The following is a 51,312-nucleotide window of genomic DNA, read 5'->3' as shown; positions in this document are numbered from 1 at the left end:
GGTATACATAAGCTTATGAAAAATATGTAACTATTCTGCATCTGGTACTTTYWTARGCTTATGTATACCCATGATACTTAAATATACAAAGTCAGCAAGGCAAATAGTGCTAAGATGCTAGGCATAAAATTGAAGTATAGTTATTCTACATCGATATTTTATAACAACGCAGATTGGCGCTATTTGATTTGCCCAACGGGGCGCAAGCTCGAAAACCACTGCTACGTTGTAAACTTTGAAAAGTGAATAACAATTACCTCAGCTTACGCCTTGCATTGTTATCCGAGCTTGTGCCTGACAAAGCATCTTGAGGTAACATGGGTATATATTGTAGTCATCGGCTGASCAAAACCTAGCGCAGACGATGATTCTGGCTCGAAGAATAATGAAGCATCATTCAAACTCAGTTTATTCAAGGCTTCACGGAAGTTTTCAAATTCATCGGTAGAAATTGGGAATACACCCGCATAAACCTGCGGCGTCACCTTTTTAAAACCAGGTAACGGCTCTTCTGCACCATTTTTTGCGTGTGTGAGCGTATCACCAACAGGTGCGCCATGGATCTCTTTAATACCAGAGATAACAAAACCAACTTCACCCGCTTTTAAGTCTGGAGTGTCTGTTTGTTTTGGCGTAAAAATACCTACTCGATCAGCGTTATAGTTCTGACCTGTAGACATTACTTTAAATTTGTCGCCTTTCTTCAGTACGCCATGCTTAATACGTACTAATGAAACCACGCCTAAATAGCTGTCAAACCAAGAATCAATGATCAAGGCTTGAAGTGGTGCGTCTGCATCGCCTTCCGGCGGTGGAATGTCTGAAACAATCGTTTCTAACACATCTTTGATACCGATACCTGTTTTTGCAGAACAACGAACCGCATCCATGGCATCAATACCAACAATGTCTTCGATTTCTGCTGCAACGCGATCAGGATCTGCTTGCGGTAAGTCAATCTTATTTAAGATTGGTACCACATCAAGATCCATTTCTAACGCTGTATAACAGTTAGCAAGTGTTTGTGCCTCAACACCTTGACCAGCGTCAACAACAAGCAATGCACCTTCACAAGCAGCAAGAGAACGAGAGACCTCATAAGAGAAATCGACGTGACCAGGCGTGTCAATGAAGTTTAATTGATAAGTTTCGCCATCTTCAGCTTTATAATCGAGTGTAACACTCTGTGCTTTAATGGTAATACCACGCTCACGCTCGATATCCATAGAATCAAGCACTTGAGCGGCCATTTCACGGTCTGATAAACCACCACAAAATTGGATAAGGCGATCTGACAAAGTTGATTTGCCGTGATCGATATGAGCAATAACTGAGAAGTTTCTAATGTGTTTCATTTGGATGAAATGACTACTACTAAAATGATGAAAATAATGGTGCCAAATTGTACCTGAATAAGGGGTTAATACCAATCAGAATCAATAGGTCAATGGAAATCAATCTAAAAAGGCTTAGTTTTTATGGAAGATTTTGATGTTTTAGCCGCGATGTAAACTGACAGCTTGGCCTAAATAAGCCGTAATAACCGGAGTGGAAGACTTTTCTAATTCACTGGCTTGGTGTTTTCCAGCTAGCCAAGCACCAACACCACCAAGGGCTGCAAAAATTATTGAACTGTAATCTGAATTAACCCCTAACAAATCACCTAACCAAAGACCAACTCCCGCGCCAATAAATAGTCCGACTAAAGGCACAATATAAACAAGCATTGCTGCTTTAACGATCACGCTTTCTGGTAACGCTAATTTTAGCAAATCGCCTTTTTCGCAAGGCTTATCACTCTTTAATGAAAAACGCTGACGTTTAATTGAGAAGGCTTTAGCAACCGTTGATGTCCCACAGTTTTCACTACTTGAGCAATGATTGCAGGCACTTTTAAGTTCTATCTCGACAGTAACCCAACCATCTGGATCATAAGCTGTCACAGTCGCAACTTCTTCCAGTATTGATTTGTTCAATGCTGGTTGAGGTTGATTCGAAGGTGGCTGTTTAGCAGGAGATTCTGACATATTAGCTTATTTTAAGATAAGACTTTTGGCGATTCGGTTTAGTGTGTCAGCAGGTACTTTACCCACAGCGACAACTTCAACGTTACCAACTTGCTCCACAACCATAGATAAGCCATTTCGAGTAATGAGTTCGTCCGGCATTGGGCTATCCCCCATACGAGCAACATAAACGGAAATATTGACTAGGCCATCACTTAAAGCAATATACTCAACAGATTCATCACTACCGATTAAACGGTGATGATCTTTCACTAGCATATGAAATCCAGCAGGCAGCCAACTGAATTCCCAATTTTGACCTTTAATCCGCTCAGCAGGGTTCATTACAGGAGGCAATCCCTGTTTTTCAGCTTCAACGAGAATTTGGGCAGGTTCATTAAGTTCAAGTAACTCAATCACCATCATTTGTTCAATCAACTGTTTATCTTGATTAACCATGTCATATCGAAGCGGTAAACGCGTGTCCATATCAATCCATACTTGTGACATAAAACGATTGTCATCCACTGGAATGATACGGATCATCTGTCCAGGTCGCCCCGCAATTCGACTGCGTCCACCTAAAACAAATTGGTAGCCCTTTTCTAACGAGCTTACATCCGTTGCGAATATCGTCGGCCATATTCCCTGAATACGAGGGGCATTAATACTGTAAGCAGGTTGGTCATGTTCAATAAAAGTCACTGTATCCGCAACTCTTACTGCATTTTTAGGAGGACCATTCAAGTATTCTAAAAAAGCGACTTCTTTATTGTTTACTGTACCGTGAAGGTAAACAAGTGGACGGATATGATCCGCTTGAAGTTGGATAATAGAGGATTTGTACTGTTTGGTTTGTAGCGCTTGGCTCATACTTTCAAGCCAAGCTTTTGCAGACATTTCTTCTTCGGCAATGCTTTCAGCATTACTATTGGCATACGTAGGGAATGCCAATACAACAAGGGCTAACAGGATTAGACGCAAGCTAACTCCGAATTAATTATTAACGTTTTTATCAATACCGTCATTGTGCTGTACAACTACACCAGAATTCAACCTTTGTTGTAGCATATGGTCTTGAATGTATGAATTAATTCTACGACGTTGTTGAACAACATTGTCATTACTCACACTTGATTGATTTTGCACTGCGCCAGTTTGTAGGCTTACTGGAGATGCTGTACCAACTAAAGGACGTGTATTTAACACTGGTAATGGCGAATCAGCATTTTGCTCTTGGCCATAATTTTGTACACCGACAATAGCTACCATCGCAACGGTTGCAGCAATTGCATATTGGCCGAATTGTTTGAAGAAAGGTACCACATTATCTTTCTTAACTTCAGGGGCAACAGTGTTCTCTACTTTATCATGAGTAGATACAGTTTCTGTTTGAGGTGCCATTATCGCAGGCTCTAACTCAATAGCAGCTGCAATGTTTGCAGTAAGATCTAAATCAATTGTCTGCGGTAACTCACCGCGCATTGCATCACCAATCATATGATAGTTTTGCCATTGCTTGTGTGAGTTTTCGTCTGCTGCGAGTTCCGCTAAAGTTTTAGCATCAACTTCGCCATCAACTGCTGATGAAACCCATTCTTGACCTGATTTAAGCATTTTTCACCTGTGTCAATAAAGACTGTTACTGTTCCAGCAAAGGCTGGAGTTTCTTATCGATTGATTCCCTAGCGCGGAAGATTCTTGATCTCACCGTACCAACAGGACAATCCATGATATTGGCAATATCTTCGTAACTCATACCATCAAGTTCACGTAGAGATATTGCAATCTTTAATTCTTCTGGCAACGTTTCTAAGGTTTCAAAAATCACCTTATTAATTTCATCTGACAAAACTAATCGTTCTGGAGATGCAAATTCTTTCAACGCATCACTGCCTTCGTAATATTCAGCTTCTTCAGCATCAACACTGTTTGCCGGTGTTTTTCTGCCTTGAGAAACCAAATGGTTTTTTGCAGTGTTTACTGCAATGCGATACAACCATGTGTAAAAAGCGCTTTCACCCCGAAAATTTGGTAATGCACGGTAAGCTTTAATAAAGGCTTCTTGTGCCACATCAGCGATGTCAGCTTGATTTCGAATGTAACGTGATATCAAGCTCATTACTTTATTTTGGTACTTCTGAACTAACAGATTAAATGCGTTTTTGTCGCCACGCTGTACACGCTCAACTAACTGTTGATCACTTATTTGTCCACTCATCCGAGCCGACTACTCCTAAATCTATAATACTGATTTCTCAGTCGCTCGAATCATATTCACAATAAAGTAGACTCGCATGCTTTGAAAAAGTTCGATATTGAATGAAAAAAATTTAATTTTTTATAATTAATGGCTAAATATCGCTTAATAGTAATGTCTCAGTACCCAATAAAGCGGTTTTGTTTTACCATTATAGAACCATATTAAGTCACCCATGATACCTTATGAAACAAGCAGTTGAACACCAATCTGATATTTTGGTTATTGGTAGTGGTGCTGCAGGGTTAACCCTAGCACTCCATCTAGCTGAAAAGTCTAAAGTTATTCTTCTTTCGAAAGGCCCATTAGCTGAAGGCTCTACCTATTATGCCCAAGGTGGAATAGCCTCCGTTTTTGATGAATCAGATACAATTGAGTCCCATGTAAGCGATACATTAATTGCAGGTGCGGGGCTTTGTGACAAAGAAGTGGTGACTTATACAGCTGAAAATGCCAAAGCTTCAATGCAATGGTTAATTCAATGCGGTGTTGCCTTTGATAAAGAAGAAACTGCAGATGGTGACCAAAGTAGCGCCCCTTATCACCTAACTCGTGAAGGCGGCCACAGCCACCGTCGTATTTTGCATTCAGCTGATGCTACAGGAAAAGCTGTGCAAACGACCTTGCAAGATCAAGCCCAAGCTCATCCTAATATTCAAGTATTAGAGCGTTATAACGCCATTGATTTGATCACGACTCGAAAACTTAACAGACCCGGTAACCGAGTCGTAGGCGCTTATGTTTGGAATCGCGATGCTGAGCACGTAGAAACAGTCACAGCCAAATTTGTTGCGATTGCAACAGGCGGTAGCTCTAAAGTTTATCAATACACATCTAACCCTGATATCGCAAGCGGTGATGGTATTGCCATGGCATGGCGTGCAGGTTGCCGCGTAGCGAACATGGAATTTAATCAGTTCCATCCAACATGTTTATACCATGCCGATGCACGCAATTACCTGTTAACAGAAGCATTACGTGGTGAAGGCGCTTACCTTAAGCGCCCTGATGGCACACGGTTTATGCCAGAATTTGATGAACGAGCGGAACTTGCACCGCGGGACATCGTGGCTCGTGCAATCGATTATGAAATGAAGCGTTTGGGTGCAGATTGCTTGTACCTTGATATCAGTCATAAACCCGCAGACTTTGTCATTAAACACTTCCCAACTATTCATAAACGCTGTTTAGAGTTTGGTATTGATATCACTACGGATCCAATCCCTGTGGTTCCCGCCGCGCACTATACTTGTGGTGGAGTGATGACTGACCTACATGGGCAAACAGATATTAATGGTTTATATGCCATCGGTGAAGTGGCCTATACCGGTCTACATGGTGCTAACCGTCTTGCCAGTAACTCATTATTAGAATGCCTCGTGTTTGCACGTGCTGCAGCTCACGATATCGAAAGTTTACTCACTAAAATACCTGCGCCAGGGCCTGTTCCTCACTGGGATGAAAGTAAAGTCAGTAATTCTGATGAAGAAGTCGTCATTGCGCATAACTGGCATGAGTTACGTCTCTTTATGTGGGATTACGTCGGCATTGTGAGAACCGATAAACGTTTAGAACGTGCACTGAGACGCTGCGCTATGTTGCAACAGGAAATTCAAGAGTATTACAGTAATTTCCGAGTCAGTAACAACTTATTAGAATTAAGAAACCTGGTTCAAGTTGCTGAGCTTATCATTCGCTGCGCTATGGAGCGAAAAGAAAGTCGAGGGCTGCACTACAATGCTGATTATCCAGAGCTTTTAGATAATCCTCAGCCAACGATTTTACAACCTGAACGATAAAGTGTCTGAGACAAATACTGATACTGATACTGATAAATATGACTTATTTAACAGTATCAGTTATTTTAAAACTCATCTGATTTACCAAAGCTCTGGCGCTTCACTTTCAATTCTCACTCTGCTTTAAACTTCACTAATAAACGGCAAAGCTGCCTGTAATGTTCATCGCTCAACATGTCACTCCACACAATAAGTAATTGCCTTTTGTTATTTACTGCTGCAGATTCAAACTCGATAAACATAATACAAGCAAATACTGTCACTATAGGCTGACGCCAAAGTATGAACGTTTGATTGTTCAACTTACCATTGCCAGCATCATAAAAATTGAAATCGTATTGCCACAATTTAAGCTGCAATAAATGTCTGCTAAAAAAGAGCACCGCAATGACTAAAACCAGCCAGTAAACTAGCTTAAAAATAATAGATTGATTATCTGGCCAAAGTAAAAAGCTGGTTAAGCACACACATATCAGGACGATGTGAGATAGGAATTGATTGAAAGAGGCGCGTAATGTTACTTGCATAAATTAAGCGCCACTTCCCGCTTGATTAAGCTCAAGCTAGAAAGGTATGTAAAAAACCGAATGAAGTTAAGGCTGCGGACGACCACGAACCGTATTGACCATTTCACGCATTGCATTATTCGGACATACTTCATGGCCCATAAACCATGCAAAAAGTTCTGGATCTTCGCAGGCTAATAAATCAATAAAGGTCTGCTTGTCGACATCAGAAAGAGATTCGTAATGTTTATCTACAAAAGGCTGAAAAAGAACATCTAACTCTAACATTCCTCTACGACAAGCCCAGCGAACTCTAGCAATATTCATTAATTCCAACGTTCTTCTCCTAACATCTTCTAAGGATATTTTATCTTTGATGTGAACTACGATGTTCTACATCTTGTATCTCTGGATCCACACCGGCAAACAAATCTGTAAAATCAGTTTCAAGTAATCGCTGAACTGCGGGATGTTGGATCATCCTTTCAGCAAACATGACATGATACTCTTCTTTGATATCGTCAGTTTCACCAATTAAAACCATACCTTGAGAAAGTATATCATGACGATAAATTGAAGGAGCAACAAATATACCGCGCTTGAATAGACCGAAAGCCTTCATCATCGCAGCATCATCAAATTCACCTAAAATACTGACCTCGAGATTCTTTTCAGCAAACCATCGATGCAGTTGCTGCCCAAGTGATGTTCCCTTACCTGGGATCAATAACTTGTCTTGCTCTAAACAAGCAGGAAAGTCTAATGAAGGCTTAGAGGCTGCAAAAAAACTAATGCCACACTCACCTAGCTTTTTAGACAAAATCTCAGGGTATTTGAGAGACTCACCTGCTGAATCAGACAAGATCATATCTAGTTTATGTTCACGCAAACGTTGGATTAGGTTTTCATGGGTAGATTCATAACAACTTAGGTGCATCGAACCGTCATTAGGGATCACAGTTAATAATACCCGACTCGCTAATGCTTTAGATAAAGCTGCCGCGAAACCGACTTCAAAGAGAATGGATTCATCTTTTTGGTATGCCAATAAGTCCAACATTTCATAGCTGAGACTAAACATTTTATCTGCATAGCGAAAGACTAATTCGCCAAGTTCGGTGGGTTCTAACGAGCGTCCTACACGTTTAAAAAGACTGCCATGGAGACGTTCTTCTAAAGCGCGGATTTGACCTGTAATAGTTTGTGGTGCGAGGCATAAAGCTTCGGCGGCCTTAGCCACCGAACCTTTTTTTCTAACCATCCAAAAATAATATAGATGGTTATAATTTAAATGTTGCATTCATATAAACCAGCTAAGAAAGTTGGCTTATTTTAATCGCTGACAGTCCAACAAGCTATCAATTAATATCGATAGTTCATCTAGATTAGTCACGTTTTTTGCTGATGCTTGTTCTTGAATAGCTAAAACGATTTCATCTTTATGTGGAACTCTGTCAGCACAAAAACTGCGGTTAGCCTCTTGATATCGCTTACCTGCACGATACATAAGAGCACGAGACTCGTATCCATCAGCCTCTTCTAAACGGTTGCCCGATGCATCAGAGTGATACATCAAAGCCCCATCTACAATACCATCTAAGTAACTGGTACATTCTTTAGATTCAACATCTTTAAGACATTGATCGAATGTTGTCGCTTGTACTGGCACAGTCGTTACACCCATTGCCAAGGCTAACATCAGCAGTTTTGTTTTCATTTTTACTCCAGTACTACTTAGCTTCAGCTTCAGCTTTAGGAAGTACTTTATCTAGCCATACGTAACCGATAACTGCGGCTAACATAGAGCCCATCAAGATACCTAAGCGAGCATAGTCACCTAATTGCTCTGGGGCAGTTTCAAATGCAAGTGAAGAGATAAACACAGACATAGTGAAACCAATACCACACATGATCGATACTGGAATAATCTGGCTCCAGCTAATACCTGGTGGTAATTCTGCTAACTTCAACTTAACTGCAACATAGCTAAACAACATTACACCCACTGGCTTACCAAGTAACAAGCCTAAGATAATACCGATAGTTACAGGCTCAGCAAGTGAACTTAAGCTCATTCCTGATAACGATAAACCAGCATTAGCAAATGCAAACACAGGTAGAATGAAGAATGTACTCCATGGGTGCAGAGAGTGCTCCAAGTGCTCAGATGGCGATGAGCCGTCTTTCGCTCGTAACGGAATACAGAATGCGATAATCACACCAGCAAGTGTTGCATGAACACCAGATTTCAGTACCGCAACCCAAAGAATCACACCTAATAAGCCATAAGGAATGAGTGAACTAACTCCTTTGCGGTTAAGTGCAACCATCAGTGTAATTGAAATTGCTGCAACAATTAGGCTTGTCATTGATAAATCAGCACTGTAGAACAAGGCGATAATAACAATAACACCTAAGTCATCCATAATAGCCAGAGCTAATAAGAACACTTTTAGTGCTACAGGCACACGGCTACCAAGTAGAGCCATAATACCTAATGCAAATGCAATATCAGTCGCAGCCGGAATTGCCCAACCAACCTGTGTAACAGGATCTGAATAGTTGAATGCTAGATAGAATAATGCAGGGAATACCATGCCACCAACTGCGGCAAACGTTGGCAGTGAAGCTTTAGCAACACTAGATAATGCACCTTCTAACAATTCACGTTTTACTTCTAAACCAATTAGCAAGAAGAAAAGCGCCATTAATCCATCATTAATCCAAAGCAACAAAGGCTTATCGATATCTAATGAACCTATACGTACTTGGACTTCTGTATCAAGAAAACCACTGTATAAACCAGCTAATGGCGAATTTGCCATTAACATAGCCAGCACTACAGAGACCATCAAAATGATACCTCCTGCAGATTCTTGACTTAAGAAATTCTTAATTGCACGTTCCATACTTTACTCCATAAAAAACAATTAAATTGATTCTATCTAAAAATCTCAAACAATCATAATCGTTAGTTTCGCTCTAAACACTCGGTTTTTCCGAGGTATTAAACCACACAGAGAGAGACCTATCACACAAGAGGCAACAATTGAGACCTAGATCAACATTAAAGCTAAAGCTTGCACACAAAACTCGATTAAACGCATATATATTTAGCTGAGCAAAAAGTGGGCGAATGATAAAATAAAATACATCTAACTAAATTAATTGACGATAAATTGACAAATCTCTGATTTACTTTTAGTAAAAGAACAATAACCTAATTAAAAACCAATCTAAGTTATGAGCTTTAATTTAGCCTACCAAATATAAAGTGCATAAATATTAAAGTCACTGAACAAATAATTAAGAAAATTTCATCAATAAGAAACACAGTTTAATGAATCAACAAGCTTTTTTAGCTTAATCACAAAACTCAGTCGATACATTTGCTGTCAGAATGTAATTTTATATATTTGCACTTAATTCTAGACAATATTTACGTAGTTTCTAGGAAGCACTGATGTGTTTGAGTACAATAATGAATTGAACATGCTATGGGTGATTTACTATTTAACAAAACTATAAGAATCGAACAGTGAAATCTATGTTTTAAAGTCTATTTTTTAAAGTGAATGTTTAGGAGTTTTCTATAAAACTCATCGAATCTCGTCAAGTCCCCTAGAAGTGACTTAACGAGATCATTTCTTTTCTAGCCTGTTATTTAAGCAGAGTTATCTAAACCGAAAAAGGATACTTGATAGCATCATGGTGCTGATAACCTACCACTTCAAAATCATCCATGGTGACCCAAGTTTCCAAATCTTTAAGACTCTTAATATCTGGATTTATGATCAGCTGCGGCGATGGAAATGGCTCACGAGTCAGTTGTTCATTTTTCATTAAATCAAGTTGGTCTTCATAGATATGAGCATTAATAATTTTATGATAAGCCATACCAGGTTTATTACTTGTGATCTGCGCCATCAAAGCAAGGAATGTATATACCTGAATTTGATTGAAATTAAGCCCTAGTGGCACATCGCATGAACGTTGATAACTAGTTAAATAAAGCGTATCACCCAATAGCGAAAACGTATGAGTGTGCATACAAGGACGCAAACAGCCCATATCAAATTCACCTGGGTTGTAGAAAGTGATAATTTCGCCACGGTCATCGACACCTTTAGACAAGTTATCAACAATTTTAGCCAGCTGATCGACTGTACCACCAGAGGTTTTCTGCCAACGACGTCCTTGAACGCCGTAAACACGCCCCATGTCATCTTCACCTTTGCGGTGAGGGTTTGCTAACCAACTTTGGTTATCATTCGAATTCATGTCCCAAGTTTTAGTACCTAAAGCACGAAAGTCTGCCGCGTTATCATAGCCTCTGATATAGCCAATTAGCTCCGCAATCGCTGACTTCCAATAGCTTTTACGTGTTGTAATAATAGGAAACTGGTTATTTTTCACATCATATTGCAAATCAGCATTAATCACGGTTAAACAACGCTTTCCAGTTCGTTCATTTTCAATCCAATGACCGTTATCGACGATGTTCTGACAAAGATCTAAATACTGACGCATTTTTCATTCCTATTATTATAAGGTTTAATTTAGCAACACTGTTTAAAAGCTGTCATGCAAAACTCAATGAAGATTGAGCTGACAAGCTTGATGTAGCAAAAAGTTATGATACCAAAAAACTATGCAGATAAAGCCATTTTTAAGCCGACAATCATCAGTAGACCAGCAAATGCACGCTTTAAGACTGGAGTTGGCCAAGTGCTTGCGGCTTTTACGCCCAATGGAGCCATTAGCATGGAGCTAATAATGATGCCTGCAAGTGCTGGCAAGTAGATAAAACCAATCGTGCCATCGGGTAAATCGGGCGCATTTAAACCTGCTATGATATAGCCAAGGGTGCCTGAAGTTGCAATCAAACAACCTGTCACAGAGGCGAAACCAACAGCTTGTTTCATCTGTAAACCACAGTAAGTTAAAAACGGCACCAGCAAGACCCCACCACCGATCCCCATCAGCCCTGCGATAATCGCAATTAATGTCGATACGCCCAGTAAAACTACAAAACCGGGAATTTTCTCATTTGCTTTCGGCTTAAAAGGGAAAGCCATTTGTATTGCCATTAGCACAACAAATATCGCAAATGCTTGCTGCAAATGATCTGATGATATTTTCTCTGAAATAAACCCAGATGCTAGCGCGCCAATGAGAATTCCAGGCAACATGGGTTTAAATAATGCCCAAGGTACATTGCCTCTTTTATGATGTGCAGAAGCCGAAGAAAGTGAAGTGAGGATAATTGAAGCTAGTGATGTTGCAATAGCAACGTGAGTGAGTTGGGTTGATTCGACCCCAACTGATGGTAAAAGATAGATTAGTGCGGGCACAATAATTAACCCACCGCCAATACCCAATAAACCCGCCATAAAACCAACAAAAGCACCGAGCACTAAGCAAATAGAAAAAACCAGTAAAATATTGTCCACAGTAAAGCCTTATCCGTGTAAAAATATAAAGAACCTAATGTAAAATTGATATCAATTCTTGTTCATTAAGGTATTCATTCAGAAGTTGGCGAACTTGCTCGCCATTTGACAACAAGAGTGCTTGTTCTAACAGTTGCTCTAGAGACTGTTTATCAATGCGCCTGAGTAAATAGTTGATACGTGCAATACTGCCTTGGTTCATACTCAGCTTTTGATAGCCCATGGCAACAAGAAGCAATGCCCCCATTGGCTCTCCAGCTAACTCACCGCAAATACTCGCATCTAATTGGTATCGATTACAATCAGTAATGGTCCATTTTAACGCTCTTAGCACCCCTGGGTGAAAACTATCAAACAAAGGACTCACACTAGGGTTATTTCTATCAACAGCCAGTAAATATTGAGTTAAATCATTACTACCAACTGACACGAAATCGACACGTTTAGCGACATCTTCCAATTGAAATAGTAATGAAGGCACTTCAAGCATCACACCTATTTGAGGCTTAGGGATAGTTCGATTTAACTCTTCAGTTAATTCACTATAAGCTTGCTCTAAATAGAGTAATGTCCTGTCGATTTCATCAAGGTTACTGACCATAGGTAACAGGATCTGTAATTGTGCCGAATCTGCATTTGCCGTTAACATTGCCCTTAATTGCATCAAAAACAACTCAGGGTGATCTAACGATAAACGGATCCCGCGCCAACCTAGAAACGGGTTATCTTCGTTAATGGGAAAATACGGTAATGGTTTATCACCACCCACATCTAAAGTGCGCATGACAACAGGTCTATCGCGAGCAGCAGAAAGCACCTGTTTATAAACATGCACTTGTTCTATTTCACTAGGGAAACGCTGGTGTAGCATGAAAGGGATTTCAGTACGATATAGTCCTATTCCATCCGCTCCTTCAGCCATATCAGTACTTAAGCCGCTCAGTAGTCCTGCATTTAAGTACAGTTGAATTCGGTGACCATCAATTGTTTGAGCAGGCAGAGATAACTCAGCTGAGAACTGGCGCTGCTGAGCCTGACTTTCTGAAATTAAAGTGTGATATTCATGAAGTACTGCATCTGATGGAGATACGAGTAATTGGCCACTATTAGCGTTTAAGACTAATTTCTTATCATCAATATTAGCCGCCAGTACTTGATCAACCCCAACAATAGCTGGAACGCCTAGTGCTCTAGCCAGAATAGCCGCATGGGCATTAACTCCGCCAAGCTCCGTGACAATCCCTGCAAGTTTTCCTCGAGGAAACTCAGCCAATAATGTTGCGTCGACTTCTTTAGCGACTAATATCACTGGCTTTGAAGGGGCCAGATCTAACTTGTTAGGCTCAATGAGTTGGCGCAATACTTTTTGGCCAAGCTCACGAATATCACTTGCTCGCTCTTTAAGGTAAGGATCTTCCATCGCAATAAATTGGTCTATATAGCGAAGAGAAACTCTGCTTACTGCAGATTCAGCTTGCCAGCCTAAAGCAACTTCTCGTAAGTATTCTCCGCCTAGGCTTGCTTCATTTAATAACAGCTGCAAAGCCGAAAAAATCGACGCTATGTCATCGGCTTTCTCGCGGTCAAATCGCTGCGACAACGTACTTATAATGTCTTTACAACGTTGCATTGCTGACTTAAGTCTAAGCGTTTCTTTATCAACATCAGCGCATTTAATATCAGGCTGAGCTAACGAGATAGCACCGCCTAAAACAAACGCTTCAGCAATAGCAATCCCCTTTGATGCACTGACCCCTTTAAATACAACTTGTTGTTGAACATTACTGATTGCAGCTTTGTTTTTTAAACTACGTACAACCACTGCAAGTTGCGCGGCAAGCGTCATTAAAAAAGCTTCTTCATTTTCACTAAACTGTCTTGGCTGTGGCTGCTGAACAACAATGACACCAACAACTTGTTTTTGAAAAATAATCGGGACAGCAAGAAAAGCGCGGTACTCTTCTTCTTCAACTTCTGGGAAAAATTTAAAACGGTGATGGGATTTAGCATCAGCAAGATTAACCGCCTCTTCTTTCTCAGCGGCTAATCCAACTAAACCTTCAGATAAAGGCATTTTTACATTATTGATAGCAGCACTTGCGAGTCCATCAGAGGCAGAAAGAACAAGGTGTTGTTGCTCAAGGATATAGATTGAGCAGCATTGAGTTTGCATCGCTAATTTTGTTTGCGACACTAACACATTTAATGCTGAATCAAGGCTACTTGCTCCTGCAACAGCCTGTGTGATATCCCTAAGCGTGTTTAGCACTTTCCCTGCCCTCTATGAACGCGAGTTAATTACGGTGTCGACCTCTTTTGCGGCTAGGCTCACGCCCTTGAAATGCCAAAGTAGTAAAAGCAAACTCTTTCATGACTTTTCGATAAACATCGCGCTTAAAAGACACAACTTGCCTTACTGGGTACCAATAACTGACCCAACGCCAATCATCAAACTCAGGATGACCACAAGAGTTTAAATTAATACTGTCGTCGCTATCTTTGAGCTGTAGTAAATACCACTTTTGTTTTTGACCAATACACACAGGTTTACTTTCCTGCCTGATCAGTCTTTTTGGTAAACGATATCTTAACCATGAACGTGTTGACGTTAAAATTTGCACATTTTCAGGTTTTAGACCGACTTCTTCATACAATTCTCGATACATAGCTTGTTCAGGACTTTCACCATCATCTACGCCACCTTGAGGAAATTGCCATGAGTGTTGTCCAAACCGTCTGGCCCACATTACTTGACCATATTTGTTACAGATAATAATGCCCACATTTGCGCGAAAGCCGTCGCTATCAATCACATGGACTCCAATTACACTACAAATTAATGACTAGATTGTTTCACAAAGCTTGCCTACGGGCAAACAAGGATTTAGCTATCATCTTTGGATAAATCACTGTGTACAGGACTTTTATCAACAGAAGATGGTAACTGTTATCCATATTATCCACAAAATCTGTGGATATCTCTGTTCGAAACTCTGAAATAACTCATTTCGAGCAAGTTTCGTTGAGTTTCAACAGAATAAAAAAAACAATCAACATAAGAACTAAATCAATAAAAAACAGAAACTTAAGAATATACCGAATCGTTAAATTATATTAACAACAACGTAGAGGTTACTTTTTAACCACACATAGTATTAACTAATAATGCTTTGATATGAGTTTTAAGTTATACACAAAAAACAAGAATAATATTTCATAAATATTAAAATAAAGCGATTTTTAGCCATTGACGAACAAATTTATATCCGCTAAGCAGCTTCAAAATAAAGTTATTCATCAATTCTGTGGATAACTATGTGTGAAAGACTAGAGCAAAAGGAGAGTAACTTAGCTCTTCGGTAAAAAATATTAACCAATTAATAAAAAAGTTGTTAATTATCATAAAATTAATAAAGTTGTCCCCCGTGAATAACTCACGCAAACTTCGATGTGTATTTTTTAACCACGCACAAAGGCTGCGAACAAATCAATAAACAAGTACACTTCTTTATCCATTATTTATAGTTCTAAGATGTTTTTATGATGAATAGCCAACCCAATTCCATTGAAGAGTTAATGCAAAGAGCAAATGATATGGCTGGTGTGACATTGGGGGATATAGCAATGGAGCATGGTATACCTGTTCCGGAAAATCTTAAAAGAGATAAAGGATGGATTGGGCAGTTAATAGAAATGGAACTGGGTGCAACCGCTGGCTCTAAACCACAACAAGATTTCTTACACCTAGGCGTTGAACTTAAAACCATCCCTATAGATAAGAATGGCCGTCCAATCGAAACAACCTACGTTACTGTTGCCCCACTTACAAATATTCAAGGTCTGACTTGGGAGCAAAGCATTGTTTGTCATAAATTAAGCCAAGTGTTATGGATACCTGTTGAGGGCGAAAGAAGCATTCCTGTAAAAGAAAGAAGAATTGGATCACCTGTTCTATGGCGCCCAAATGTGGATGAAAGCCGCGCTTTACAGCAGGATTGGGAAGAAATAATGGAATTGATCGCGATTGGACATGTCGATAAAGTGACAGCAAGGCATGGAGAAGTCCTGCAGTTACGACCAAAAGCGGCGAATAGCAAAGCCTTAACAGAATCAATTGCCGAAGATGGCTCAATTAAGCTGTCTAATCCTCGTGGGTTTTATTTAAAGATCAACTTCACCCACCAAATACTAACAAATGCATTTAGTTAAGGTAACATCAGCACAACATCCAGATGGCAATTTAAAACTAATTAAAATACCACTATGACAAGTATGGGAATTTTCTATAAACTAGCCTGTCTTCAAATATCAACGGATTAGATATAAACCAGTGAAAGCACGTCGACAGACGAGAAAACTACTTTTTGCGATTATTGCATGGTGTGCAGCCATGGGTGCATTTGTATTTTTCCGATATTCACAAGCTCCAGAACTCCCTCAATGGGCCATAGGAAAGTCAGATCTAGCCACGCTAGCGATTTTCATGGGCTTTGTGTTTGGTTGTTTACATTGGATGTCTAACCTAATCGCTGATTTTAGTGCTATCAGTCGACTCCCCTATATCTTCTCCGTCATTTTCAAAGGTCTGTTTTTATTGCTTGGTGCAATGACACTTGCCTATGTAACTCAATTTTTGAACATGTGGGCGATTGAAAATCACCTTGTCACCCTAAGACAGATGCTTACAGCGCACATATTATATAGCCCGTCCTTCCAAGCTCTAGTTATCTATTTAGTTGCTGTTAGGGTAGGTCTTGCTTTTGTTGAGCAAATGGCTTTATTAGTAGGCCCAAGGGTTCTTCTCAATATCGGTTTAGGCAAATACCATCAACCGCGTTATGAGCATCGACTGTTTCTATTTGTCGATATGGTGTCTTCTACTTCCCATGCCGAAACATTGGGAGATTATAGATTTAGCCGCCTAATCCAAGATAGCTTTAGTATGTTGGCTGATACCGTGACTAATAACGATGCTGAAATTTATCGTTATATGGGTGATGCTGTATTAATTCATTGGCCATTGGAAGAAGGCATTAAAGAAGATCGCTGCATGAACATTTATTATGAGTTCAGCCAGCAACTTAATTGGCACCGACCTTATTTTGAAGAGCATTATGGCTTTGTGCCTAAGTTCAAAGCTGCAGCTCACTGCGGTCAAGTCGTTGCTGCTGTCGTCGGCGTTCAAAAGCAAGAAATTAGCTTTTTCAGTGATGTCATCAACACCCTTGCTAGACTTCAAGATCAGTGTAATCCACTCGGTCAGCGCATGTTGATATCTGGTGAAGTTGCACACCGCCTTGAGAGACAGGGTAGCCAATTCGATTTAGCAGATTTGGGTGCGATGAAGCTCAAAGGTAAGCAACATGAGATTGAAGTTTACGGAGTGACACCGAAGAAAGTACCGCCAATAGCTTAACACTGCTCTCTTTTTAAGACTTTCATCTTCAGTGTGGTAAATACTATTTAAGCCAAATACTCATTCTTTAGCCGTATTTGCGTTCTGTTTCTGACTCAAAATCCAGTTAATTCAACAAGCCTATTTATTTTAAAAGTCCGCTTAATTCCCTTAATAAAATAGAAATTCGCACTTACTCACTTTGATAGTGACAATATCTTGCTCCATAAAAAAGCCTTGAAACAACTCATGTCTCAAGGCTTTATTCATTCAAAGCTGCAATCAAAGTAACCTATAACCTGCTAAAACTCAGTATTTCATTTATCTGAGGTTTTACTTGTAATCGCTATTATTTAACGAACTCTTAAAAACGATTTTTATCGCCACTTTTATCGCTAAGAAGCGTTTCCAGCATTAACCCTAACGTTCTGAATGTACTGATCCGACTGGTGGTTTGACGCCAAACTAAGCCTATATCGCGGTAAGGTGCCTCACCAGGCGGGTTCATAATATTCAGTTCAGTATCATTTAAAATACCTGCATCAATCGCCATTTGAGGAAGGAAAGTTGTACCTAGTTTACTGTCAACCATCTGAACGAGTGTATGTAGGCTAGTCGCTGCAAATGGATTAATCTTGGCACTGTTGCCTAACTGACAAGCTGTTATTGCATGTCCAGTTATACAATGTTCACTTTGTAGTAAGAAGATACTTTCGTCAGGCATTTGTTGGTAATCAATAGGGTTAATGATCCCATCAGATAACTCTTCATGCACCACCATTTTAAACGGATCAATACCAACCTTCATGCTGTGGAAGCCAGTTGTATCAACCGGTAATGCCAAAATCAGTAAGTCTAACTCCCCTTTTCCAAGAGAATCCAATAAACTTTCAGTAGTATCTTCTTTTAGTAGCAAACTCAGTTGCGGGTAATCGAGTTGGCATTGTTTAACCACTCTGCTCAGCAAAAATGGGGCAATGGTAGGGATACAGCCAAGACGAATTTCACCGGTCATTGGCTCACCTTGGTTTTTGACTAATTCAACGAGATCATCCACGTCAGTAAGCAGCTTTCTTGCTCTTTCTACAACTTCTTCACCGATAGCGGTAAACATGAATGACTTATGATCTCGCTCAATCAATTGGTAACCTAGTTGCTCTTCAAGATTCTGTATACCACTTGATAAAGTCGACTGACTCACAAAACACGACTTAGCAGCACGATTGAAGTTTTGCTCTTGATGTAAATTTACCAAATAAAAAAGGTTTTTAAGACTTGGTAGGTTTTTCATTTAATCGATTACCCTAATCAGAATTCATTTAAATAATGAATTAACTCATCACAAATAACAATCGCCAGTACACGATCAACGGCTCAAAATAAGAAATTAATAAAAAAAGACCAAAAAAAAGTCCCTTGCGGGACTTTTATATCAACAAAAACGATTATGCTTTTGCTTCAAGAAATTCTTTTAATTGCTGTAAGTCAGTGCTTGCATGCTTAACAATTTCTGCTAACCAAGCATTGTGCTCAGTTTCCCAGCTTGCTTCTTCACCATGCTGTAATAATTGGGCAAATTGTTGAATACGCTTTAACCCAACTGAACCTGCTGCACCTTTGAACTTATGTGCTTCTGCGCATAAAGTGTCTTTATCATTCACTTCGTTCGCTTTTACTAAGCTACCAACATATTCTGGCATTAATTGCTCAAATAATACGACACTTTTTAATAAAGTACCTGCACCAATAGCACTACAATATTGCTCTAAAGTATTGAGATCCAAGATAGACTCTAGCTGAACTGTGGCCATTGTGGCACCTCTTTCTAATTCATTACTGTAAAATTGGAATTTATAATACTCGCAATAATTGCCTATGCAACAACTCAGCGCTTTTCAAGTCTAATTTACGGCAAATAACCACAAAAAATTAACAAAAAATTAAAATCCACCCATATAAAATACTAAGAAACATGCAATGCGGTTACTTTTTAAACTGTTCTAGAGGTAACATAATAGCCTTGGCCACCGTTTTCAGCTAAATTTTTGACAATCGATACTAATCCATCCCATCGATACGCACACCAATCCGGTGCCAATAACATAGGTTTTTTAGCATAAGCAGTAACACGGTGAAAGATTATCTCTTTAGGGGTATTTCTAATCAGTTCACTGGCATAATGAGCGTAATCATCTTGTGACAGCAAAGGCATACCTTTATGACGCCACGCTTTCGCCATCACACTTCCTTCAACAATATGTAAAGGATGTAATTTTAATCCATCAACCCCAGTATTGATGACCTGCTGCAGACTATTTAAATAGTCATCATAGGTTTCGCCAGGCAAGCCTAAAATTAAATGAGCGCATACTTTAATGCCTCTTTTTCTTGCTCTTATTACCGTATCTTCATAAGCAGAAAAATCATGTCCGCGGTTAATGCGCTTCAAAGTCTCGCTATTAGATGTTTGCAAGCCCAGCTCTAACCACACTTCGATCCCTTTGTCTTGATAACTCACAAGTAAATCTAAAATTTCATCAGGAACGCAATCTGGGCGAGTACCAATGTGTAGCCCAACGATATCTGCATCTTTTATTGCTTCATCGTATTTTTGCTTTAAAACTTGATATTCATCATAGGTACTGGTGTAAGCTTGAAAATAAGCTATATATTTAGAGGTAGATGCAGGAGCGTTAGCTAACAGAGAACGCTGTTTACCTTGAACCAATTGTTCAGAAATACTGGCTTCGGTACCTTGTTCATAACTAAAAGAAGAAACATTACAAAATGTGCAGCCTCCTTTACCTAAGGTTCCATCCCTATTAGGGCAGGTAAATTTCGCATCAATTGTGAGTTTTCTGATCCTACCGCCATATTGCTTTTTACATACGGCGCCGAATGTATTTACGTAATCATCTAAACCCACAATGGTTCCTCGAATTCAAAAAAGTGGCAGATACTAAACCTCTTCAGAAACTAAAACTTGGTGCTATATCAATAAATCATCAAATAAATTGCACATATTTTCGACAGTGAAATTCTGAGGTCACATTTTTTAATATTCGTATTTATAAACCATTTGATAAGAGTGAATTTATATTCATATTATCCAAATAGTTAATTAGCACTGTACTTGAAAATAAATTCACTATTTATAAAACTAAATCAATTACTCTAAAGTGTTAACAAAAAGTAACGTGATTTTTTTTGTGTTTTTAAAATTCTTTTTATTCATAAGGTTATACGAACAAATACACAGTTTACGTTAACGTCAACAAGGTTTTTTTTTACATTTGTAATGGCAATTACAATTCATTTTGTTGAGTAATTTAAGTTTGACCTTTATTCATTATCGGGCTAATTTGGGTGGTTCGGGTGCATATCTATGAGAACTTCTCCGCATTATCCGAGTCGTATTAAGTTAGGTTTAGGGAGTTTTTGTATGAGCTTATATCATCCCAGCTTTGAGCGGGACAATTGTGGTTTCGGTTTAATAGCCCAAATGGATGGCGATGCTAGCCATCGTATTGTCCGCACAGCAATTCACGGTTTAGACAGAATGAAGCACCGTGGTGGTATTGCATCGGATGGTCGCACAGGTGATGGCTGTGGACTATTAATGTCGATGCCTAAAGACTTTTTTGCTGCAGTAGCAACAGAGAATGATTGGCACTTAAGCCGAAAATTTGCAGTGGGGATGCTTTTTTTAAGCCAAGACCCAGTAAAGGCAGAAACATCAAAAGCGATTTTAGAAAAAGAACTACAACGTGAAACCTTGAGTGTTGCGGGCTGGAGAAAAGTCCCAGTAAACCCAGATGTACTTGGTGAGATCGGCCGTAAAAGTTTGCCGCAAATCTATCAGGTGTTAATTAACGCACCTGTCGGTTGGCGTGAAAAAGATTTAGAGCGTCGTCTATATATGGCAAGACGTCGCCTTGAACAACAAATTGTAGATGATAAAGATTTTTACGTAGCAAGTTTATCTGGTCAGGTTATCGTCTATAAAGGCTTGATGATGCCAGCAGACTTGCCATCTTTTTATACTGATCTCGCAGATATCCGTTTAAAGAGTACGATTTGTTTATTCCATCAACGCTTTTCTACAAACACATCACCAAAGTGGCCTTTAGCTCAGCCATTTAGATTCTTAGCCCATAACGGTGAAATTAATACCATTACGGGTAACAGACAATGGGCTCGTGCCCGTGCGTACAAGTTTAATTCTCCACTACTACCTGATTTGCAACAAGCAGCCCCTTTTGTAAACGAGACAGGTTCAGACTCTTCTTCTTTAGATAACATGCTTGAAATGTTGTTATCTGGCGGAATGGATCTTTATCGCGCGATGCGCTTGCTGATCCCACCAGCATGGCAAAGTAATCCAGAAATGGATGACGAGTTAAAAGCCTTCTACGACTTTAACTCCATGCATATGGAGCCTTGGGATGGCCCTGCAGGCATTGTAATGAGTAATGGTCGTCACGCAGCGTGTGCTGTCGATCGTAACGGTCTGCGCCCTTCTCGCTACGTTATTACTAAAGATAGAATCCTTACACTGGCCTCTGAAGTCGGTATTTGGGATTACTCTGCAGATGAAGTTGTCGAAAAAGGCCGAGTCGGCCCTGGCGAGTTACTTGTTTTAGATACCATGAATGGTCGTCTATATTCATCGTTTGAAATTGATAACGATTTAAAACGTCGTCACCCATATAAAGAATGGATGTCTAAAAACAGCCGTACATTAGTGCCTGCCAACGAGATAGAAGCAGCACAACAAGGCGCAAGCAACTTTACCACTGATGTATTGCTTCAATACCAAAAGCAATTTGGCTATAGTCGCGAAGAACTTGAACAAGTAATTTGGGTATTAGCCAGCAAAGGTGAAGAAGCCACAGGTTCAATGGGTGACGATACGCCAATGGCCGTATTGTCGAAAAAGTCTCGCTCTCTTTATGACTACTTCCGTCAAAAGTTTGCTCAGGTGACTAACCCTCCTATCGATCCATTACGTGAAAAACATGTGATGTCATTAACCACTTGTGTGGGACGTGAACAAAATCTATTTTGCGAAACAACAGGCGTTGCTTACCGAGTCATGTTCGACTCACCTGTTTTATTATTCAGTGATTTCAATCAATTATTAGGACTCGATAGCACTTACTATCGCGCTAATACAGTTGATCTTAATTACGATGCTCATGAAAACTTACAACAAGCGATTGAACGTATCACCGATGACGCTGAGCGTTTAGCGCGAAGTGGCACAACGCTGCTGATATTATCTGACCGTGCGACTGCTAAAAACGTACAGGTAATTCCAGCTGCTATGGCTGTGGGCGCTGTTCAACAACGTCTGGTCGATAAAAGCTTACGTTGTGATACCAATATTATCGTTGAAACAGCATCTGCTCGAGATCCACATCACTTTGCTGTTTTACTTGGCTTTGGCGCTACCGCGATTTACCCATATTTAGCGTATGAATCAATTTCAGCAATGGCCAAGAAAAACCAAATTGAAGATGACAGCAAATTGATGCTTAACTTCCGTCAAGGCATTGAGAAAGGCCTGCGTAAGATTATGTCTAAAATGGGCATCAGTACTGTGGGTTCTTACCGTTGTAGTCAACAGTTTGAAGCTGTCGGTTTATCGTCTGATGTTATTGAGCTTTGCTTTAAAGGTGTTATTAGCCGTATCGAAGGTGCGAGCTTTGAGCATCTAGCTGCCGATCAAAAGAAACTTCATACCGCTGCGTATCGTGCCCATGTGCCATTACCTCAAGGCGGCTTATTGAAGTATGTTGAAGGTGGCGAATACCACAGCTTCAACCCTGACGTAGTCAATACACTACAGCAGAGTCTTAAAGAGCAAGATTATCCAAAATACAAAAAGTTTGCCGCTTTAGTCGACGATCGCCCAATTGCAACACTGCGTGATTTAATCGGCGTGAAAGGTACTAATCAAGCAATTGAAGAGTCTAAAGTAGAAGCTGCTGAGAACTTATTCCCACGCTTTGATAGTGCAGCAATGAGTATTGGTGCATTAAGCCCTGAAGCCCATGAAGCCTTAGCTGTTGCGATGAACCGTATCGGTGGTCGCTCAAATTCAGGTGAAGGTGGCGAAGACGCGAATCGATTTAATAGCGAACGTAACTCTGCCATTAAGCAAATTGCTTCAGGCCGCTTTGGCGTCACTGCTCATTACCTCGTGAATGCCGATGTGCTGCAAATTAAAGTTGCTCAAGGTGCAAAACCTGGTGAAGGTGGGCAGTTGCCAGGACATAAGGTCAGTGTAGAAATTGCAGGTCTTCGTCATGCGCGCCCTGGCGTTACTTTGATTTCACCGCCACCGCATCACGATATTTACTCAATTGAAGATTTAGCTCAGCTCATTTTCGATTTAAAACAAATCAATCCTAAAGCACTTGTTTCAGTGAAGCTGGTATCAGAACCAGGTGTTGGCACCATTGCCACAGGTGTAGCCAAAGCCTACGCCGACATGATCACTATTTCTGGTTATGACGGTGGTACCGGTGCAAGCCCAGTGACCTCTGTTAAATATGCCGGATCACCTTGGGAGTTAGGTCTTGCAGAAGTACACCAATCATTGGTGGAAAATGGCCTGCGTCATAAAATTCGTTTACAAGTAGATGGCGGTTTAAAAACGGGCTTAGACATTGTTAAAGCAGCGCTGTTAGGTGCAGAAAGCTTTGGTTTTGGTACTGTGCCAATGATTGCCCTAGGTTGTAAGTATTTACGTATTTGCCACTTAAATAACTGTGCAACTGGTGTTGCTACTCAAGACAAGAACTTGCGTGACAAGCATTACCACGGCTTACCTGAACGAGTGATTACTTACTTTGAGTTTGTAGCACAAGAAGTTCGTGAATGGATGGCAACCTTAGGTGTTGCTAAATTTGAAGACATGGTTGGTCGTACTGACTGGCTCTATGCCCTTGAAGGTAAAACAGCTAAACAGCTTGGTTTAGATTTAGCGCCTATTTTATACCAGCCTAAAGTTGCTGAAGGCAGCGCAATCACTTGGAAAGAGTTAAACCCGCCTTCTGATAAAGGTGAACTTAACCTGCAAATTGTGACTGATACAGCCCAAGCGGTTCTTGAAGGTAAAGCGTTCACTAAGCAATATGCCATCAATAACACAAACCGATCAGTTGGTGCTGCACTTTCAGGTTATATCGCCACAAATGTAGGTGTGACCGGCGCTAAAGAACCTATATCACTGCAATTTAACGGCAGTGCTGGGCAAAGTTTCGGGGTTTGGAACAGTCCAGGCCTTGAAATGAAACTGGTTGGCGATGCTAACGATTATGTTGGTAAAGGCATGTCTGGCGGCAAAATTGTCATCAACCCGCCTGTAGGTAGTCCTTTCCAAAGTGAACAAAGCGCGATTATGGGTAATACCTGTTTATATGGTGCAACTGGCGGCCGCGTTTATGCAGCAGGCCAAGCAGGTGAACGTTTCGGCGTTCGTAACTCTGGCGCTATCGCTGTGGTAGAAGGCGTAGGAGATAACGGCTGTGAGTACATGACTGGCGGTATCGTAGTGGTCCTCGGTAAAACTGGCGTGAACTTCGGCGCAGGTATGACTGGTGGCTTTGCTTACATCTTCGATAGATTCAATCACTTTAGCCGCCGAGTAAACACTGAACTTGTCGACACACAAAAATTAGAATCGAAAATTCAGCAGCAACATCTTAAAGAGCTGATTGAAGCGCATGTTGAAGCCACAGGTAGTGAACATGCCAAGATGATTCTAAGTGATTTTGAGAATTGGTTAGACTGTTTTGTATTAGTTAAGCCTAAAAATATTGCCGTTGCAGACTTGCTCAAAATTGAGCAAAAAAGCCCGGAACTAGCTGTGAAGGCGGGGTAATTTAGATGAGTAATGACTTTCAATTTATCGAGGTGGATCGTAAAGATCCAACCAAGCACTCTGCAGCAGAGCGTTCAACCCAGTTTATCGAAATCTATCAGCCTTTTTCTCAGCCACAAGTGGCAGAGCAAGCTGACCGTTGTTTAGATTGTGGTAACCCTTATTGTGAGTGGAAATGTCCGCTACATAACTATATTCCAAACTGGTTAAAGCTGGCAGAACAAGGCCGTATTCTTGAAGCTGCTGACTTGGTACATGAGACAAACACCCTGCCAGAGATCTGTGGTCGTGTTTGTCCTCAAGATAGGCTTTGTGAAGGTGCTTGTACCCTTAATGATGACTTTGGCGCTGTAACCATTGGTAATGTTGAAAAATACATTACTGACACCGCGATTAGCCAAGGATGGCGACCAGACATGAGTACCGTAACCCCTCGTAAAGAGCGAGTGGCGATTATTGGTGCAGGTCCGGCTGGCTTAGGTTGTGCTGACATTCTTAGCCGTAATGGCGTTAAAGCTGTGGTGTATGACAAATACCCACAAATCGGTGGTCTACTGACATACGGTATTCCGTCTTTCAAGCTTGATAAAGATGTAATGCAAACACGTCGTAATGTCCTTGAAGGCATGGGTATTGAATTTAAAATGGGTGTCACTGTTGGTAAAGACATTCCATTTCAAACCCTACTCGATGAGTATGATGCTGTGTTCTTAGGAATGGGAACTTACACGGCAATGAAAGCACGTCTACCAGGTGAAGAAAGCCAAGGTGTTATCCAAGCGCTACCTTACCTTATTGGCAATACTCATGAACTGATGGGGACTCAATGCCAAGACAATCCATACCAAAGCCTTGAAGGTAAAAATGTGGTTGTTTTAGGCGGTGGTGATACCGCAATGGATTGTGTCCGTACTGCAGTTAGACAAGGTGCTAAAAGCGTGACTTGTGCTTATCGACGTGATGAAGCCAACATGCCAGGCTCTCGCCGTGAAGTACAAAATGCACGTGAAGAAGGTGTCAACTTCTTATTTAATCGCCAACCTGTTGCTATTAAAGAACAAGACGGCGTAGTGACAGGCATTGAATGCGTTGAAACCCAAATGGGTGAAGCCGATGAGTCTGGTCGTAAAAAAGCTGAAGTCATTCCTGGTAGCGAGCAAGTACTTGACGCCGATGCCATCATCATTGCTTTTGGTTTCCAAGCAAGCCCAGCGCCTTGGTTTACCGATTTTGGTATTGAAACCAATGAATGGGGTTTAGTTAAAGCCAGTAAGTTTGATGATAATCCTTTTCAAACCACTAACCCTAAAGTATTTGCGGGTGGAGACATGGTGCGAGGATCAGATCTTGTGGTAACAGCTATCGCAGAAGGCAGAGATGCCGCTCAAGGAATATTAAACTCTTTTGAAGATGCATAAATTGTAAACCAGCATGAGTTAATACTCTGCTTTAAACAGCACACTAGAAAGCGCATTGAAAAATGCGCTTTTTTTATTGATAAAATTTATACCGCTCTCAGTTCTGATTTAACCATATGTGCTATATTAGCCGCCATCTTTAAAGCTAAGACTTACAGTGAGTAAAAGATTTGTTTTTATCAGCAAGTATAAAACTCAACTTAGCTATCTTATTAATGCCAAAAACCTGAAATTGGCAAACTAATCAATGAGAATCAGTTTATGAAAATCGCTATTATTGGTGCAATGGAACCTGAAGTTGCTCACTTAATCGAAACTATGACGAATCCAGTTCATTCAAAAGTGGCTGGCATCGAGTTTGTTGAAGGTCAATTATCGGGTCACGATGTAGTGGTTACTCGCTCTGGTATTGGTAAAGTCGCTGCCAGTATAGCGACCACATTAGTCATTAATAACTTCAACGTTACAGCAGTGATTAACACAGGTTCTGCTGGCGGATTTGTTGATAGCTTAAATATTGGCGATATTGTTATTTCTTCAGAAGTACGTCACCACGATGTTGATGTCACCGCTTTTGGTTACGAAATAGGTCAAATGGCCTCTCAGCCTGCTGCATTCATTCCTGACACTAAATTAGTTGAAGCAGCTAAAGCGGCAATTTCATCTTTAGGTGAAGCGCAAGTCATCGAAGGCTTAATTGCCACTGGTGATAGCTTCATTTGCGATCCTGAACGTACAAAAATCATGTTGAACAACTTCCCTAAGATGGCTGCATGTGAAATGGAAGCGGCTGCTATTGCGCAAGTTTGTCACCAATTTGAAGTACCATTTGTTGTTATTCGCTCACTTTCAGATAATGCCAACAATGACTCTGCTGTCGATTTCGATTCATATATTGTTAAAGCGGGTCATTACTCTGCATTAATGGTCATCGCATTATTAAAACAGCTATAATCCAACCATAAAACTTTGGCTTTAATAGCTAAGATGGTAAACATTGGGGTGGTTAAACTAAATTGATTGATAGCACTTTTTACGAACAACTGATTCTAAGAGATGGTAGCTTATTGCAGAGTTGCCTAGTGCTGTTTATGGCGTTACTGATTTCACGAGTCGCGCCTATTTCAAGAAAGTACCACCCTGTTGTTTGGTTTCATCAACTGGCTATTCTGCTTAGTCAAAAAGTAAATCATCCACAGCGTAATCCTAAGCAACAATTAACTGCAGGTTTACTGTCCACCATTTTATTAGTGATACCAATTTGGTTTACGATTTATTTTATTTTATCGTTAGCCGCCTACCCTTGGTTTTTCGATTTTGTTTTACTGTATTTCTGTATCAGTGATGCTGGGTTTAAGCCTGTTGCTAAAGATGTCGTTAGTGCACTTGAACACGAACAAAAAGCCTCAGCAAGAAGTTATCTTTCACCATGGTTAACCCAGCAAACAGATAGTTTATCCGAAGTAGGCATTGCAAAATCCACCATAGAAAGACTGCTTATATCGCCAAGCTATGGCACTGTGGCGACAATTTTGTTTTACGCTATCGGCGGCACACCACTTGTGTTGTTTCTGCATTTACTAAAACAATTAGAGCATTGCTGGCCTAATTACGTACCTCAGTATCGCTTTTTTAGTGCTCCGATATACATCATTAATCGCATTATCTATGCCTTACCAATTTGGTTATGGAACTTCACCTTAGTCCTGCAAGGTGGCTTTAAAAATATTGCTATTCTATTTAAACAGCCTTCGCATACAGGGGGAATTTATGGTTATTCAAGTTTATACATTGGCAGTAAAATTCTAGAAATTGAATTAGGTGGCCCGCAGAAGTTTATTATTGGCCATAAGGAGCAGCGAGTTAATGCCAGTAAAATAAACCCCTCTAGACTGCCTTTGGTAAACGATATTAAGAACGCCATCAGCCTGACTTCTTGGGCGGTGACTTTTTGGATATTTTTTACTATCGCCATCCCTATTTTGTGGACAGCATTAAGATGGTTACAAGCAATGTAACTTTTTTTACAAAAGAGTTATTATAACCAGCTAAATGATTTATCCCGTTCCATTTGAGGCAAACTGTCTTGTTAGATAACATCCAAATTTCATTAACGACACCCGGTTTATTATTTCCTGCAATTTCATTGTTGTTACTTGCCTATACCAATCGCTTTTTTTCTTTAGCTGCTCTTATCAGAAACCTCAGTGCCTCAGGTAAGCCTGTTGACAATGAGCAAATCAAAAACCTAAGACAGCGCATTAGCATAATTAGACGCATGCAAGAAGCAGGTGTTGTCAGCTTTGCAATTTGTGTCATTAGCATGATTTTTATCTATCTTGGTTTTTTCCATACAGGTTCAATTGTTTTTGGTCTGAGTTTGCTGTTTTTACTCTACTCACTTATTTTATCTGTCATCGAGATTAGGATCTCAGTCGATGCACTTAACATTCACATTAAAGAGTTAAGCTGTCAGCAGCACTGTAAACAAGAGATAAATCCGGCAAAATCACACACTAAAGAGCACTCAAATGATTAATTTCGAGTGGATTTACTTTTTTGATTTATGCGGTACCGCAGTTTTTGCCCTTTCTGGCGCCTTAGCTGCAGGTAAACACCGGATGGACCCTTTTGGTGTTATTGTTTTAGCATCCGTTACTGCTATTGGCGGTGGGAGTATCCGTGATGCACTTACAGGTGCAACACCAGTATTTTGGATAAGCGATCCTAATTACATCATCGTAATTTTAGCCACAGTATTTGCTTGCTTCATACTCGTTAGAAAGCCCCATAAGTTGCCTCAATTAACCTTGCCTGTCGCTGATGCCTTTGGATTAGCATTATTTACCGTCATCGGAGCAGAAAAGGCGCTAATGTTGGGCTTATCTGGTATGTCAGCTGTCATTATGGGGTTAATTACTGGTGTGGGTGGTGGTATCATTCGTGACTTACTGTGCCGCCAAGTTCCTATGGTACTTCGTACAGAAATCTATGCTACCGCCTCCATAGTCGGTGGCATCTGTTACACCTTGAGTATTGAAGTTGGCATGGATAGCATTAATGCACTGTTCTTTGCGATGTTCAGTACCTTGATTATTCGTCTGAGCGCAATACGCTGGCATTTATCTTTACCTGCGTTTGATTTAAAAAGTAAGAGGCCCTAAGTGCGAATTATTGGTTTGTTATGTGGTATTTTTTGCGGTTTATTCAGCTTTACTAGCCAAGCTGTCGTGGGCGAAATGCCTAGAGAACAGCAGATGGCGATGCAATACATGCAAGCGTTAACCGATCATGACTACCGCTCCCTTCGTCGTTTTTATAATCGTGATAGCGTGTTTTACGATAAAACTGCCAATGTAACCTACCAAGGCGGTCGCCATATCATTGAGTTTTTTGAGCGAGCCCATGAAGGTGTTTTAGAATACAAGTTCAATATCGAGCATATGTTTAATACAGGTTCATTAGTGGTAATGATTGGTAATTATCACCTGAGAGGTCCGGGCGAGCAGTTTGGTAAACCGGGGAAAATTATCGAAATCGCAATACCGGGTGTAACGACACTAAAGTTTGATATGAATACAGAAAGAATGACTGAGCAAGTTGATTTAATGGATTACCAAACCATGTCAGATCAACTACAGACTCAATAAACTGTCTGCAGTACAATAATTCAGACAACAAAAAACGACTCATTTGAGTCGTTTTTTTATGCGTTTAATAGCGATGGTAATGAACTCGATATCAGTAGCGTGCTCATTTCAAAGTCACTATCGTTTAAATCAAAGTCACAATCGTTTAAATCAAAGTCACTATCGTTTTAAACCGAAATAATTTGCTTTAAACCTAATTCTCTATCGTTCTAAACCAAAGTCTCTGTAGTTTTAAACCAAAGTCACTTTAGCAAATTTGCGTTTACCCACTTGGAAAATCGCAGTTAAACCCGCTTCGAACACTTGGCGAGTATCGCTTAGCTTTTCACCGTCCATTTTAACAGCGCCTTGCTTAATCATGCGCATACCATCAGAAGTTGAACCGACTAAGCCTGCAGTTTTAAGTAAGTTAGCAATCGCTAGCCCTTCACCAGCCTCAAATTCCATCTCTTCAATGTCATCTGGCATCGCACCTTTTTGGAAGCGATTGATAAACTCTTGGTGAGCAGCATCAGCTTGTTCTTGATCATGGAACCTTGCAATGATTTCTTTTGCTAGTGCAATTTTAACATCACGTGGATTTTGACCATTAGCAATATCTTCTTTAAATTGCGCGATTTCTGCCAATGGGCGGAATGAAAGAAGCTCAAAGTAGCTCCACATCAAATCGTCTGAGATAGACATGATTTTACCGAACATTTCATTCGCAGGCTCACTCACACCAATATAGTTATGAGCTGATTTAGACATTTTCTTCACACCGTCTAAACCCACTAATAAAGGCATCATGATAACCGTTTGCGGTTTCTGGCCTTCAGCTTTTTGCAGCTCTCGACCCATTAACAAATTGAACTTTTGATCAGTACCACCTAGCTCAACATCAGCTTTAAGGGCTACAGAATCATAACCTTGTAGTAAAGGATACATAAATTCGTGAATGGCAATTGCCTGACCCGAAGCATAACGCTTTTTAAAGTCATCACGTTCCATCATGCGCGCTACCGTTTGCTTTGAACCTAAACGGATCATGCCTGCAGCACCTAAAGGCTCTAACCAGCTAGAGTTAAATTCAATACGTGTTTTAGCTGGATCTAAAATCTTAAACACTTGCTCTTTATAGGTTTCAGCATTAGCAAGAACATCTTCACGAGTTAATGGAGGACGTGTTGAGTTTTTACCACTTGGATCACCTACAATGCCGGTGAAGTCACCAATCAAGAAAATAACTTCATGACCTAGCTCTTGAAACGCGCGCAGTTTATTTAGAATAACCGTATGGCCTAAATGAATATCTGGAGCGGTTGGATCTGCACCTAGTTTAATTCTTAAAGGACGTCCCTCTTTAAGTTTTTCTAGCAGATCTGACTCGAGTAAAATCTCGTCGGTACCACGTTTAATTTCTGCTAACACTTGGTCTAAATCAGCCATTTCGGCACCTACTCCTGCAGCTATAATAAAAAAATAAGAGGCCTATGTTACTTGTTAGCCACGCTAATTGAAAGTGTGTACACTAAGGGGATTACAACGAAAAAGAGAAACTGGTACATAGGTCGATGGCAAAGCTAATCACTTTAATCAAATTACTGCCAAAAGCGCATCAAATTGCACTTAGCTTGTTAGTTATTTTCACGGTTATTATCGTGTTATTTCCTTCAGATGACGCTAAAGCTTCCAAACACACCCAAGTGGGCAAAGTTGACCTTTCTGAGCGTATACAGTCTTTACAAAATGCTCCTCATAAAGGCGATGAAACAAACTCACCCAATAAGCAGTCAGAGTATTCAGTCCCTTTAGCTTTTCGTACCCCGACACCACCTGGCCAAACAGGTTCCCAATCAAATACATCGTTGCAAAAGCTGCAAGCATTAACACCTTCAAAAGAAAGTAGCCCAATTGCAGATTTAAACCCGTTAGCGGCTTCTGACAATACGATATTAACTCCGACTAAAGATGCGGAAAATGCTGTTCCATACCGTGAAGCAGATTTGTTGTCTCATAAAGCGTATAAAGTCTCTAAAGGTGATACTTTTGGTGGGTTAGCGAATCGCGCGGGTTTAACTCCGCGGGATGTATATCAAATAACTCGTCTACCTAAATCTAAAAAGAACCTGCTTAAAATCATGCCGGGTGAAGAAATCATCGTAACTAAAGATGCTCAAGATGAAATTACCCAAATCAGCTATCAAATGGATAAAATTTCCACTTTATTGATCAGCAAAAACGAAGATAAATTTGAAGAAACGGTCAATGTAAAAACCATTACTTTAGAAAACAAATTTATTACTGCCAATATCAGCAGTAACTTCTGGAATGCTGCGGCAACCGCTGGCCTTTCAGCTAATCATATAATGCAATTGGCCAATATATTTGGTTGGGATATCGATTTTGCGCTCGATATTCGAAAAGACGACCATTTTTCACTGATGTATGAAGAAGAGTATGTCGATGGACAATATATTGGTACAGGTAATATTTTAGCAGCAGAATTTTATAACCAAGGCGAACGCTATACTGCAGTGCGTTATACAGATGGCGAATACTATTCAGAATCTGGCAATAGCATGCGAAAGGCTTTCTTGCGCTCACCTGTAGACTTTAAATATGTTAGTTCAAGCTTTAATCCTCGACGTTTGCACCCAGTTACAGGTCAAGTAAAAGCCCATAGAGGGGTTGATTATGTGGCCGCTATCGGCACCCCAATCAAAGCTGCTGGTAAAGGTAAAGTCGTTGAAGCAAGCTACAACAAGTACAATGGTAATTATGTATTCATTAAACACAATGACACCTACACCACCAAATATTTGCATTTAAATAAACGAAAAGTTAAACGTGGTGACAGTGTAAAACAGGGTGAGATTATTGGAACACTAGGTAAAACAGGCCGTGTCACCGGAGCCCACTTACACTACGAGTTTATTGTTAATGGCGTTCACCGCAACCCAAGAACGGTCAAGTTGCCAAAATCACAACCTATCGATAAAAAAGAGCGGACTCAATTTGCAGCCCTAAGTAAACAACTCATGGCTAAAATTGAAAAAAATAAACAACTGCAATACGCCAATAACTGACAATACCCAATAAGGTATGAGTGGGTCTATTAGGCTCACTCACTACTTTTTGAGTTACTATCTATATTTTGAGTAACTATCTATATTTTGAGTAAATACATATGACTGCATCAAAAAGTATACCTCACTATTTCATTGGTTTAATGTCAGGCACTAGCATGGATGGAGTAGATGCCGTTCTGGTGGATTTTTCAGATAACCAAAGTCATCTTGTTGCCAGCCATACAGTCGCTATCCCTGCACATATTTTGAATCAACTTCATCGTTTATGTTCTCCAAATACTGATGAAATTAATATTATGGGGCGTATGGATCGAGCTATGGGTCTGCTATTTGCTCAAGCAGTTAACGAATTAATAGCCAAGACACAAATTGATAAAGCGGACATTATAGCCATTGGAAGCCACGGCCAAACCATTAGGCATATGCCAAATTTGGAACATGGTTTTACCCTTCAAATTGGCGATCCTGACACTATTGCTGTTGAAACGGGTATTAACGTTATTGCGGATTTTCGACGAAAGGACGTTGCGTTAGGTGGCCAAGGGGCACCATTAGTCCCTGCATTTCATCATGCGATGTTTGCCCAAAGCGATACACCTAGAGTTATTCTAAATATTGGTGGCATTGCCAACATCACCTACCTTCCTGGTAAAAATGAACAAGTTATTGGTTTCGATACGGGGCCTGGTAATACCCTAATGGATGCGTTTATTTTACAAGAGAAGCAAGTTGCGTTTGATGAATCTGGGCAGTGGGCTGCTTCAGGAAAAACCGATGAAGACTTCCTAAAGCACTTATTATCTCACCCTTACTTTGCTATGACCTACCCTAAAAGCACGGGTAGAGAATTATTTAATCAAGCCTGGTTAGAACAACAAAAGGCTAACTTTTCACATTTAAGTCTTGCTGATATCCAATCAACATTACTAGATTTAACCTGCCACAGTATCGCAAATGACATTAACAAATTAACCGATAAGGGAGATGTTTTTGTGTGTGGTGGCGGAGCATTGAATAACGCATTAATGGAGCGATTAAGTTTATTGATGCCAACCTTTTCACTATCGACCACAACGGATATCGGCATGGATCCGCAGTGGGTTGAAGGCATTGCATTTGCTTGGCTTGCTATGCGTAATCACCATGGTTTAAGTGGCAACCTACCTGTCGTCACTGGCGCGAGTCGCTTTGCGGTATTAGGAAGCTTTTATCAAGCAAGCTAATGCCAGCTCACTTTTGTCGGCCAAGCTTTGTTCGAAATAAAGACTTTTAATCGAGGCGGTGTTGACGCTAGACAACCTAAGCAGTGATTTATTCACACCGTTGCACAAAGAAGTTGCACAAAGGTGCAATCAAGAATCAATAAGCGCTTTTCATCGCCCCCTTCTGGCAGCGTTTGTTGATTAACTTCCTTGTTGCTAGTTTTAAACCTCTATTTGTAAGCCATTCTTTGTAAACCATTCTTTGTAAACAACAACTTTCTTACTCTCAACGGCTCACCAACATTAGTTGTTTTGATTAGCTGCTGATTTAAATTCACATAAGCATCATTGAATTTATTCATTTTTACTGCTTAACTCTTTCTAGGCCATTTCTAAGTGATTTATTTTTAAACGATAGTTTTCAAAAACTATTAGTTAATGAGTGTTAACAATATTCAAATTTAATAAGGAAAGTTAAATGAGTATTCAACAGAAAATGTTAGCCGAGTTTATCGGTACTTTGTGGCTCGTATTAGGCGGTTGTGGGAGTGCTGTATTAGCGGCTGCATTTCCAGATGTAGGCATAGGCCTTTTAGGGGTTTCGTTAGCGTTTGGGTTAACTGTTCTCACTATGGCGTTCGCTATTGGTCATATTTCTGGTTGCCATTTAAATCCGGCTGTTTCATTTGGTCTTTGGGCTGGGGGACGTTTTCCCACAGGCGAATTAGCTCCTTATATTATTGCTCAAGTGGCTGGGGGGATTGCAGGTGCAGGGATCTTATTTTTAATTGCCAGTGGCCAAGATGGTTTCAGTTTAGCGGGTGGTTTTGCCTCTAATGGATTTGACGAACATTCGCCTGGTGGTTACACCATGATGTCAGTATTAATCACGGAAGTGGTGATGACGCTATTCTTTCTATTAATCATTCTTGGTGCAACAGACTCACGAGCGCCTGTAGGCTTTGCGCCTATTGCAATAGGTTTAGCGCTCACCCTAATTCACTTAATCAGTATTCCAGTATCAAATACCTCTGTTAACCCTGCAAGGAGCACTGGCCCCGCTTTATTTGTCGGCGACTGGGCCGTTTCACAATTATGGTTATTTTGGGTTGCCCCCATTGCAGGCGCTATTCTTGCGGGTATGATTTATCGCTTTTTCGAGACTCCTGCAGAGCACTAGCTTGCTATTTTTATAGCAAGACTACAGAACATAACCAATCCCAAAGAGCACCCAAAGTGCTCTTTTCTTTTTTAAAAGTAACAGTCAATGTTATCATGCCCTATTCGCGTTAATTAGCGCTAAATTAGTCCCACTTTTCAATGAGAGTCAATCATGAGCAGCAAACCAAAATCAATTGAAGATCAACTAAGCATGACCCCTGAAGCCCGTTACGATTACCTTGTTGAACAAGTTAAACAAGAGCAATCAATTTGGAGTCTGCAAGACCAAGACGGTTGCGTGATGTTGACGACTGAAGATGAAGATTGCATTCCAATGTGGCCTTCAGAAGAAGCCGCTAAACTTTGGGCTGTAGATGAATGGAAAGATTGTGAGCCATTGTCTATTCCACTAAATGAATTTCAAGAACGCTGGGTAAGCGGCATGTCAGAAGATGATTTGTTTGTTGCTGTATTCCCTGTTCAAGAAGACTTAGGTGTCGTTATACCACCTTATGAACTTGACTCTCGCCTAACGCCAAAGAAGCAATCTAAGCATTAATTGTTGTTCTTAATCGTTTCAATTTCTGGCACATGTATTCAAGATAAAGTTAAGGCGTTATGACTGATAAACATTTACCACAGCAAGATACTGAAAAGATAAATATTGTCGAACCAGAAAATGGCACTGTTAGTACCGCAAGTGATACGGAAAAGGCTGTCTTTCCAAAGCGTCTTATCGCCTTAATGGTGGTTTACGTCATTACCTCTGTCAGTGGTTTAATGGCCCAGCAAGGCGTTTTATTATGTGCGTTAACCTTGATGATGGTACTTGGCGTTGCTGGTAGACAAAAAGCTGCATTATATATGCTCAGAGGTTATGGCATTTTACAATTAGCCTTGTACAGCATGCTGCCAGTTATCATGTATGACCCTGATAATATTGTTGCAGGACCTACGACTGTCGACTTTGGCTTTATGCAAATGGTGCTGTCTGACTGGGTTATATTTACAGTGTTAATTATATTGGCGCTCATTCAAGTCTGGATAAGCTTTAATAAAGCCGTATTTGAATGGTTTAAGCCAAGAATGAACTTTAATATCATGAGTTAATTAAACTTTAGACACAAAAAAGCCGTCATTAGACGGCTTTTTTATTATCTCTTTTTAATTCAATAATTTAAATTAAACAGAGAAGCTTGCACCACAACCACAGGTTGTTGTCGCATTTGGATTCTTAACAAAGAAGCGAGAACCTTCAAGTCCTGAAGTGTAATCTACTTCGCCGCCAACAAGATATTGTAAACTCATAGGGTCAACAACCAGTTGAACGCCCTGCTTTTCAATGGTGAAATCACCTTCGTTAACTTTTTCATCGAAAGTAAAACCATATTGAAAACCTGAACAACCACCACCTGTGACATACACACGCAGTTTTAGTTCTGGGTTCTGCTCTTCTTCTAACAGTCCCTTCACTTTAGTTGCCGCAGCATCGGTAAATTGAATTGGCATTGCTGCATCTGTTTGTTCAGTCATTACTACCTCTAACTTCAGTTTCAGGTCGGAATTATCTATTACCTGACTAATTTGTTCAAGTATTACTCTTAGTTCTTTTTTAGCTTTCTAGTAACTCTGAGATCTCGAACGTTTGCTCAATACGTCCACCTTTAGCACCACGAGTCGCAGTTACTTGAACCACGGCCTTAATTCTTTGCAAATCAAAATCTTGTGGTAAGCTAATTTCAGCATCAAACATTTGAAAGTACCGAAAACTGAAATTGAATTTTTCAATTTGTAAATCACTTAGAGAAATTTCAACTTGTTTTTCATCTTGGACTCCCACTAAAACAATGTCGGCGACGCCTTTAACACCATTTTTTCGCTTCTGTAGTTGGGTCAATATCAAGCGCATTTGGTAACTATCAGGTAACAAGCCTTTAGATAGTTCAAGACCATGAATTGCCACACCATCAACTTCTTTTTCAGGTGACACAAGGCTTCGGTAGAATGCTAATTCTTGCTCAAGTGTTTTTTGCTGTTGGATTTGTTTACCAAACATTTGTTTCATATTGGCATTCGCTTCTTTCTCAATCGAAAGCACCATTTCAAGGCGTGATACGACATGAGATTGTCGTTTGAGCTCTGTTTTTAACTCAGTGATTTCAATGGCTTCGTCCTGAGGTTCAACTACTTCAGAAATAAAAACAGTGTGGCTAAGCACCCCAACAATAAAGCTGATGAGAATTAACGCAGAAAGATATAAACCAGATGAACGAAATTTGCGTTCTTGAACTTGCATGCGGTCAAGCAAGCGATGATAATTTAGCATTTGGTAACAAGCCCTTAATAAAATACAATGACAACAAACCGCCCTTAAAAGGATCTTAGGCAATACAGTGCAAATTAAGATAAATAAAGCCGCTATTATTCACACCAAAGCCGCAACACGCAAATATCTTCGTAATGAATTGAGAGATAAACTTTCTCAATCTAAGATAAGTGTGCAACTTTGTGGATTAGCACTGCTGTTTGCCATTATTGCTTCAAGTGTCATCATATTATTTCGCCTTTTATTAAGTTGGGCGCAAGTTCATACCATTCCAGAAGCGACCGACTTTACCAGTGCTGTCAGTGACTGGCGCACCTATTTACCTATCGTCGGCGCCTTACTTATTTGGCTTGTAGCTGGCATCGGCTCCAAACGTTATCGCCGTATGGGTATCGCCTATGTCATGCACAGATTTAAACTGCATTATGGCAAAGTGCCGCTACAATCTGCGCCAGGGCAGTTTTTTCAAGCACTAATCGCTTTAATCGCCAACTTTTCTGTTGGTAAAGAAGGCCCAGCAATTCATCTTGGCGCTGTGAGTGCTAGCTACTTTGCAGAGAAATTTAAGCTTCCAGATAATAGTGTGCGGATTATGTGCGCCAGCGGCATAGCAGCAGGAATTGCAGCAATTTTTAACGCGCCGCTTGCTGCTGTGTTATTTGTATTTGAAGTGATTGTTCGCGAATATAAAATTCATTACTTTTTCCCGATTATGCTCTCTGCCATTTGTGGCGCACTATCCAGTCAATTGGTATTTGGCAATATTCATGAGTACGACTTAATTACAGTAACGCGCATTCCATTAGATCATTATCCTATTCTTGCTATAGGCGGTGTGGTTCTTGGCTGCGCAGCGGCGGGCTTTAACCATTCACTGCTTAAAATGACCGCTATTGGTCAGCACTGGCCGTTAATCTACCGGTTGATGATTGCTGCCAGTGTCACCACATTAGTGGGCCTGTTTTTACCTCAAGCACTAGGCTCCGGTGATTTAGCCATTCAGGCAACCATCATAGAAAGCCCAAGTTTACTATTTTTACTTGCGTTATTAATCGGCAAAATTATTGCCACCATTGCTGCCATTGGTTTTGGCATACCAGGTGGCTTAATTGGACCTTTATATGGAATAGGCGCGCTAATTGGTGCCATATTGGCATTAGTCAGTGCGATGTTCTTCCCGTCAATTGCTCCTTATGTTGGCTTGTATACTGTCATTGGCATGACTGCCATGATGGGCGTGTGCTTAAGCGCTCCTTTGGCAGCACTTGTTGCATTACTTGAATTAACCAATGATGCAGCTATTATTTTGCCTGCAATGTTTGTCACTATTCCGGCATTCCTAATCGCATATCAAGGCTTCAATACCAGCTCTGTATTTCTCAAACAGTTAGATATTATGGGTCTTGGCTACAAGGTGCCACATGTAAACCAAGGTCTGCAAAAGAAAGGCGTTCGCGCCATCATGGATAAACGCTTTGTCATCGTTAATGATAATGATGACTTACTGCTTGAAGTGATGAAACGTGCAGAAGGTCGGCCAGTGCTTGTTCGTAATGCCGAATCACAAATAGAAATGCTTAGCCTTGAAATGCAGTCATTTGAAGAGACAACAACTCTGTCACGACATTTAATGGAAGGATTCCCTGACACGGCAACTTTAAATGAAGTATACGAGTTATTGGCAATTAAACGCCGTGGCGAAGTGTATATTTACCGTGGCAATACCAACAACATTGTCGGCGTAATTAGCTGGGCAAACTTGTGGCAAGAAATTCGTTCCGGACAGGTGTAAATACAGCTAACTCATGAAGCTACATCAGTCACTATTGCAGAATTTGCTATTGTTCTCATTTCGCTAATCTGTGTTATGTCTAAAAAGCGAGAAATAATCATTAGCGAGATTTAATATTCAGTCACTCTCTGTTAAAATCTCGCCTCAGCCACCCTACATAATCACAGGGTAAATAGCCCTTATTTACTCTCCTAATAATTGGAAATCAGGCTGATGACTCAGTTTAGCGGTTCTCACATCCTTTCAGTTAATCAACTGGATCTTGATGCTATTAACACCATTTTTAATGTCGCCGACAACATGACACCTTATGCATTACGTGAAAAACGCACTAAGGTTCTGGACGGTGCGATTTTAGGTAACCTCTTTTTTGAACCTAGCACTCGTACTCGAGTGAGCTTTGGTTGTGCTTTTAACCTACTTGGCGGCAACGTCAGAGAAACGGTTGGCATGGGGTCATCTTCATTATCAAAGGGCGAATCGCTGTACGATACCGCTCGGGTACTATCGACATACTCCGATGTCATTGCGATGCGTCACCCTGACCCATATTCAGTCAAAGAGTTTTCTGAAGGCAGTCGTGTGCCTGTTATCAACGGTGGTGACGGTTCAAACGAACATCCAACTCAAGCATTACTTGATTTGTTCACGATTCAAAAGGAATTAAGCCATCGCGGTCAAGATATTAGCGGTATGCATATCGCTATGGTGGGTGACTTAAAACACGGTAGAACAGTACACTCCTTATCTCGTTTACTGTGCATGTATAAAGGTATTCAATTCACATTAATATCACCAACCGACCTAGCAATGCCTGACTATGTGATCAGTGACATTGAAAATGCTGGTCATAAGATCACAATAACTGATCAGTTAGAAGGTAATTTACATCAAGCTGATATACTCTACCTGACTCGAATTCAGGAAGAACGATTTGCTTCACAAGATGAAGCAGATAAGTATCGTGGCAAGTTTAGGTTGAACCACAGTATTTATACGCAACATTGCAAATCTAATACTGTGATTATGCATCCATTGCCTCGGGATTCACGTGCTGCAGCAAATGAATTGGATAATGATTTAAATAGCCACCCTAGCCTGGCAATTTTCAGGCAGGCTGATAATGGCTTACTTATTCGGATGGCACTTTTTGCGTTAACGCTTGGTGTTGAAAACGAGCTACAACAGCATGAGTGCCCTGTTAATTGGTATTCACGAAAAGCTGATAGATAGTCAGCTAACGATTTTTTTAGAAGGATTTCACATGACCCGCTCAGAAGCGCTTTTTGAACAAGCAAAACAAACCATTCCTGGTGGCGTAAACTCACCAGTTCGTGCCTTTAACGGTGTAGGTGGTTCACCACTTTTCATCGAAAAAGCTGATGGTGCTTATATTTACGATGCTGATGGCAAAAAATATATCGATTATGTTGGTTCTTGGGGCCCGATGATTTTAGGTCACAATAATCCACAAATTCGTCAAGCGGTATTAGAAGCGGTTGAGAACGGTTTATCATTTGGTGCACCAACTGAACTTGAAGTCAAAATGGCTGAAAAAGTCATTGAAATGGTGCCATCAATTGAACAAGTCCGCATGGTAAGTTCAGGCACTGAAGCAACAATGAGTGCAATTCGCTTAGCACGTGGTTTCACTAACCGTGATAAAATCTTAAAGTTCGAAGGTTGTTACCATGGTCATGCTGACTGTTTATTAGTTAAAGCAGGTTCTGGTGCACTGACTTTAGGTCAACCAAGCTCTCCAGGTATTCCTGAAGACTTTGCAAAGCATACATTAACAGCCGTTTATAACGACCTTGATTCAGTTCGCGCTATCTTCGAAGAGCACCCAGAAGCTATCTCTTGTATCATTCTTGAACCTGTTGCTGGCAACATGAACTGTATCCCTCCTGTAGAAGGTTTCCTTGAAGGTCTTCGCGCTATCTGTGATGAATTCGGTGCACTAATGATCATCGATGAAGTGATGACAGGTTTCCGTGTTTCTAAAAGCGGTGCACAAGGCCATTACAATGTTAAGCCTGACTTAACGACATTAGGTAAAGTTATCGGTGGTGGTATGCCAGTAGGTGCTTTTGGTGGTCGTAAAGATGTAATGCAATTTATCGCGCCTACAGGTCCTGTATACCAAGCGGGTACTTTATCAGGTAACCCAATTGCCATGACTGCTGGTTTAGCGCAAATGGACGCTTTATGTCAGCCAGGCCTATATGAAGAGCTAACGGCTAAAACTAAGCGCATTGCTGAAGGCTTCAAAGCTGCTGCTGATAAGCACGGGATCCCATTAAGCATTAACCAAGTTGGCGGTATGTTTGGTTTCTTCTTTACTGAAGACACCAATCCAATCACTAGCTTTGACCAAGTGACTCAGTGCAACATGGACCACTTCCGTAACTTCTACCACTTGATGCTTGATGAAGGTGTTTACTTAGCGCCAAGCGCTTATGAGGCAGGCTTCTTATCAATGGCTCACGGTGAAGAAGAGCTTGAGTTAACACTTGCTGCCGCTGATAAAGCATTTGCAGCGTTAAAAGCACTTTAAGTACCCACAAGTTAGTTATCTTAGATAGCACTCTAGAGACTTGATAAAGGACTGACTAAGGCCAGTCCTTTTTTATTGGTTGTTAGTTGTTAGTTGGTTGCTATTACTAATTTGGCTGGTTCAAGCTTTAGTTTAAGTACATCTATAAATCAAATGACTGAATAACTTAGCAGCGCATAATTTGAATATAAAAAAGGCGCTATCAGCGCCTTTTATATTGTCAGATAGTCATCAAAAACTCAGTGATTTATATCGCTGGTACTTTAAATCGAGAGCCATCAATTTCTAACACCACATCTCGCGGTCGAATCTCGATAATCTCAAGTCTTCCTTTGATACTGTCACCTTCTTGAAGCTCTTTACCGTCGACATTTAGCCAACGATTCTCAGCTGCTGAAGAATACACATGAGCCTGGATATTAAATTCAGGGACTTGTAATTGAACACTAGCAGGAAGTTGACCGTAAGGTGGAATGTCATCTTTATTTGGCGTAGGGATAGGATCTAACTTTTCTTCGGTTACAGGGGCATTAGCAGAGCTTTCGTACTCCACTTCTTTTAGCGCTGCTTCAAAAGCGGCCATCAAATTGTTCGAATTGTCTGCATTTGAGTTAGTCGATGTTTGCGAAGGCGTTTGCTGACTTTGCTGCTCGTAATTTACATCGCTCGCCGCAGCACTAACTTTCATTCGTAAAGCATCAAGCTGTGAAGGTTTTTTATAATTAGAGTTCGCTCCAAGTATAATCGCATCATCGCCATATAAAGCCTGTAACTCAGCGGCTGTTAATTGTCGGTCGCTATTAGAATCAGAACTGGTATTGCTAGAAACAACTTTGCTAGTCGTTGGTGCAGATTGTGAAGCTGGCTCTGGTTTTGACGGACTTGGCGTAACTTCACCACGATTATTATTTAAGCGGTAATCGTAAACAACATCTGTAGAGGGTTGCTGCACTTTGGTTGATGCGGTTTGATTCGATACAAACTGAGTTGAGCTATTGAGCTGCGAAAGAGGCTTTGCAATAGGTAATGCCACTTTATTCGCAATACGAACTTCTGTTGCAACTGGAGACGCTGTAGTCTCATTCATTGCTGTATTTTGAGCATGACTGCCATTAACCAAGTCATTTACTGCAGTTATAACAGGTTTACTGGTTTCATTCGTGCTACTCGCTGGCGATATTAGCTTAGATAAACCCCAAGCGGACGCGATACCGACTAAAATAACCAAGAATAAAACTACATATTTAAGCCAAGCATTATGGCTTGCTGCAGTTTGATAATTGGCTCTAGGCGTTAAAACAGCATCGGGTAACTCACCCATTTGCTGTTGTTTTTCTTTGGTTACCGCATCTAACAATATCGACATTAGCTACGACCTGCTTGTTTACTCAATCTAGGACCTTGCTGATTAAGGTATAAATTAATCTGCACTAAGGTTTGATTACCTGCAATCCCATCTGATTTAAGGCCATGTTGACGTTGAAAAGACATCAACTCTTGCTCTAGATTATTATCAAATGAATTAACTAATCTTGCTGAGCGTTGCCCAATCATAGCTAAGCTATTTTCTAACCACTGGATTTGAGACAGGTTAGAAGTACGGCTTATCTCCCTCGGGATATCACCAGTTGCTTTCCATAGCAACTCGAATGTGCCGCTAAAGTGACGATTAAACCAATCTTTATTCACCCAAAGCTGTTGCTCACTAAGCTGAAGTAAAATCTGCTCCCCTTCTCTAGCAACGACGACGCCATAAAACTGGTTGGCTTGTTGATCTTCTAAGTACACCACTGCAGGGTAGTTTAACCGAGCAATACTGTTCCAGTTTCCTTGTTGCTGATGACATAACAAACCTTGCTGTTTTGCAGCCTGACATGCAGTTAAACCAATAATGGGTTGTTTATCCCAAAGTGCAAACAGTCCAGCAAACGCATTATCGATACTTCGGCTTTGAGACATTGCAGCACGTACTATCATCTGACTACCACTGGTATTTTGTGGTGTGTTAGAGGCTTGAGTCGTCTGAGTTTGATTATATGACTGTGTTGCTGAAGCGGTATTGGCTGAATGATTTGAACCTTGTTGCGGGAAAAATAAATACAAAGAAACACCAAATGCAATCACCAGTGACGCAGCAATGGTCAGTGGCCACTTATTACTGCTTTCTACAGGAAGTTCACCTAATACTTCTGCGGCAGCCTGCTTAATCATATGATGATCTATCGGCACTTTAGATTGGCCATAACCAGCCATTAATGCTCGCTCGCAAAGAAGATTGGTTAATCTTGGGATCCCGCCACTGAATTTATGCAGAGCTTTACAGGCTTTTTTAGTAAATAAGGGCTCGAAACGACCAGCAACTTGAAGTCGATGCTGAACATATAGCTGGATCTCTTCAACAGTCAGCGGAAGTAAGTGATAACGCGCGGTAATTCGCTGGGCTAATTGTCTTAACTCTTGGCGCTTCAATAATTGCTGTAATTCGGGCTGACCAATCAAAATAACTTGCAGTAACTTTTTAGTGTCCGTTTCTAAATTGGTCAATAATCGTAACTGCTCGAGTACTTCAGGGCGAAGGTGCTGAGCTTCATCAATGATAAGTACGGTATTGCGATCATTCTGATGGTTTTTCAGCAGATACTGACTGATAAGATCGGTGAGCTGTTTAATGGATGGTGACTCGCCATATTGGATACCTAACTCATCGCAAAGCGTTGCCAGTAATTCTTGTTCAGTTAAAGAAGGGTTAAGAATAAAAGCAGTATCGGTATTATCAGGTAATTGTTTAAGTAAACAACGAGATACAGTTGTTTTACCCGTACCGACCTCACCAGTTAATAGTACAAAGCCGCCCGTTTCACCTAAGCCATAGGTTAAATGAGCTAATGCTTCTCGGTGACGGTCACTGAGAAATAAATAATGCGGGTTGGGCGCGATTGAAAATGGATTATCATTCAATCCATAAAATGCTTTATACATCTGGCCAAAAATCCTTATTTAAAACTGACGGCTCAAGTTATAGCTTGCTGTAGTGCTTGTCAAAATTTAGCAGCAGAAATGTTAGTCGTGCTAAGATTTACATTAATAATGCACAATTTAAACTGTGTTTACACAAGGCATTCTAGATTAATGCCGAATGATAAACTGTATGAGTTAATTTAATCAGGGTAAAGACGTTTATGAAAATCTATTTGGTGGGCGGCGCTGTACGAGACGCTCTTTTAACTTTACCCATAAAAGATAAAGACTATGTGGTCGTTGGCGGCTCAGTCGAAGAAATGTTTGATTTAGGCTTTAGCCAAGTTGGTAGAGACTTTCCTGTATTTTTACACCCTAAGACCCAACAAGAATATGCGCTAGCTCGAACAGAGAGAAAAAGCGGTCAAGGCTATGGTGGTTTTAGTTGCGAGGCCAACAAAGAAGTAACCTTAGAGCAAGACTTATTAAGGCGTGACCTTACCATTAACGCGATGGCTCAAGATGATGCTGGCACTATTTTTGATCCTTACAATGGTCAACGCGATCTTGAATTGCGATTACTGCGCCACGTCTCAGATGCGTTTGTAGAAGACCCTTTAAGAGTACTCAGAGTTGCCAGATTTGCAGCACGATTTGCTCATCTTGGTTTTGATATTGCCGATGAAACTATTGCGCTTATGAAGCAAATAAGTGAATCAGGTGAGCTGGACTATTTAACCCCAGAGCGCGTATGGCAAGAATTAGAGAAAGCATTGAGCACCAAACACCCTGAAGTATTTTTTCAGCAGTTGCGGAAGTGTGGAGCTTTAAAAGTGCTTTTCCCTGAAATTGATGCCCTTTATGGCGTCCCGCAACCTGAAAAATGGCACCCTGAAATCGATAGCGGGATCCATACTATGCTGGTACTCCAGTCAGCAGCGCAGCTATCAGATAAGAAAACCATACGTTTTGCAGCCGCGGTGCATGATTTAGGTAAGGCCATCACCCCTAAAGAGCTGTGGCCTAAGCATCATGGTCATGGACAAAAAGGGCTATCAGTCATTAAAAAGTTATGCCAACGGATTAAAGTACCCAATGAATATAAAGAGCTGGCTTTATTATGCAGCGACCAACATCAGAATATTCACAATGCACGCGAACTAAGAGCTGAAACCATCATCAAAATATTTGATAAAGGTGACTTTTGGCGTAAACCACAACGTCTAGATGATTTGCTTATTTGTTGTCATGCTGACATTCGCGGCAGAACTGGATTTGAAGCTGCTGAATATCCTCAAAGTGATTATTTAAAGCATTGTTACCAACTCGCCAAAGATATAGACGTGCAGCAAATCATTTCAGAAGGATTTAGAGGGGCTGAAATAAAACAGCAATTATCAAACCGTAGAGTAGAGGCTATAAGTATATATAAGCAGTCATTAAAAGAAGACTGAGCATTCATTAATCAGCATTGAAGCTGAGGTGCAAATCAGAGTTTGGCATTATTTCATCAAAATAAGACTAAAAGATGACAAATGTGATAAAACGGCAGACTAATATATAAACACCTCTTTGATGAAATATTGATAAATTTATGAAGAAATATACTTCAATCTATTAGATTTACGATGTTTTTTGTCATATTTATTGGTTTTTGGTATAGCAAAATCTAAAAGCTGTGACATAATTAAACCGCTGCTGGGCAATATGCTTCAGCAATTTATTACAACCTATAATGAAGGGATTTTCCATGAACAAGAAAGTACTAATGATTGCTGGTGTTGCTATGACTGCTCTTTTAGGTGGCTGTGCAAACACTACTGCTCTAGAAGAAAGTGTTGCTAATTTAGGTAACAAAGTAGATCAACTATCTGCTGAAGTTAGCTCATTAAAATCTGATCAGAGCAAACTAGCTGCTGATGTTAAAGATACTAAAGCTGCAGCTATGGACGCTCAAGCTGAAGCGTCTCGCGCTAACGACCGTATCGACAACATGGCTTCTTCTTACAAAAAGTAAGAATACATGAAAATTAGCTTATTTATATAGGTTGATTATTAGGGCTTGAATATAGTAACTAGGCTAATGTCTATTACCATTTCAAGCCTTAATTGTATCTAGCAGTTAGTAAATACAACGCAAATACAGCAAACGAATTAACTCAACAGAGCCAAACCTTCACATAAATACAGGGCCATCTCAATTTAAAACAGCCTTAACTCAACATCAAACTCAACTCGAGTTGTCACGAAAAAACTAACTCAGTTCCTTTATATATCCCTATATATCCCTTGATTGAAAAGCTATTTAAGTTTCGCAGTCACTAGAAAATAATCAAACTCCAAGCCGGTAACTGGCTTTTGTCTAATTTCATGTTTGAGTTCGTCATTTATCCGCCAGCTGAGATGATTCATTTCTAATAAGGTGATTGCCTGTTCACCAGTTACGTCAGCGATAAACTTAATTGATGTTGATGCTATTAATTCAACATCATTTGGTAAATTTAATTGCGGTGGTTTTTCAGTTAAATTGTCGTACACCTTTTGCTTTAGTTGCCACAAATGTCTTGGCGCTGGAACTAACATTAATAAAACGCCATCCTTTTTAAGGACTCTTAAACACTCTTTACCTTTCAATTGGGCATCAAACAAGGTCACCACATCAATAGATTGATCTGCAAACGGAAGCTTTTTAAATGGGCTTAATAACAAATTTGCTGGCGTATTATTTTTACTAGCAGCAAAGAGCGCATTATCAGCCTCTGAAACGCCCCAATGAGTCATACACGTGTTATTTGAATTTTGCTCTAACGAACGTAAATAGAAACCGTCTGCGCATTGATAATTAAGGTGATTAGCCTGTGTCTTATCTTTTACTACATCATTGAAAGCTGCAGATAACGCCTCGACTAAAGGGTCAAAAATACCCGATGCCATTAAAAATCGCTTTGAGCGTAACTGCTGACGACTCTCACTCGCACCTTTAAACTTAGGCGAAGTCACAAATGACCAATAACCTTGCGAGTTCTTATCAATATGATGCTTATTATCACAATAATAACCTTGTGATGATTCATGGAAGTGCAACTTTGATGCGCATGTCGGACAAATCAAGATTGAATTCATAGTGAGCAGACTTCCTTTGAAGTGGTAATGTTTAGCTGAAAATAAAGGTGAAACGCCGAATAAAAAAAATAAAAAAACGGGCTAAATGCCCGTTTTTAATATCCAGACTAAGCAGTCCATTTTACAGGAAAATAAATCCACATAATACTGCACCTAACATTAAGCGATACAGAACAAATGGCGTCATGCCAATCTTACTAATGATTTTCAAGAAGAAGAAAATACAGGTATAAGCAGCCACAAATGATACAGCAATACCCAGCAAAATTTCAGTATAGTTGAATGCCACATCACCCGCTAAAGCATCTTTACTCATTAATATTGCAGCGCCTAAAATCACAGGAATAGACATTAAAAATGAAAAACGTGCAGCCGCATCTCGGTTAAGTCCCAGCATCAGCGCCGCAGTAATAGTGATACCAGAACGTGACGTACCAGGAATAATGGCTAAGGCTTGTGCAAAACCAATCAGCAAAGCTTTACGCCAGCCAGTTTGATACTCAGTTAATTCGTTGCGAGCCATTTTATCGCCCACCCACAGCATTAAACCAAATATCACAGTGGTAATCGCAATAACGCCAGGTCCACGTAAATAGGTTTCAATTAAATCTTTTGCCATAAAGCCAAAGAAAACAGCTGGCAAGGTCGCTAGAATAATCCACCACGCAAGTTTACTGTCTTGGGTGTGAACACCTTTAAAAATACTGGCAATCCAAGCATTTAACATCGCCCAAATTTCAGTTCTAAAATAAATAATCACAGCTAACAGTGAACCAATATGAACCGCAACATCAAAGGCTAAACCTTGATCTTCCCATCCCAAGATTTGTGAAGGTAAAATTAAATGCGCTGAACTTGAGATAGGTAAAAACTCAGTTAACCCTTGAATAAGAGCCAAGAAAATGACCTGAAGCGTTTCCATGATGTTCCTTTAAAAATTATGATTTAACTACATAAATAGCGAATGGCAAGGGTCATCCGCTAGTGTGATAACAAGGTATCTTTAATAGAGGTTAGTGAGTAAGTCACTTATAAAATTTAGCTATTTTCTGTCGACACTGATGGAGGAAATTCAAATTCAATCGGCCAAATATTCTGACTCGATTTATCATATTTCTCCCATAGGTGTTGATACGATTGCAAAGTAATAGGGTGTGCCAGCTTAGGCGCTATCTCAGCAAGAGGCCATAATACAAACGCATTATATAGGATCTCCCCACGAGGTAACTCAATAGGCTGATGGCAAACCTCATCATCATAAAGCAGTAAATCTATATCTAAACTTCGAGGACTAAATTTCTTCTCGCCTCGAATACGTCCATTTTGTTTCTCAATTCGCTTAAATGTGGCAACAACATTTTCAATACTCATATCAGTATCTGCTGCAGCAACCATATTTAAGAAATTTGTTCCTTGAAAACCTACCGCTTCACTTTCAAACATTCTTGATAAAGTCAGTTTGCCAAAATGTTGATGCAAATCCACCAAACCTGATTGCATATGCTCAACAGGCTCAATGTTGGTTCCCAAGCTGATATAAATTCGTGCCATTAACTCATCCAATAATATACAGAGCAAATATGAATAGTTGATTAATTGCAGCATAAAAGCTGTCAATTAAATGTGATTTAGATATGGCCACGTTCAATGACAACCCCAACAGATTTAGCTGTCGGTATCGCACCCGGCTTCATAACAGCGACCTTAACCCACAGAACATTAAATTCATCCATAACATATTGAGCAACCATTTCAGCTACGGTCTCAATGAGTTCTATTGGCTTTTCAGTGATAAGTGCTGTGAGTTTATTCGAAACAGTCTCATAGCAAAGTGCATATTGATAATCATCAGACGCGGCTGCGGGTTTATTATCCCAAGCCATATCAAGATCGATAAATAAGGTTTGATGAATTTTCTTTTCCCATTCATAAATACCGATTACCGTTTCAACTTTTAGCTCGCGAATTACAACTTTATCCATGTGAACTCCACGCTTTACACGTCTTATCATAAATATTTCAGCTTAAAGGGCTGAAAATGACATCAAATAGCAGTTATTATAGTTTTAGCCTTTTTCCTGAGCAATTTAAGCAGTAGGATAGCGGCTGCACTTAGGAACATCTGTCGATTTAAAAGTGCTTATTAACCTTGTAATTGCCATTAATTTCAACTGAAAATAATTAATGGGCGATAATACCCTAAGACGAGTAAGGAAACCAATTTGAGCGCCGTTACAATCACAATTTTGATGATTATAACCGCCTACTTAGCCGGTTCGATTTCAAGTGCCATTCTTGTATGTAAATTACGAGGGTTGCCCGATCCGCGTACGGAAGGCTCAGGAAACCCAGGGGCAACCAATGTGCTCAGAATTGGTGGGGCCAGCTCGGCTGCATTAGTACTATTTTTTGATATGTTAAAAGGTGCTGCGCCAAGTTATTGCAGCTACCTTTTAGGTCAAGATGCCGTATCACTCGGTTTAATTGCCATTGCGGCTTGTTTAGGTCATATATTTCCTATCTTCTTTAATTTCCAAGGCGGTAAAGGGGTTGCTACAGCTTTTGGTGCAATGGCGCCGATTGGAGGCGATTTAGCCCTATGTCTCATCGCTACATGGATTGTTTTTGTTCTTCTTACTCGTTACTCGTCACTAGCAGCAATACTGACTGCGATGCTCGCTCCAATCTATACTTGGTGGCTTGATGATAGATTTATCATTCCAGTTGCCATGTTGTCACTGCTA

The 51,312-nt window shown here is 40.3% G+C and carries 45 protein-coding genes and 2 pseudogenes; 21 read left to right on the top strand and 26 right to left on the bottom strand.

Going from position 1 to position 51,312, the window contains the following annotated elements; all coding sequences use genetic code 11:
* Positions 1-347: 347 nt before the first annotated feature.
* The 5 genes and pseudogenes from lepA to rpoE all read right to left on the bottom strand — a co-directional run.
* Positions 348-1,355, bottom strand: a pseudogene (gene lepA, locus FNZ24_RS14195) (translation elongation factor 4); the annotation flags it as partial.
* A gap of 141 nt (positions 1,356-1,496) precedes the next feature.
* Positions 1,497-1,964: a SoxR reducing system RseC family protein gene (locus FNZ24_RS14190; protein ID WP_153915379.1), complete on the bottom strand. Its 468-nt coding sequence runs from the start codon at positions 1,962-1,964 to the stop codon at positions 1,497-1,499.
* A 69-nt stretch (positions 1,965-2,033) separates the two neighbouring features.
* Positions 2,034-2,990, bottom strand: coding sequence for a MucB/RseB C-terminal domain-containing protein (locus tag FNZ24_RS14185; RefSeq protein WP_153915367.1), 957 nt, complete (start codon positions 2,988-2,990; stop codon positions 2,034-2,036).
* A 12-nt stretch (positions 2,991-3,002) separates the two neighbouring features.
* Positions 3,003-3,623 (bottom strand): sigma-E factor negative regulatory protein, encoded by a 621-nt coding sequence (locus tag FNZ24_RS14180; RefSeq protein WP_153915365.1) that lies wholly within the window; start codon positions 3,621-3,623, stop codon positions 3,003-3,005.
* Positions 3,624-3,648: 25 nt separating this feature from the next.
* Positions 3,649-4,227, bottom strand: a complete 579-nt coding sequence (gene rpoE, locus FNZ24_RS14175) for an RNA polymerase sigma factor RpoE (RefSeq protein WP_153915363.1) — start codon at positions 4,225-4,227, stop codon at positions 3,649-3,651.
* A gap of 224 nt (positions 4,228-4,451) precedes the next feature.
* Between rpoE and nadB the strand changes: the two genes are divergently transcribed.
* A complete protein-coding gene (gene nadB, locus FNZ24_RS14170) occupies positions 4,452-6,065 on the top strand; it encodes an L-aspartate oxidase (RefSeq protein ID WP_153915361.1) in 1,614 nt (537 codons plus the stop codon).
* Between the two features lie 113 nt (positions 6,066-6,178).
* On the opposite strand, the gene FNZ24_RS14165 is transcribed toward nadB, so the two are convergent.
* The 9 genes from FNZ24_RS14165 to rppH form a co-directional block, all read right to left on the bottom strand.
* On the bottom strand, positions 6,179-6,592 hold the full coding sequence (locus FNZ24_RS14165) for a protein YgfX (RefSeq protein ID WP_153915359.1): 414 nt from the start codon (positions 6,590-6,592) through the stop codon (positions 6,179-6,181).
* Between the two features lie 66 nt (positions 6,593-6,658).
* On the bottom strand, positions 6,659-6,907 hold the full coding sequence (locus FNZ24_RS14160) for a succinate dehydrogenase assembly factor 2 (RefSeq protein ID WP_153915357.1): 249 nt from the start codon (positions 6,905-6,907) through the stop codon (positions 6,659-6,661).
* Between the two features lie 31 nt (positions 6,908-6,938).
* Positions 6,939-7,871, bottom strand: coding sequence for a transcriptional activator NhaR (gene nhaR / locus FNZ24_RS14155; RefSeq protein WP_153915355.1), 933 nt, complete (start codon positions 7,869-7,871; stop codon positions 6,939-6,941).
* 27 nt (positions 7,872-7,898) lie between these two features.
* Positions 7,899-8,288 (bottom strand): hypothetical protein, encoded by a 390-nt coding sequence (locus FNZ24_RS14150; protein WP_153915353.1) that lies wholly within the window; start codon positions 8,286-8,288, stop codon positions 7,899-7,901.
* 13 nt (positions 8,289-8,301) lie between these two features.
* A complete protein-coding gene (nhaA, locus tag FNZ24_RS14145) occupies positions 8,302-9,480 on the bottom strand; it encodes a Na+/H+ antiporter NhaA (protein WP_153915351.1) in 1,179 nt (392 codons plus the stop codon).
* Positions 9,481-10,249: 769 nt separating this feature from the next.
* Positions 10,250-11,101, bottom strand: coding sequence for a thymidylate synthase (locus FNZ24_RS14140; protein WP_153915349.1), 852 nt, complete (start codon positions 11,099-11,101; stop codon positions 10,250-10,252).
* A gap of 119 nt (positions 11,102-11,220) precedes the next feature.
* Positions 11,221-12,024 carry a sulfite exporter TauE/SafE family protein gene (locus tag FNZ24_RS14135; protein WP_153915347.1) on the bottom strand — a complete coding sequence of 268 codons (804 nt, stop codon included), beginning with the start codon at positions 12,022-12,024 and terminating at the stop codon, positions 11,221-11,223.
* Between the two features lie 34 nt (positions 12,025-12,058).
* The gene (gene ptsP / locus FNZ24_RS14130) at positions 12,059-14,293 is read right to left on the bottom strand and encodes a phosphoenolpyruvate--protein phosphotransferase (RefSeq protein WP_153915345.1); all 2,235 of its coding nucleotides are present in this window, start codon (positions 14,291-14,293) and stop codon (positions 12,059-12,061) included.
* Between the two features lie 25 nt (positions 14,294-14,318).
* Positions 14,319-14,837, bottom strand: a complete 519-nt coding sequence (gene rppH / locus FNZ24_RS14125; RefSeq protein WP_153915343.1) for an RNA pyrophosphohydrolase — start codon at positions 14,835-14,837, stop codon at positions 14,319-14,321.
* Between the two features lie 730 nt (positions 14,838-15,567).
* Between rppH and mutH the strand changes: the two genes are divergently transcribed.
* Positions 15,568-16,233 carry a DNA mismatch repair endonuclease MutH gene (gene mutH / locus FNZ24_RS14120; RefSeq protein ID WP_416384841.1) on the top strand — a complete coding sequence of 222 codons (666 nt, stop codon included), beginning with the start codon at positions 15,568-15,570 and terminating at the stop codon, positions 16,231-16,233.
* A 121-nt stretch (positions 16,234-16,354) separates the two neighbouring features.
* Complete coding sequence (locus FNZ24_RS14115; RefSeq protein ID WP_153915339.1) at positions 16,355-17,440, top strand: adenylate/guanylate cyclase domain-containing protein; 1,086 nt, start codon at positions 16,355-16,357, stop codon at positions 17,438-17,440.
* A gap of 343 nt (positions 17,441-17,783) precedes the next feature.
* Here FNZ24_RS14115 and oxyR read toward each other — a convergent pair whose 3' ends face one another.
* The 3 genes from oxyR to FNZ24_RS14100 all read right to left on the bottom strand — a co-directional run bounded on the left by oxyR (position 17,784) and on the right by FNZ24_RS14100 (position 20,345).
* A complete protein-coding gene (gene oxyR / locus FNZ24_RS14110) occupies positions 17,784-18,710 on the bottom strand; it encodes a hydrogen peroxide-inducible genes transcriptional activator OxyR (protein WP_153915337.1) in 927 nt (308 codons plus the stop codon).
* A gap of 154 nt (positions 18,711-18,864) precedes the next feature.
* Entirely contained in the window at positions 18,865-19,230 is a 366-nt protein-coding gene (locus FNZ24_RS14105; RefSeq protein WP_153915334.1) for an Hpt domain-containing protein, read from the bottom strand.
* Between the two features lie 179 nt (positions 19,231-19,409).
* Entirely contained in the window at positions 19,410-20,345 is a 936-nt protein-coding gene (locus tag FNZ24_RS14100) for a TIGR01212 family radical SAM protein (RefSeq protein ID WP_153915332.1), read from the bottom strand.
* 516 nt (positions 20,346-20,861) lie between these two features.
* Here FNZ24_RS14100 and gltB point away from each other — a divergent pair.
* The 7 genes and pseudogenes from gltB to FNZ24_RS14065 all read left to right on the top strand — a co-directional run bounded on the left by gltB (position 20,862) and on the right by FNZ24_RS14065 (position 30,378).
* Positions 20,862-25,310: a glutamate synthase large subunit gene (gene gltB, locus FNZ24_RS14095; RefSeq protein ID WP_153915377.1), complete on the top strand. Its 4,449-nt coding sequence runs from the start codon at positions 20,862-20,864 to the stop codon at positions 25,308-25,310.
* A gap of 5 nt (positions 25,311-25,315) precedes the next feature.
* A complete protein-coding gene (locus FNZ24_RS14090) occupies positions 25,316-26,728 on the top strand; it encodes an FAD-dependent oxidoreductase (RefSeq protein ID WP_153915331.1) in 1,413 nt (470 codons plus the stop codon).
* Positions 26,729-26,989: 261 nt separating this feature from the next.
* A complete protein-coding gene (locus FNZ24_RS14085; RefSeq protein WP_153915329.1) occupies positions 26,990-27,682 on the top strand; it encodes a 5'-methylthioadenosine/adenosylhomocysteine nucleosidase in 693 nt (230 codons plus the stop codon).
* Between the two features lie 62 nt (positions 27,683-27,744).
* Positions 27,745-28,746 (top strand): cobalamin biosynthesis protein CobD/CbiB, encoded by a 1,002-nt coding sequence (locus tag FNZ24_RS14080; RefSeq protein WP_153915327.1) that lies wholly within the window; start codon positions 27,745-27,747, stop codon positions 28,744-28,746.
* 80 nt (positions 28,747-28,826) lie between these two features.
* Positions 28,827-29,198 (top strand): annotated as a pseudogene (locus FNZ24_RS14075) (DUF2721 domain-containing protein); the annotation flags it as partial.
* A gap of 61 nt (positions 29,199-29,259) precedes the next feature.
* Positions 29,260-29,892, top strand: a complete 633-nt coding sequence (locus tag FNZ24_RS14070; RefSeq protein ID WP_194945066.1) for a trimeric intracellular cation channel family protein — start codon at positions 29,260-29,262, stop codon at positions 29,890-29,892.
* A 9-nt stretch (positions 29,893-29,901) separates the two neighbouring features.
* Positions 29,902-30,378: a nuclear transport factor 2 family protein gene (locus tag FNZ24_RS14065; protein WP_416384842.1), complete on the top strand. Its 477-nt coding sequence runs from the start codon at positions 29,902-29,904 to the stop codon at positions 30,376-30,378.
* 231 nt (positions 30,379-30,609) lie between these two features.
* On the opposite strand, the gene tyrS is transcribed toward FNZ24_RS14065, so the two are convergent.
* Complete coding sequence (gene tyrS, locus FNZ24_RS14060; protein WP_153915325.1) at positions 30,610-31,806, bottom strand: tyrosine--tRNA ligase; 1,197 nt, start codon at positions 31,804-31,806, stop codon at positions 30,610-30,612.
* A 125-nt stretch (positions 31,807-31,931) separates the two neighbouring features.
* Here tyrS and FNZ24_RS14055 point away from each other — a divergent pair, with 125 nt between their 5' ends.
* The 5 genes from FNZ24_RS14055 (at position 31,932) to FNZ24_RS14035 (ending at position 36,922) form a co-directional block, all read left to right on the top strand.
* Complete coding sequence (locus FNZ24_RS14055; protein ID WP_153915323.1) at positions 31,932-33,446, top strand: peptidoglycan DD-metalloendopeptidase family protein; 1,515 nt, start codon at positions 31,932-31,934, stop codon at positions 33,444-33,446.
* A gap of 101 nt (positions 33,447-33,547) precedes the next feature.
* Positions 33,548-34,672 carry an anhydro-N-acetylmuramic acid kinase gene (locus FNZ24_RS14050; RefSeq protein ID WP_153915321.1) on the top strand — a complete coding sequence of 375 codons (1,125 nt, stop codon included), beginning with the start codon at positions 33,548-33,550 and terminating at the stop codon, positions 34,670-34,672.
* A gap of 457 nt (positions 34,673-35,129) precedes the next feature.
* Positions 35,130-35,831, top strand: coding sequence for an aquaporin Z (gene aqpZ / locus FNZ24_RS14045; protein WP_153915319.1), 702 nt, complete (start codon positions 35,130-35,132; stop codon positions 35,829-35,831).
* 153 nt (positions 35,832-35,984) lie between these two features.
* Complete coding sequence (locus tag FNZ24_RS14040) at positions 35,985-36,371, top strand: DUF2750 domain-containing protein (RefSeq protein WP_153915317.1); 387 nt, start codon at positions 35,985-35,987, stop codon at positions 36,369-36,371.
* Between the two features lie 59 nt (positions 36,372-36,430).
* Positions 36,431-36,922, top strand: coding sequence for a hypothetical protein (locus FNZ24_RS14035; protein ID WP_228768495.1), 492 nt, complete (start codon positions 36,431-36,433; stop codon positions 36,920-36,922).
* A 72-nt stretch (positions 36,923-36,994) separates the two neighbouring features.
* Here the strand turns inward: FNZ24_RS14035 and erpA are convergent, their stop codons facing one another.
* Together erpA and FNZ24_RS14025 are read right to left on the bottom strand one after the other, a co-directional pair.
* Positions 36,995-37,345 carry an iron-sulfur cluster insertion protein ErpA gene (erpA, locus tag FNZ24_RS14030; RefSeq protein WP_055024237.1) on the bottom strand — a complete coding sequence of 117 codons (351 nt, stop codon included), beginning with the start codon at positions 37,343-37,345 and terminating at the stop codon, positions 36,995-36,997.
* 79 nt (positions 37,346-37,424) lie between these two features.
* The gene (locus FNZ24_RS14025; protein WP_153915316.1) at positions 37,425-38,138 is read right to left on the bottom strand and encodes a DUF6776 family protein; all 714 of its coding nucleotides are present in this window, start codon (positions 38,136-38,138) and stop codon (positions 37,425-37,427) included.
* A gap of 67 nt (positions 38,139-38,205) precedes the next feature.
* Between FNZ24_RS14025 and FNZ24_RS14020 the strand changes: the two genes are divergently transcribed.
* From FNZ24_RS14020 to hemL, 3 genes are all read left to right on the top strand, one after another.
* Complete coding sequence (locus tag FNZ24_RS14020) at positions 38,206-39,930, top strand: chloride channel protein (protein ID WP_153915314.1); 1,725 nt, start codon at positions 38,206-38,208, stop codon at positions 39,928-39,930.
* Between the two features lie 213 nt (positions 39,931-40,143).
* Entirely contained in the window at positions 40,144-41,163 is a 1,020-nt protein-coding gene (locus tag FNZ24_RS14015) for an aspartate carbamoyltransferase (protein ID WP_153915312.1), read from the top strand.
* 31 nt (positions 41,164-41,194) lie between these two features.
* On the top strand, positions 41,195-42,487 hold the full coding sequence (gene hemL, locus FNZ24_RS14010; protein ID WP_153915310.1) for a glutamate-1-semialdehyde 2,1-aminomutase: 1,293 nt from the start codon (positions 41,195-41,197) through the stop codon (positions 42,485-42,487).
* A gap of 247 nt (positions 42,488-42,734) precedes the next feature.
* Here the strand turns inward: hemL and FNZ24_RS14005 are convergent, their stop codons facing one another.
* Positions 42,735-43,853: a general secretion pathway protein GspB gene (locus FNZ24_RS14005; RefSeq protein ID WP_153915308.1), complete on the bottom strand. Its 1,119-nt coding sequence runs from the start codon at positions 43,851-43,853 to the stop codon at positions 42,735-42,737.
* Positions 43,853-45,466, bottom strand: a complete 1,614-nt coding sequence (locus tag FNZ24_RS14000) for an ExeA family protein (RefSeq protein ID WP_153915305.1) — start codon at positions 45,464-45,466, stop codon at positions 43,853-43,855. Before FNZ24_RS14000 ends, FNZ24_RS14005 begins: the two co-directional genes overlap by 1 nt.
* 200 nt (positions 45,467-45,666) lie before the next feature.
* Between FNZ24_RS14000 and FNZ24_RS13995 the strand changes: the two genes are divergently transcribed.
* Both FNZ24_RS13995 and FNZ24_RS13990 read left to right on the top strand, forming a co-directional pair.
* The gene (locus FNZ24_RS13995; protein ID WP_153915303.1) at positions 45,667-46,899 is read left to right on the top strand and encodes a multifunctional CCA addition/repair protein; all 1,233 of its coding nucleotides are present in this window, start codon (positions 45,667-45,669) and stop codon (positions 46,897-46,899) included.
* A gap of 296 nt (positions 46,900-47,195) precedes the next feature.
* Positions 47,196-47,462 carry an Lpp/OprI family alanine-zipper lipoprotein gene (locus FNZ24_RS13990; protein WP_102529730.1) on the top strand — a complete coding sequence of 89 codons (267 nt, stop codon included), beginning with the start codon at positions 47,196-47,198 and terminating at the stop codon, positions 47,460-47,462.
* Positions 47,463-47,746: 284 nt separating this feature from the next.
* On the opposite strand, the gene FNZ24_RS13985 is transcribed toward FNZ24_RS13990, so the two are convergent.
* From FNZ24_RS13985 to folB, 4 genes are all read right to left on the bottom strand, one after another.
* Complete coding sequence (locus FNZ24_RS13985) at positions 47,747-48,568, bottom strand: methyltransferase domain-containing protein (RefSeq protein WP_153915302.1); 822 nt, start codon at positions 48,566-48,568, stop codon at positions 47,747-47,749.
* Between the two features lie 121 nt (positions 48,569-48,689).
* A complete protein-coding gene (locus FNZ24_RS13980; protein WP_153915300.1) occupies positions 48,690-49,490 on the bottom strand; it encodes an undecaprenyl-diphosphate phosphatase in 801 nt (266 codons plus the stop codon).
* 116 nt (positions 49,491-49,606) lie between these two features.
* Positions 49,607-50,119, bottom strand: coding sequence for a 2-amino-4-hydroxy-6-hydroxymethyldihydropteridine diphosphokinase (gene folK / locus FNZ24_RS13975; RefSeq protein ID WP_153915298.1), 513 nt, complete (start codon positions 50,117-50,119; stop codon positions 49,607-49,609).
* A gap of 77 nt (positions 50,120-50,196) precedes the next feature.
* Positions 50,197-50,550: a dihydroneopterin aldolase gene (gene folB, locus FNZ24_RS13970; protein ID WP_153915296.1), complete on the bottom strand. Its 354-nt coding sequence runs from the start codon at positions 50,548-50,550 to the stop codon at positions 50,197-50,199.
* Between the two features lie 240 nt (positions 50,551-50,790).
* Here folB and plsY point away from each other — a divergent pair.
* Positions 50,791-51,312 (top strand): glycerol-3-phosphate 1-O-acyltransferase PlsY (gene plsY, locus FNZ24_RS13965; RefSeq protein ID WP_153915294.1); only part of this gene is annotated, 522 nt, incomplete at its 3' end.

The sequence above is a fragment of the Shewanella sp. TC10 genome (assembly GCF_009663145.1).
Classification (GTDB): Bacteria; Pseudomonadota; Gammaproteobacteria; order Enterobacterales; family Shewanellaceae; genus Shewanella.
Note: the sequence above shows the minus strand (reverse complement) of the source record. Positions and strands in the feature narration are given on the sequence as shown.

Coding starts and splice junctions, on each gene's coding strand:
- FNZ24_RS14180 (WP_153915365.1), bottom strand. CDS start 3,623: ATGCTTAAATCAGGTCAAGAATGGGTTTCATCAGCAGTTGATGGCGAA.
- rpoE (WP_153915363.1), bottom strand. CDS start 4,227: ATGAGTGGACAAATAAGTGATCAACAGTTAGTTGAGCGTGTACAGCGT.
- nadB (WP_153915361.1), top strand. CDS start 4,452: ATGAAACAAGCAGTTGAACACCAATCTGATATTTTGGTTATTGGTAGT.
- FNZ24_RS14165 (WP_153915359.1), bottom strand. CDS start 6,592: ATGCAAGTAACATTACGCGCCTCTTTCAATCAATTCCTATCTCACATC.
- nhaR (WP_153915355.1), bottom strand. CDS start 7,871: ATGCAACATTTAAATTATAACCATCTATATTATTTTTGGATGGTTAGA.
- FNZ24_RS14150 (WP_153915353.1), bottom strand. CDS start 8,288: ATGAAAACAAAACTGCTGATGTTAGCCTTGGCAATGGGTGTAACGACT.
- nhaA (WP_153915351.1), bottom strand. CDS start 9,480: ATGGAACGTGCAATTAAGAATTTCTTAAGTCAAGAATCTGCAGGAGGT.
- FNZ24_RS14140 (WP_153915349.1), bottom strand. CDS start 11,101: ATGCGTCAGTATTTAGATCTTTGTCAGAACATCGTCGATAACGGTCAT.
- mutH (WP_416384841.1), top strand. CDS start 15,568: ATGAATAGCCAACCCAATTCCATTGAAGAGTTAATGCAAAGAGCAAAT.
- oxyR (WP_153915337.1), bottom strand. CDS start 18,710: ATGAAAAACCTACCAAGTCTTAAAAACCTTTTTTATTTGGTAAATTTA.
- FNZ24_RS14105 (WP_153915334.1), bottom strand. CDS start 19,230: ATGGCCACAGTTCAGCTAGAGTCTATCTTGGATCTCAATACTTTAGAG.
- gltB (WP_153915377.1), top strand. CDS start 20,862: ATGAGCTTATATCATCCCAGCTTTGAGCGGGACAATTGTGGTTTCGGT.
- FNZ24_RS14090 (WP_153915331.1), top strand. CDS start 25,316: ATGAGTAATGACTTTCAATTTATCGAGGTGGATCGTAAAGATCCAACC.
- FNZ24_RS14085 (WP_153915329.1), top strand. CDS start 26,990: ATGAAAATCGCTATTATTGGTGCAATGGAACCTGAAGTTGCTCACTTA.
- FNZ24_RS14070 (WP_194945066.1), top strand. CDS start 29,260: ATGATTAATTTCGAGTGGATTTACTTTTTTGATTTATGCGGTACCGCA.
- tyrS (WP_153915325.1), bottom strand. CDS start 31,806: ATGGCTGATTTAGACCAAGTGTTAGCAGAAATTAAACGTGGTACCGAC.
- FNZ24_RS14055 (WP_153915323.1), top strand. CDS start 31,932: ATGGCAAAGCTAATCACTTTAATCAAATTACTGCCAAAAGCGCATCAA.
- FNZ24_RS14050 (WP_153915321.1), top strand. CDS start 33,548: ATGACTGCATCAAAAAGTATACCTCACTATTTCATTGGTTTAATGTCA.
- aqpZ (WP_153915319.1), top strand. CDS start 35,130: ATGAGTATTCAACAGAAAATGTTAGCCGAGTTTATCGGTACTTTGTGG.
- FNZ24_RS14040 (WP_153915317.1), top strand. CDS start 35,985: ATGAGCAGCAAACCAAAATCAATTGAAGATCAACTAAGCATGACCCCT.
- FNZ24_RS14035 (WP_228768495.1), top strand. CDS start 36,431: ATGACTGATAAACATTTACCACAGCAAGATACTGAAAAGATAAATATT.
- erpA (WP_055024237.1), bottom strand. CDS start 37,345: ATGACTGAACAAACAGATGCAGCAATGCCAATTCAATTTACCGATGCT.
- FNZ24_RS14025 (WP_153915316.1), bottom strand. CDS start 38,138: ATGCTAAATTATCATCGCTTGCTTGACCGCATGCAAGTTCAAGAACGC.
- FNZ24_RS14015 (WP_153915312.1), top strand. CDS start 40,144: ATGACTCAGTTTAGCGGTTCTCACATCCTTTCAGTTAATCAACTGGAT.
- hemL (WP_153915310.1), top strand. CDS start 41,195: ATGACCCGCTCAGAAGCGCTTTTTGAACAAGCAAAACAAACCATTCCT.
- FNZ24_RS14005 (WP_153915308.1), bottom strand. CDS start 43,853: ATGTCGATATTGTTAGATGCGGTAACCAAAGAAAAACAACAGCAAATG.
- FNZ24_RS14000 (WP_153915305.1), bottom strand. CDS start 45,466: ATGTATAAAGCATTTTATGGATTGAATGATAATCCATTTTCAATCGCG.
- FNZ24_RS13995 (WP_153915303.1), top strand. CDS start 45,667: ATGAAAATCTATTTGGTGGGCGGCGCTGTACGAGACGCTCTTTTAACT.
- FNZ24_RS13990 (WP_102529730.1), top strand. CDS start 47,196: ATGAACAAGAAAGTACTAATGATTGCTGGTGTTGCTATGACTGCTCTT.
- FNZ24_RS13985 (WP_153915302.1), bottom strand. CDS start 48,568: ATGAATTCAATCTTGATTTGTCCGACATGCGCATCAAAGTTGCACTTC.
- FNZ24_RS13980 (WP_153915300.1), bottom strand. CDS start 49,490: ATGGAAACGCTTCAGGTCATTTTCTTGGCTCTTATTCAAGGGTTAACT.
- folK (WP_153915298.1), bottom strand. CDS start 50,119: ATGGCACGAATTTATATCAGCTTGGGAACCAACATTGAGCCTGTTGAG.
- folB (WP_153915296.1), bottom strand. CDS start 50,550: ATGGATAAAGTTGTAATTCGCGAGCTAAAAGTTGAAACGGTAATCGGT.